Genomic DNA, 45327 nt, shown 5'->3' with positions numbered 1-45327 from the left:
CCCCCCCCCCCCCCCCCCCCCCCCCCCCCCCCCCCCCCCCCCCCCCCCCCCCCCCCCCCCCCCCCCCCCCCCCCCGCCCCCGCCCCCCCCCCCCCCCCCCCCCCCCCCCCCCCCCCGGGGGGGGCCCCCCCCCCCCCCCCCCCCCCCCCCCCCCCCTTCGTCGTTGCCGGGTGGGCCTGTCTGGGTGAAAGTTCATTGCCCTCGGAATGCCGAAGCGGCCCGGGTCGGGCAGCGGGCAGTCCTACCCGGCGGCTTGGCCGAACTCCCTGAACCCGCCGTCAAGATCATCGAGGTCGTCGATGTCATCGTCTCCGCCCAAAGGCAGGTCACCGGGAAGTGCATGGGCCCCGGTCTTGGCCGCTGCATGGTAGCCGTGGCTGACCCCGGAGAGGAAGATGTTGGCATCGTGCACCCGTGGGTACCGTGAAAGCGCCGCCTTGAACCGCGGGCCGTGGCCGTCGCGCGGCTCCACCAGGTGGGCGAGTTCGTGGGCCAGCACGTAGTCCTGTACCCATTGGGGCATGGCGCGCAGCCGGTCCGAGAGACGGATCCGGCGGCTGTTCAGGCTGGCCGAACCCCAGCGCCGGTTCTGGTTTGACACCCAGGACACCGAGGACGGATCGGCACGCCCGCCAAAGAGCTGGGCATCCATTTCCCGGGCCCGGGCCGCCAGCTCCGCGTCCGGGTCCGTCGCGGAGCCGTGGGCGACCTTGCGCATGACCTTCTTCACCATGTCGGCCACCAAAAGCCGTTCGGCGTGCTCGGTCAGGCCGGCGGGCACCGAGACCACCATGGTGTCCTGCTTCCACGCCCCGGAGATGGTCTTCTTGCGCTTGGCCGAGCGCACCACGCGGATGGAGGTGCCCTTCTCGTCCACGTACTCGATGGTCGATGGTTGCGTTCGCATGTTGGTGTCCTTTCCGCCACTGCGTGCTGCCGCTGCCTGTGCCGATGCCCGGTCCCCCCGGTGCCGGGGCACTTTCCCGCTCCAGGGTGTGGATAGCCGGCGAGTCCCCTGCGGCCGGTGCCACGATGGGTTCATTCAGGGCGCCGGCGACGGGGAATCGCGCCGGTGCCGCCGTTCCCCCAAGGAGAAACATCATGAGGATCAACCCGGGCTTGCAGGTACTTAGCCTAGTGGAGGGCGCCATCCAGATTGGCACCGGGCAGCGCGCGCGGTGGATAACCGGGCTCACTCCGGCGGAAAAGCGTTTTGTGCTCTCCCTGTGCGAGCACGGCCCGCGTCCTGCAGGCCCCGCGCCCGACCTGCCTGATGAGCGGCGGCGGACAGAGATCCTAGCGATGCTGGGCCCGGCCCTGGTCCAGTCCCCCACACAGCCCCCGGTCGCGGAAGGAGCGGAACCTCTCGGCGCGCCTGGCACGGGATCCGGGCTTGGTGCGCGCCTGGTGCCCGATGTCCTGCAATGGGGAGCCGCATACCAAATGGATGCCGTCCCGGTGCTGCGGCGCCGCGCCGAGGCCAAGGTTGCGCTCTATGGCTGCGGGCGGATGGGCCAGCTGCTGGCCCATGTCCTGGCCGGAGCCGGCGTCGGGTCCCTGACGGTTCCCCGCTGGATGCCGGGGACCTGGGTGCAGGGACCACAGGCATCACCGGCGTGGGCGCCCCGCGTGCCCGTGCCACCGCCCGGGCCTTGCAGTCGACATACCCGCACCTGGTGGTGGCGGATGCCGCAGGTCGCAGTCCCGACGCAGCGGCCCTGGACATGGCGGTGGTCATGGCAGGCGGCATGCTGCCGCCGCTGGAATCCCTGGCCGTCGATGCCGCGATGCTGCCGGTGCTGTTCACCGATTCGGGAATGCACCTGGGTCCGATGGTCATCGACGGGCTCACCATGTGCGCCGCATGCGCGTGGGAACAATGCGACCCCACGCTGCGGATGCTCGACGCCCAGGAGTCTGCCGGACAGGCACCGGCGTTGCGCCCCGAGGCCTCGCTGGCTGCCGTGGCCGCCGGCCTTGCCGCCATGGCGGTGCTGATGGCCCTGGACCGCATCAATATCCCGGCGGCGGCCGGATCCATGACCGTGTGCGACCTTCCCACCGGCTCCATCACCTCGGTGCCGGCCAGGGCCAGGTCCCGCTGCACCTGCCTGGACCCGCTGGCGGCCTGAGCTTCGCTTCTAGTCCACGGTATCGCCGGCCAGGATGGCCAGCACGGCCTCGCCGTAGCGCTCCAGCTTGCCCTTGCCGACGCCGGAAACCTGGCCCAGGCCGGCAAGACCGTCGGGTTTGGACTCGGCAATGGCCATCAGCGTGGCATCGGTGAAGATCACGAAGGCCGGAAGCGAGTTGGCCTGGGCCACCTGCAGCCGCCAGGCCCGAAGGGACTCGAACACCGCTTCGTCGTACCCCGCCGGGCAATTGCCGCAGCGGCCCAGCTTGCGTTCGGTGGCACTGGTCAGCAGTGTCCCGCAGACCCTGCACTTCGGCGGTCCCGCCGGGCTCCGGCGCCGGGCGGCCTTGGGCGCGGAGGCGACGCGGGAGGTTCCCGCCGGACGCAACCCGTCCAGGAAGCGCGAGGGCCGGCGGTTGGCCCGCCCTCCGGGCGTGCGCGCCAGCGACCAGGACAGGCCAAGGTGAACGCGGGCGCGGGTGATGCCCACGTAGAGCAGGCGCCGTTCCTCGTCGTATCCGGCTTGGTCGTCGGCGAAGGAAATCGGCATCAGGCCCTCGGAGAGCCCGACCAGGAACACGGCGTCCCATTCCAGGCCCTTGGCCGCGTGCAGCGAGGCCAGCGTGACCCCCTGCACCGTGGGGGCGTGCTGGCTGGCTGCGCGTTCCTCCAGCTCGGCCACGAAGGTGTTAAGCGTGAACGGGACCTCGGAACCCGCTCGGGCCTCCGCCATCTCGTCGGCGAGCGCCACCAGGGCGGAAAGCGACTCCCACTTTTCGCGCACTGCGCCCGAGGCGGCCGGTGCCGTGGCGCTGTAACCCAGCGAAACCAGGATGTCGCGGGTCAGCTGCGGGACGGTTGCCCCGTCGACCTCGGTGGTGGCGTGGCGGGCGGCGGAGCGCAGTTGCAGCATCGCGTCGCGCACCTCGCGCCTGGCGAAGAAGCGTTCCCCGCCGCGCAGCAGGTAGCCCACGCCGGCCGAGGCCAGCGCCTGCTCGTAGGCGGCGGACTGCCCGTTGGTGCGGAAGAGGATCGCGATTTCGGACGCGGGGGTGCCCTCGGCAATAAGTTTCTTGATGCGCTGGGCGATCTCCGAGGCCTCGGCCTCATCGTCCTTGGCCTCGAAGAAGGTGGGCTCGGGCCCGTTCTCGCGCTGGGCGATGAGTTCCAGCGGGGTGGGCCAGTTGATGTCACGGTCCGGGACCCCGGGCTCGGGACGGCGGGCGGCAAGCACGCGGTTGGCAAGGTGCACCACCTGCGGGGTGGAGCGGTAGTCGCGCACCAGCTTCACCACCGGGGCCTGCTCATAGGTGGCGGTGAAATCCAGCAGGTGGCGCGGGGTGGCGCCGGTGAAGGAGTAGATGGTCTGGGACGCATCGCCCACCACGCAGAGTTCGTCGCGCCCGCCGAGCCACAGGTCCAGCAGCCGTTGCTGCAGCGGGGAAACGTCCTGGTACTCGTCGACCACGAAGTGCCGGTATTGTCCGCGTACCGAGGCGGCGACCCGTTCGTCGTCCTCCAGGATCGCCACGGTCAACAGCAGGACGTCCTCGAAGTCGATGAACTGCCTATCGGTCTTGACGTCCTCATAGGCCTGGAAGATCCGCGAAACGGTGATGGGATCCAGCCCGCCGGGCTGCCCGCGGTCCGCGGCGGCTGCCACGTAGGACTCGGGGGTGAGCATCGAGACCTTGGCCCACTCGATCTCGCTGGCCAGGTCCCGGACCGTCGCACGGTCCGCGGTGGTGCGCAGCCGGCGGGCGGCCTCGGTGATCAACGGCGCCTTGTAGTCGACGATGGACGGCAGCTGCCCGCCAATGGACTGCGGCCAGAAGTATTGCAGCTGGCGCAGGGCAGCGGCGTGGAAGGTGCGGGTCTGCACGGCCCCGGCCCCCAGCTCCCGCAGGCGCGAGCGCATTTCGGCGGCGGCGCGGGCGGTAAAGGTCACCGCGAGCAGGGAGGAGGGCTTGTACACCCCGGTGTGCACGCCATAGGCGATGCGGTGGGTGATGGCGCGGGTCTTGCCGGTTCCGGCGCCGGCCAGCACGCACAACGGCCCCCGCAGGGTGGTGGCCACCTGTCGCTGTTCCTCGTCCAGCCCGGCGAGAATGCGTTCTTCCAGGGCCCCCATGTCGGTTGTCTCTGTCATGTTCTAGTTTTCCAGCCGTTCGGGTTCGGGCAGCACGCCGCCGTACCAGTGTTCGACCAGGGCACTGGCGATGGAGGTTCCGGTGGGCACTCCGATGGAGCCGGAGCGGACGGCCTCGGCAAGTTCCTCGCGGGTGAACCAGCGCAGGTCGATGATCTCCTCCCCGTCGGGGACCAGCTCGGTGCCAACGGCGGTGGCGGTGAAGCCGAGCATCAGCGAGCGCGGGAACGGCCAGGGCTGCGAGCCCATATAGCGCGGGTTGCGCACCACGACCCCCGATTCCTCGGCGACCTCGCGGACGACGGCGGATTCCAGGGACTCGCCCGGCTCCACGAATCCGGCCAGGGTCGAGAAGCGCGTCCCGCCCCACGCCTTGTTGGCACCCAGCAGCAACCTGTCATCCTCGTCGGTGATGGCGACAATGACCGCAGGGTCGGTGCGCGGGAAATGTTCCAGGTCCTCGGCCGCGCAGTGCTTGACCCAACCCGAGGCGCGCAGGTCCAGCTTGCCGCCGCAACGCGGGCAGAAGTTCACCGCGTGGTTCCAGTTGGCGATGGCGACGGCCTCGACGAAGAGCCCGGCGTCGCGGGCACCGAGTCCGGCGGCGACGTCGCGCAGCCCCAGCCACTGCTCCGGATCCGTGGAACCGGCCGAAGCCTGACCGTCGGACGTGGCAGGGGCATCATGGAAGGAATGCAGCACGATTTCGGAAGTGCCGTCAAAACCCAGGTAGATCTCCGTGCCGCCGGCCGGCACCGCGGCCAGCTCGATCAACACCAATTCACCGTCGAGCACCCGGGCACGCCCGCCAACCAGCACCAGGTGACGGGTCGCAGGATCAGCGCGCAGGACATCGAGCCAGCCGTCGTCGGTGCGCCGCTCGCAACCGCGGTCGGTGGTGGCACGCGCCAAGGGCAGGGCTCCTAGCGCCGGGAAACTGGTCACTGGGTTCTGCACGGTATCGCTCATAGCACCAACCGTACTGAGAGTTGTGGCCCAACGCCTACTTCAGGGCACCGGTTGTGGCCATCGGCGCACCTTCCCGTGGCGCGGGGCACCGTCCCTCCGACTCCCCGCGAGGAGCAACCGGAAGGGGAGTTGAACGCAAAACATGCGACTCGCCGCCGCACCGCAGGACGCGGGCACGGCTTGCGGTCTACGGTGGAGGATGTGAAACGCTCTCCCATGGAACTCGCTGCCATCGCCACCGCCGCGGTCCCCGGCTTGGCGCCCACGGGCGTGGCATCGCTGCCGGACGACGGCAACGATTTCGACTCGGTGCTCATTGTCGATGCCGCCAAGAACCGGTGGCGCGTGCGCTCCCCGCGCCACGAGGAAGCCAGCATGCGCCTCGAAACGGAATTGGCTGCCCTGCGCGCCTTTTCCGCCGGCATTCGCGCCTCGCTGCCTTTCCAGCTGCCCTCGGTCGCCGGAACCGTGCGACAGGGCCCGCTGCGGACCTTCGTGTACAACCATGTTCCCGGCAAGCAGTACTCCCTCGAGGACCTGGTGTCGCAGGGTTCACGCTGCGCCCGCGACCTGGGGTCGGTCATGGCAGCCATCCACTCGATGCCCTCTTCCGCAATTGCCCGGGCGGACTTGCCCTCCTACACGGCCGAGCAGGTTCGCCAGCGCCGCCTGAACGAGCTCGACGCTGCGGCGACCACCGGCATGATCCCCTCGCGGCTACTGCGCCGCTGGGAACACGCGCTGGAAGACGTGGCCCTGTGGCGCTTCAACGCCACCGTCATCCACGGGGACCTGCACGAGGACCAGTTGCTGGTCCAGGACGCCAAGGTCGTTGCCGTCACCGGGTGGACCGACCTGCAGGTCGGGGATCCGGCCGACGACTTCGCCTGGCTCGCGGCGGTGCACGAGCAGTCCTTCGCCGAGGCAGCCTTCGAAAGCTACGTTGCAGTGCGCGGGGACCGCGCCGATCCGCACATCATGCGTCGTGCCGCACTGGCAGCCGAGTTTGCGCTGGCCCAGTGGCTGGTCAAGGCAATTGCCGGCGGCGACGCCGAGCGCATAGCCGAGGCAAAAATCATGCTCGAGGAACTCGATTCGGATATTGCCGAGTATGGCGGGCAGCCGATCTCCGTGGTCGAGCCACCGCGTGCGGCCCGCGCCGTAGCGACCGAAGAACAGCCCGAACCCGTCAGCGTCGCCGAAAAGTTGCCGGTCGCCAAGAAAGTCACCGTATCCGGCATCGCGCCAGTGGACGATGCCGGGCCCGATGCGGATAACTCATCGAGTCCTGCCGAGCCGGAAACGTCGGCCCTTAGGATCGTGCCCTCCCCCGTGAGTGCCGTACCGACGCCACCTGCCGTACCGCCGGTCCCGGCCGCTGCCCCGCAAAAACCTGCCAGCTCCCCCAAGCCCACCTCGGAGTCGAGGGGCGACTCCGAGCCGGGATCGACGGACAAGCAATCCAAGGCATCCTCCCCGGACACAGCGCCGGGCCAGGACACTGACGCCAAGGAAACAAAGGACGAGAAGGATACGGCGGATACCAAAGAATCCGCCACTTCGGCTGAAACCCCCGTGAACTCGTCGAAGGCGAACGTCACTAAAGATGGCACCTCGACGTCCGGCGAGCAGACCCCGAACGGTAGGGAAAAGGATTCCTCAGGGAGCGACACCACCGCGATCCCCGTCCAGCCTGCCCACCCTAAATAGCAGGCAGGCATCTGTGTTGGCGAACCTCCTGTTACAGATCGCTTCATATTAAGTCCACTTGATAGAGTGAGGTTTGCTCTTCAACGTCCCTGACGTCGGTGAGCGACTTCCAACTTCCTATGCATAGCGGGGACAAACGTATGAAAAATTTCAAGAACAGCACCATGCTGCTCTCAGCAACCGCCGGGGTATTGCTGGCCCTGACCGGATGTTCGGCCGCAGTGGAACAGCCCGCCGGAGCGTCGACCGCCGGATCCGCAGCCGCCCCGGTGGAGGCGGAAATCGTAGTGCCGGAGGCCAAGGAAATCTTCCCCAAGACGTCCGCCGCCATTGAGAAGGCCACCTCGGCAACCGTCATCGGTGACATCACCAACGGTTCCGAGAAAGGCGATTTCGAGCTTTCGGGCACCGTCGACGGAACCAATTCGCTGATGAAATTGAGCCAGGACGACGCCACCATCGAACTACTGACGGTCGACAACGTCTCGTACATGAAGCCCAACAAGGCATTTTTGACCCAAAGGGCCGGGGCCGAGGCCGCGAAGATGCTCGATACGGTTGCAGCGAACAAGTGGATTTCAACGAAGAACGCCGACCAGTTCGGGGACTTCACCGTGGGTTCCTTCCTTGCATCGATGGACACCGTTGAACTCGGAACGAAGGAAGCCCCAAAGATCACCAAGAAGTCCCTCGACGACCTCAACGGCGCCAAGGCCTTCAAGTACACCGGCAGCGACACCATTTTCTGGATCGCCGCCGAGGGCGAACCCCACCTGCTGAAGATTGAATCAACCGGATCCGCAAGCGAGGGCTCCGGATCCATGACCTTCAGCGAGTGGAACGCAGTCAAGCCGAACGTGGCTCCGGCCAAGTCCGACGTGGTCAGCGTTCCGGGCCTCTAGGCCGCCACGCAAGGGGCGGGGACGATCGGATCAATTCCGATCGTCCCCGCCCCTTGCGTTTGCCCCACGAAGTGGCGGCAATCAGCCGTTCAGCGCTCCCATTGAATTGCTGATCAGGCTCTCCAGCTCGGCTTCATCGGCCAGGTCGTGCGGCCGGATGGTGGTGCCGGAACCCACGTAGTAGAACGCCGCACGGACTTCGGAGACGTCGATGCCACGCAGCCGCGCCCAGCCCAGCCGGTACACCGCCAGCTGCAGGGCCTTGATCCGCAGTTCCTCGCCGCGCGGCACCCGACCGGTCTTCCAGTCCACCAGCAGCCAGGCCCCGTCGGGTTCCTGGAAGATCGCATCGATGCGTCCGCGCACCGACACCGGGCCGATGCGCGTCTCGATAGCTGCCTCCACGAATGCCGGCTGGCGGTTGGCCCATTCGGAGTCCAGGAAGGCGTTCTTCATGTCCTCAAGGTCAAGCGCGTCGTCTATGTACGCGTCGGCCGCCTCCATGTAGTCCCCCAGTTCCAGCATCCCGGTGGAGTCGAAGTACTCCTCCAGCCAGGCGTGGAACGCGGTGCCGCGGCGGGCGGCGGTCCCCGGGCGCCGCGGCACGGGGCGACGCAGCTCGGCCAGCACGGCTGCCGCGTCGGTGGCCAGGTCCACGAAGACCGAGGCACGCACGTGCTTCGGTATCACCGTGGTCCGTTCTTCGGCTGCTTCCTGTGCCTTCCGGGCCAGCAAGAGCTCGGCTTCCTTGAACCAGCCCTCGCCAATGGGGGTCTGCCAGGGCCCTTGTTGCGCCGGGAGGCATTCACCATCCTTGGATTCGGCTGACGGATCGGCTGGCGCCACGGTGCCGTCGGAAGCGTGCCGGGCGGCCTGAAGTACTGCTGTGGCCGAAGCTTCCAGCTTGGCGCGGCGTCCCGGGGGCCGGGGGCGTTGCATCCCGCCGCCTGTGACGATCGGTCCTTCCAACGGATCGTACGGCCACCTGGCCTCCAGCGGCGCCTCGCGGAACGGATTGGCCTCCGGCGCGTCTTCGTCCGCCACCCACGTCGTGGATTCGGCCGAGGGGTTCGGCGGATCGACGAGCGGCAGCATGTCCAGGAGGAAACCGGAAGGCTCGGTGAGCTTGGTGCGCGTGCCGGTCCACGCGGTGGCCGAACAGATCAGCAAGGACTTGGCCCGGGTCAGCGCAACGTAGGCCAGGCGCCGTTCCTCCAGTTCGGCGTGGGCCAGCACCTCCGACTTGAACATCCCCTCGGCCTTGACCACATCGAAGAGGCACTCCTGGTTGGTGTCCCACTGCGGCAGGTCGTGCTTGTCTCCGCGCAATGGCCACGGAAGTGCCGCGTCCCCGCTGGTCCAGCGCGAATCGTTGGCACTGGGGAATACGCCATCGTTCATCCCTGTCACAGCGACCACGTCCCATTCCAGGCCCTTGGATGCGTGGATGGTCAGCAGTTGCACCGCGTCCGGATTCGATTCACCAGGCACGATCGCCAGCCCGCCCTCCTTTTCGGCGGCTGCCTCCAGCCAGGTCAGGAATCCCGCAAGGTCGACGCGTGCGGAGGTGCTGGCGTAGTCCTGCGCAATGTCGGCGAAGGCGTCAAGGTGGCGACGGGCCTCGTGGATGCCGACCCCGGGCTTCGCCGCCACCTCGATGTCCAGCCCCATGGCGCGTTCGGTCTCGCGCAGCAGCGCCTCGAGGTCGTCGTCGATAAAGCCGCGCAGGTAACGCAACTCGTCGCGCAGCGTGCGCAACCGGGCCACGGCCTCGGGAGTCAGGGCGCGACCGTCGCCGGAGACCCAGTCCGGGTGCGGCAGGTGGTCCAGGGCCTCGATCAGGCTCGCGGCGTCGTTCAATTCCGCCCTGGCCTCCCCGCGGGTGACTTCCTCGGCGCTCTCGGGCGCGTCAAGGTTCTCCGGCCTGCCGTCCTTCAGCGCAAAGTCGCGGCGCCTCGCCAGGAAACGCGACCAGTCGGCAAAGGCCATCAGGTCGGCAGGACCGATGCGCCAGCGCGCCCCGGCCAGCAGCCGCACCAGGTGGTCCGAACGGTTGGGGTCCACCAGCACGTTCAGCGTCGCGACGATGTCGGTGACCTCGGGCATGCTCAGCAGCCCGCCGAGGCCCAGGATCTCGTACGGGATGCCGGCGTCCTCCAAACCGCGGGAAATGGGGGTCAGCTGCGAGCGGGTGCGGCAGAGCACCGCCATGGACGGGTTGCGCCCGTGCTCGGCGAAGAAGGAATTGCGCTCGGCGACGAAGCGCCGGGCCAGTGCTGCCGCCTCCTGGGACCCGGTGGCGTAGCGGGCCAGTTCCACCTTTCCTGTTCCGGCAAAGGCGCTGGGCTTGAGCGACGGCACCGAAATCCCGGAGGGTGCTACCGAGTTCAGCTTCGCGGAAACGGCGTTGGCCGCCTGCAGGACATTGACCGAGTTGCGCCACGCGGTGCTTAGATACGCCACCGAGGCGGGGCGCAGTCCCTCGCCCCCGTCCACGCCGGAGCCGTGGGTGCGGGCGGGGAATTCCGTGGGGAAACGGAAGAGCTGCCCGGCCGAGGCTCCGCGGAAGCCGTAGATGGACTGGTTGGGATCCCCCACCGCGGTCAGCGCGTGCCCGTCACCGAAGATGCAGGAAAAGAGCACCATCTGGGCGTGCGAGGTGTCCTGGAACTCGTCGAGCAGCACCACCTTGAAGCGCGCTCGTTCACTCTGCGCGGCCTCGGGGATTTCTTTGGCGATGCGGGCGGCCAGCGCCACCAGGTCGCCGTAGTCAAGGGCTCCGCGGGCGGCCTTGGCCTGCGCGTATGCAACTGCCAGTTCGGCGATGGTGGAGCGCGTGCGCAGCTTGTCCAGCAGCTTGCGGGCCTCCTGGGAGGGCGCTGCGGGCTTGTCGATGCGGTAGGGCAGCGCCTCGAGCCGCCCGACCAGCGTATCGATCCATTCCTTGGCGTCCACCGGGGACACCAGGTGCTCCGCGCATTCCCCGGCGAAGGTCACCACGGCGTCGATGAGCGTGTTCTTGGAGGAAGCCAGGTGCTCGTAGTCCCCGGTGTACCCCTCGACCACTGCCGCGGCTACCTGCCAGGCCTGAGCGGTGCCCAAAAGCGCGGTGTCGGACTCGACGCCGATGCGCAGACCGTGTTCCTTCACCAGTGTGTTGGCGTAGGAATGGTAGGTGGACACCGAAGGATCCAGCAGGCCCTCGTCCTCGAGCTCCAGCAATCCGGAACGGGCCAGCTTCTCCAGCTGCCCGCGGATGCGCTGGGCCAGCTCCCCGGCGGCCTTGCGGGTGAAGGTCACGCCAAGGATTTCCTCGGGGCGCACCTTGTTGTTGGCCACCAGCCAAATGACCCGGTCGGCCATCGTGGCGGTCTTGCCCGACCCGGCGCCGGCGATGACCAGCAGCGGCTCCAGCGGGGAGGAGATGATCGCAGACTGCTCGGGGGTGGGCTGGTGCTGGCCCAGGATATCGGCCAGCTCCTCGGGCGAATACACCCGTTGATCCGTGGCGGGCGAGTCGAATCCGGCCAGCTCATCGGCCGGCGGGGTTGCTGATTCGGTGCGGCTCACGGCTCGGTGACCTGCCTTCCTTCGGAACACAATGGACAAATTCCCGGCAACCGGCAGTTGCTGCCGCTGCGCCCTCCGCGGGCCGGGTCGTGGCGCGAGAGGAAGTCTGCGTCCCCCATCAACTGGGCAGCGGACAAAACCATCGGGGTGGCCCAGTCCTCGTCGGTGATGGCGGGCTGGGCCTGTTCACGCGGGGACTTGGTGCCGGTTCCCAGTTGCACCAGCGAGGCACCGGCCGGAACGCGCGTGAGTTCCTCGGCGGTCTTCCCGGCCAGCGCACCGTTGATGACGGCGGCCTGGTAGGCGCCAAGCTGTGGGTGTTTTTCCACGTCCTTGCCGCTGGGCTGGGATTTACCGGTCTTCAGGTCAACTACCCACGGGTTGCCTTCCGCGTCGGCCTCCACGCGGTCAACAACCCCGCGCAGCAAGGCCGCGCGCGGTGCGTTGGGATCCGCCGGCGTCGAGGGGCCGGTGGTCGAGTGGTCGGTGGCAGGAGCCTCGATGGCGGGAGGTGCGGGGATCGTGACCTCGAAGGGGATCTCCCGGCCGATGAGCCGCCGGTTTTCGGTGCGCATCATGACGTTGTACTGTGCCAGCTTCTTGAGCATCGATTCGGCGCGTTCCCTGTCCCGGGCGCCTTCCCAGTTCTCCGGCATTTCCAGTTCGCCCCAGCGCTCCTCGAGCACCTGCAGGTATTCACCTCCGCTGGCCTCGGGGTGTTCCTCGGCAATGGAGTGCACCAAGGTGCCCAGCGAGCGGGCAAAATCGGTGGCTGCCTCTCCCCCGGCTGCCTGGACGAACCAGTTGAGCGGTGAGTTCATCACGGCCTCGACCTTCGAGGGGGAAACCTTGACCGGGTCCCCGGGCGGGACCACGGGTCCGCTGGAGGTTGATTCGGCCAGTCCCCACCAGCCGGCGGGATGGGCCCCGCGGACCGGGTGCGGTGCGGCGACCAGGGTTCCAAGCACGGTGGTGGCGTCGCGGTGCAGCGGCGCCCTGTCCTCATCCAGGGCCGTGGCCTCGGCGGCCTGGCGCAGCTCTGCCACCAGGGCGCCGAGGGTCCGGGGTCGCGGGACGAAGACCGTCCGGCGGCCCTGGATGGCCCCGTCGGGGTCCACGATGTCCAGGAAGGACGAGGGCTGGGTGTCCTCGGAGGCCACGGCGATGGCCAGGACCTTGGACTTTGCGCGCGAGATCGCATTGGCGAAGGTGCGCAGTTCGTCGGCGCGGGTCTCGCGGATGAGGGAGGCGATATTGCGGACGGGGAGAATCTGCGGGCCGTGTTCGATCACGTCGCTGAGCGCTCCCCCGCCCAGCAGCTCGCCGCGGAGCTTGGTGTTGGGCCAGATCCCTTCCTGCATGCCCGGCACCAGCACCAGGTCCCATTCGCGCCCGGCGGCCGCCGCGGTGGTGAGAACCTGCACGGAGGCGGCGGACCCGCCTCGGTTGGCCAGGGTGTCCATGGGCAGTTCCTGGCCCAGCACGTGCTCCACGAACTGCGCCACGGAGGAACCGGGCAGCTGGTCAACGAAGCGTTCGGCGGATTGGAAGATGGCCAGCATGGCATCGAGGTCGTGGTCGGCACGGGTTCCCAGGATGCCGCCGGCCAGCGCGGCATCGGTCCATTTCTGGGCCATGCCGCTTGCCGCCCACAACGACCAGAGAGCGGTCTCGGCGTTGACGTCGTTGCTCGCCAGTTCGGTGCGAAGCGCCTGGTACATCCTGGCCAGGCGCCTGGCCCCTGCCGCCTCGCGGCCCATGGTCTCGAGCAGCTCCAGCTGGTCCAGCATCCCGGTGAGCAGTTCGGCGCTGGAGCGGTTGCCTCCGGCCGCGACCTCGTGGCGGCGCAGTCCCTGGCGCAGCCGCCGCACGTCGAGTGCCGAGGCGTTGGCGTAGCGGGACATCAAGAGTTCCTGCAGCAACAGCGGATCCTGTGGCGCCTCCGGTGCCAGTGCCAGTTGCATCAAGTCCAGCAGCGGACGCACCGCCGGTTCCTCGCGCAGCGGGGTTTCCGCGGGCGGGGTGTTCACCGCGATGCCGGTCCCGGCCAGGTACTTGGCCATGGAGCGGACCTGTGACCCGTTGCGCAGGATCACCGCCATGGTGTCCAACGGCCGGTGGTGGATCAGGTGTTCTTCCAGCAGCCGCTGGGCGACGAGGCGCTGTTCGTGGATGGGCGAGTCCACCAGCAGCACCTCGAGGTTGCCCGGCGCGGGCACCTCCGGCGCGTCGGACTCGCTGTCCGCCGGGCCTCTCGCTCCGGCTTCGGCCGTTGGGCTTGCGGAGGAGTGATGCGTGTTCCCGTCATCGGGCACATCAAGAATCCGCCCGGCGCCGCCGGCCGCGACGGGAATCCGTCTGGCCACTCGGCCCCAGGCGAACGCGAGCTCCTCGTTCAGGCGATAGGAAGTCTTCAGCTCAATCGTGCGGGCCGGATCGTTTTCGGTACCCAGGCGCGCACCGAATTCGCCCAGCATGTCCGGGCGTGCGCCACGGAATCCCTGCACCACGTTGTCTGGCGCGGCAAAGGCCACCAGGTCTCGCCCACGGGCCAGTAGCGACAGCAGGCGATGCTGCGCCGGGTTGGCTTCCTGCAGGTCATCGACCATCACCAGGTGCAGGCGTTCATGCTCGGCGGCCAGGAACTCCGGGTTGTATTCCAGGATGCCGGCGGCGGCGGCCAGCAGCCCGGCCGGGTCGAAGGCCTCGGCACTGCCCAGGTCCAAGAGGTCGCGGTATTCCTGGTAGAACTGGGCGGCGGCGATCCATTCGGGGCGGCCAAGGGACTCGCCAAGATCCTGCAGGGCCCCGGCTTCGAGCCCGTGCTCGGAAATCCTGTCGAAGAGTTCACGCAGCTCCTTGCGGAAGCCCCGGGTGCCGATGGCCTCCCCCAGGGATTCGGGCCACGCGGGACCTGGCGTGATTCCCATGGCATGGCCCTCGAGCAGGTGTCCGATCAAGGTGTCCTGCTCGGGACCCGAAAGCAATCGGGGCGGCCGTTGCAATGCCGGCAGCAGCCCGTCCAGCCTGGCCCTGCGGATCAGGTCGAACGCGTAGGCTGACCAGGTGCGCACGGCAGGTTCGGAGAACGTCTTGTCGGTGCCGGCGGAGAGGTCGTCGCGGAGCGTGGCCGCGGCGGAGCGAGTCGGGGAAAGCACCAGCACGTGTTGCGGATCAAGCCCGGTGTCCAGCCGGGCCGTGAGCACGCGCAGCAGCGTCGTCGTCTTCCCGGTCCCGGGACCGCCCAACACCAACACAGGTCCGTGGCCGGGTTCGAGCTCCAGCAGCTCCTGCTGCGCGGCATCGGCGACGAAGGCGTGGTCCGCGGCGGTAACCGCGATATCGCGGGCGGATGCGAGGGTGTCCATGTGCTCCATCAGATCATTCGCGGGTGACGTTTTGGAATCGGCAGCAATTCGGCCACGCGGTCAATGCGCGCGTGGTCTGCCTCGGAGGGTTGCCAGCGGGCCTTCGCCATACGGACTCCGGACGCGGTGCGGGGCGTGGATTCCCGTTCCCAATGCACGCTGGCGATCGGCTGCAGGGCCGCCGGAAGGGTCCCGTTGGAGCGGATGACCCGCCACCAGGTGACATCGGCTCCGCCGCGGCCCATCGTCTTGCCTACCTGGCGCGGGCCGCCGGAACCGAGCAGCTCGGCAATGTCGCCGTAGGAGAGGACCTTCCCGGAGGGAATCAGCGCAACAAGGGCAAAGACGGCTTCGTCATAGTCCAACCCGGCAGTACCGCCGTCAGCTTGGCCGGTTTGGTCCCGCAGCGGCTCTTGTCCTGGTTGAGTCAACGATTGTCCCTTTCCCTTTCCCCACACGTATCAATCCATTATCCGGTCTCTCGCAGGGTGTTCATCCACGCTCGTGCTGCGGTGGGCCAAAGTGTCTCTGATTCCCGGTAGCGTTGGTGACATGAACTCTTGGCACAATCTCCCCCGCGCTGCATTCGACCTGGAAACCACTGGTCGCGATCCACTCGACGCCCGCATCGTCACCGCTTCCATCGTCGTGGTCAACGGGCGCTCGGAAATCCTGCAGACCAGGGATTGGCTCGTCGACCCCGGCGTGGCGATTCCGGAAGAGGCATCGGCGATCCACGGCATCACCACCGCCAAGGCCCAGGCAGAGGGAATGGACTCCGCCACGGCCGTCGCCGAGATCTCGGCTTTCCTTGCCGATCTGTTCCAGACCATGCCTGTCATGGCCTTCAACGCCGCATATGACTTCACGGTGCTCGACCGAGAGGCCAAGCGCCACCTGCTGGACCCGCTTGTCGCCTCTCCGGTCATCGACCCGTACGTCCTGGACAAGCAGGTGGACAAGTACCGCCGCGGCAAGCGCAACCTCTCGGTGATGAGCGAGTTCTATGGCGTCCAACTGGTGAACGCACACACTTCGGCAGCCGATGCCGCAGCCACCATCGGGATTGCCGATGCGCAGGCCGCGAAGTACCCGAACCTGCAGATTGATGCTGCGGAATTGCATGATTTCCAGGTCGACTGGGCTGCGGAGCAGGCAGCAAGCCTGCAGGAGTTCTTCCGCCGCAAGGACCCGGCTGCCGTCGTCGACGGGCAGTGGCCGGTCAAGGCCTAGCCCGCCACGTTGCGATTGAACCTGAAGGCGACCCTGTATGGGGTCGCCTTTGGCGTTATCGGTGGGCAAAGGCACCTTCCGTCCTCGCTGCGGAAGAGCGCCGGGAACGGCATCAACGCTCCGGAAGTGCGACCATCGGAGTCCGAGGATGCAGGGCCTTCGGCGCAACAGAAGGCAACATTTCCCAGGCTCCGAACGCTCGTGACACAGATCACCCTACGATTGGGTAACCCGTCGTAAGGTTTTAGCCATGGGCCATCGGCGATTTCTTCGACGATGGCCCGGATTCCACGTGAATCAGACGAACGATCCGGCATTAATGGACAACGGTTGCAAAATATGGCCAACTATGTCCATGATTGCGCCGCATTCATTCGATAGTGGTTGAATGGCCAGTACCCCTTTTCTCTTTTGATTGCTAAGGACACCCCTTTTGATCACAGTCACCGACCTGCGCAAGGTCTACCGGCAGGGCGGACGCGAAGTCGTCGCCCTGGATGGTGTCTCCTTGCACGTCGACGCCGGCCAAATCCACGGCATCATCGGCCATTCCGGAGCGGGAAAATCAACGCTCGTCCGTTGCCTCACCCTGCTGGACCGACCCACTTCCGGGTCGGTCGCAGTTAACAACAAGGAACTGGCCAACGTGTCCGATGCCGATTTGCGCACCGCACGGCGACGCATCGGCATGGTCTTCCAGCACGCCAATCTCATGGATTCTCGCACCACGGCGCAGAATGTGGCGTTCCCGCTGGAGTTGATCGGCACACCCAAGGCCAAGATCGCCGAAAAGGTCACCGCCCTGCTTGAGCTCGTCGGTCTGACCCAGTTCGCAGACGCCTACCCTGCCCAGCTCTCGGGTGGCCAGCGCCAGCGCGTGGGCATCGCCCGCGCCCTGTCTTCGGATCCCGACGTATTGCTTTGTGATGAGCCAACCAGCGCCCTGGATCCCAAGACCACCAACGAGATCCTCGAGCTCATCAAGTCGGTCCGCGACCGCCTGAACCTCACGGTCCTGATCATCACGCACGAAATGAACGTCGTGAAGCAGGCCTGTGACTCGGTCTCCCTGCTGGAAGCCGGCCGCATCGTCGAGCATGGGGACATCGAAAAGGTCGTCGCCGACCCGGCTGGCCGTCTCTCCCAGGCGTTGCTGCCGATGCCCGGCGAATTGCCGGACAGCCTTCCGGCAGGAACCGTCCTGGACCTTCTGTACTCCGGCGCCCAGGCCACCGAGCCGGTGATCTCCTCGATTGCCCGCACGTTCAACACCGACGTCAACGTCCTGGCCGGCTCCGTCGAGCATCTCGGAGAACACCAATTCGCGCACATCCGCATCCAGCTTCCCGAGGCAGCCGACATCACCGCCATTACCAACCACCTGCTCGGCAACGGCGTTGCAGTCACCGTGAAGGAGACCAAGTAAGCCATGGACTTCTTCAATGACCTGATGACCAACCCCGGCATCACCAAGGCCATGTGGCCCGCATTTATCGAAACCATGCAGATGACCGCCATTTCGGCATTCTTTACGGTCGTGGTTGGACTGCCGCTGGGCATCCTGTTGCTCAACACCGCAAGAGGCGGACTGACCCCGAACCGCGGATTGAACGTCGTGCTCTCGGGCATCATCGTGAACATCACCCGTTCGATCCCCTTCGCGATCCTCATGGTCTCGCTGATTCCGCTGGCTGCACTGATGGTGGGCACCTCGCTGGGGCCCATTGCCGCTTCCGTTTCCCTGACCATCGGCACCATCCCCTTCTTCGCGCGACTGGTGGAAACCGCACTGCGCGATGTCTCCGCCGGGAAGATCGACGCCGCCCTGGTCATGGGTTCAACCAAGATGCAGGTGGTCCGCAAGGTGCTGGTCCCCGAGGCAATGCCCGGCATCATCGCCGCAACGACCACCACGATCGTGACGCTGATTGGTTACTCCGCCATGGCCGGCCTGGTCGGCGGCGGCGGTCTGGGGCGGTTGGCCTACAACTACGGCTTCCAGCGCTACGAACCGGCCATCATGGTCGTCACCATCGTCATCATGGTGTTGCTGGTGCAGCTGGTCCAGATCGTGGGCGACTGGATCGCCCGCTGGGTCGACCACCGCTAGATCGCCCTCCGGAGTGCCGACGGCACTCTTCCCCCCGGTTTTCGGCGGCTTGTCCGCCGACGCGCAGCCAGTAGCCGCTAGCTGCGTTGGTTACCCGGTGTCCCCAACATCGGTTTTCATGAAAAGGAACGCATCCCATGCGTAAGAATCTCGCACTCGCCCTGACCGGCGTCGCAACCCTGTTCGCTCTGACCGCTTGCGGCGGCGGCACCGCATCTGCCCCCAGCGCGGACGTTTCCGCTACGCTGGATCCTGCCAACCCGACGATCGTCAAGGTCGGCGCAAGCCCGGTTCCGCACTCGCAGATTCTCGAGTACATCGATGAGAACCTTGCGGCCGAGGCAGGAATCGACCTGGACATCACCGAGATCGACGACTACCAGACCCCGAACCTTGCGCTGAGCGACGGCTCGATCGATGCCAACTTCTTCCAGCACGTTCCCTTCTTCGACGACCAGGTGGAGTCCAAGGGGTACGAACTGGAGCACGGCGAGGGCATCCTGCTCGAACCGCTGACCGCGTTCTCCAAGAAGTACGCCGATGCAGCCTCGGTTGAAGACGGAGCTGTCGTCGTACTGATGAACGATCCCTCCAACCAGGTCCGCGGCCTGCGCGTTCTTGAGGGCGCCGGCCTGCTCAGCGGCATTGTTGACGGCGATTCGGCCCTGACCGTCGAGTCGGACGAAGCCAAGAACCCCAAGCAACTGAAATTCCAGGAAGTCAACGCCGAGCAGGTGCCGAAGTTCTACCAGGAAGATCCGGCAGTGGGCATCGCGGTGGTGAACGGCAACTTCATCGTCCAGGCGAAGCTGAACAAGGACGAGGTCGTTGCCGTCGAGCCGACGGAGAACAACCCGAACGCCAACATCCTGGCGTGGCGTGCAGGTGAAAAGACCGCCGGCGTCGCCAAGCTCGATGAGCTGCTGCACTCCGACGAGGTCAGCGCCTTCATCAAGACCACGTGGCCCGAAGGCGACGTCATCCCGGCCTTCTAGGCCAGGGGCGAATCCCGAGACGGCACCATCGGTTGGTGTGGCGGACTCGTCAGCCACACCAACCGATGGGAATGCCATATCCAGCTTTCCATCGCAGTATCTCCTCGAAGCACCACGGTGCTTGATCGTGATTTTCCGACGGCTCACCCCGCCGGCGCGCAGCCAGTAGCCGCTAGCTGCGTTAGTTACCCGATCCCGACCAATATCGGGTCTAGATGAAAAGGAAACGCAGCCCATGCGTAAGAAGCTCGCACTCGCCCTCACCGGCGTCGCAACCCTGTTCGCACTGACGGCTTGCGGCGGCGGCACTGCCGTTGCCCCCAGCGCGACGGCAACGCTCGACCCGGCCAGCCCGACGGTCGTCAAGGTCGGCGCCAGCCCGATCCCGCACGCCCAGATCCTCGAGTACATCGACGAGAACTTGGCCGCCGAGAACGGAATCGATCTGGAAATCACCGAGATCGACGACTACCAGACCCCGAACATCGCCCTTGACGATGGAACCCTGGACGCCAACTTCTTCCAGACCGAGGCCTACCTCGCGGACCAGATGGCAACCAAGGGCTACAAGTTTGAACACGGCGCCGGCGTGCACATCGAACCGTTGACCGCGTTCTCCACGAAGTTCAAGGAAGTCGCCGACGTAACCGAGGGCAGCCTCGTGGTGCTGAACAACGACCCGGTCAACCAGCTGCGCGGCCTGCGCGTGCTGGAGTCGGCTGGCCTGCTCAGCGGTCTGGTCGACGGCGATTCGGCACTGACCGTGCAGGACGATGAGGCCAAGAACCCCAAGAAGCTCAAGTTCCAGGAAGTCAACTCGGAGCAGGTTCCGAAGTTCTACCAGGAAGACCCGACCGTGGGCATCGCCGTGGTGAACGGCAACTACATCGTCCAGGCCAAGCTGAACCCGGAAGAGATCCTGTTCCAGGAAGAGGCCAAGGACAACCCAAACGCCAACTTCCTGACCTGGCGTGAGGGCGAACAGACCGCGGCGATCGCCAAGCTCGATGAGCTGCTGCGTTCGGACGAGGTTCGCGAGTACATCAAGACCACGTGGAAGGACGGCAGCGTTCTTCCTGCCTTCTAGGACGTAGGGGTTCATGCACAGGTAACCCCATGAAAATGGCGCCGTTTCCTTCCCCTCAGTGGGGAAAGGAACGGTGCCTTTTTCGTGCTCCGGGAACGTCCGCTGCCGGCGGAATTGGCACGGCATACGAGACAAGCGCCCACCAACCATGCGCTCGACGGTGACGGTGTGGACCGCGTTGGCACGTCGAGGCACGGACGCCGATTCCCGGTGGGTTCCGTTGGCTCAAGGGTCGCGCGGGACCGCGATTCGGGCCCGCGGACTACTTGCTGTCGACCAGTTCGTTTTCGGTGCCGTCGATGATGGCGATCTGCTTGGCGAACTTCTCGTTCAGGCGCGAGTGCTTGCGGCCGTAGGAGAAGTAGATGACTACGCCGACAATGAGCCACAGCACGAAGTAGATCCAGGTTTCCACGGCAAGGTTCAGCATCAGGTACGTGCACAGCAATGCGGAGACGACCGGGATAACCGGGCCGAGGGGAACCCGGAAGGCAGGCTTGAGGTCCGGGCGCTTGCGGCGCAGCACGATGATGCCCAGGCTGACCATGACGAACGCGGAGAGCGTTCCGATGTTGATCATTTCCTCCAGCACGTCCACGCGGGTGAACCCCGCGGCCAGGGCCACCAGCGTGCCGCAGATGACCTGGATGCGCACCGGGGTGGCGCGCTTGGCGCTGGTCTTGGAGAGCTTGTACGGAAGCAGCCCGTCGCGGCTCATGGCCAGGACCACGCGCGAGAGACCCATGAGCAGCACCATGACCACCGTGGTGAGGCCGATGAGCGAGCCCACGGCGATGACCGAGGCGGCGCCCTCGTTGCCCACCAGCGAGAACGCGGTGGCCAGGTTCGGGGTGTCCACGGCGGCCAAGTCCCGATAGGACACCATGCCGGTCAACGCCAGGGAGACGCCGATGTACAGCAGCGTCGTCAGCGCCAGTCCGGCGAAGATCCCGCGCGGCAGGGTCTTGCTGGGGTTCTTGACCTCCTCGGCGCTGGTGGCCACTACGTCGAACCCAACGAAGGCGAAGAACACCAGCGCGGCACCGGCGAAGACGCCCATGAGTCCGTATTGTGCCGGGGCGGCGCCGGTGGCGAAGGCAAAGAGGGACTGTTTGAGCACCTCGGTGGTGCCGTCCCCCGACGCCGGAACGGCCTCCGGGATGAACGGCGCGTAGTTCTCGGCCTTCACGTAGAAGAATCCGACGACGATCACGAAGAGCACGACGCCGATCTTGATGACGGTGAAGACGTTGGAGACGGTGGCCGATAGCTTGGTGCCCAGGACCAGCAGGATCGTGAACAAGGCCACGATCAAGAAGGGCCCCCAGCTCATGGTGACGATGCCTAGTTCAATGGTGGGTGAGAGGTGTACTCCCACAAGCTGGAAGACTTCGGTGAGGTAGATTCCCCAGTATTTGGCGATCACTGCCGCCGCCGTGAACAGCTCGAGGATCAGGTTCCATCCGATGACCCAGGCCACGAATTCGCCCATGGTCGCGTAGCTGAACACGTAGGCCGATCCGGCGACCGGGATTGCCGTGGAAAACTCTGCGTAGCACATGATCGCCATCGCGCAGGTCAGCGCGGCGATCACGAAGGAGAGGGTGACCGCGGGCCCGGAGAAGTCGGCCGCCGCACGGGCTCCGACGGAGAAGATTCCGGCGCCAACGGCGACGGCCACTCCCATGATCATCAGGTCCCAGGCGTTCAGGGACCGCTTGAGCTGTCGTCCAGGTTCTGCGGCATCGGCCAGGAAACTTTCCACGGGTTTGGTACGAAAAAGACTCATGGTTTTCCTCGGTGGCAATGAAACACGAAAACTAACCGGACAAGCCTAGCCGCGCCGGCTAGGTACCGCAGGAAGTCGATGGCCCTCGGAGATCACGGCGCACTCCCCCGTCAGGTGCCGCCGTCGGTACCTTCCGGCCCGGTTGCCGCTACCCCTAAGTTCGGCTTGACATGGCTTTTTCCTCGGACACCGATCCCCTTTCCAGGTCGGGGAGATTCGCCGCCCCCGCGGCGTCAACGCCGCATCGGGTCGTTCGCGAAAGTGGCATAGCCCTCACCAATTTTGGTTCGCCGGTCGGCGATCGGTGCCCGGAACGTGAAAACGCCCCCGAATATTGCCACATCAAGCGGTTGACGTTTCAATAATCGGGGGCATTCAAGCCACCCGGAGGAATCAGGCGGCGGGGACCGCCGAAGCCGCCGCGCGTGCGGCGGCCGGAAGGGCCGCGAAGATCTTTTCCATGGCCTCATCGTCGTGCGCCGAGGACAGGAACCAGGCCTCGAAGACGCTCGGCGGAAGGTAGATTCCCGACTCCAGCATCGAGTGGAAGAACGGTGCGTAGCGGTATGCTTCCTGCGCCTGGGCCTGCTCGTAGTTGTACACCCCGTGTTCCGAGGTGCCGAAGGCGACGGAGAACAGGTTGCCTGCGCGCTGGATCGAGTGGTCGACCCCGGCGGCACCCAGTGCCTCGGTGAGGGCCGACTGCAGCTGCAGGGACTTCTCGTCGATGTGCGCGTAGACCTCGGCGGTGGCGTTGGTCAGCTGGGCGATGCCGGCGGCCATGGCCACCGGGTTCCCCGAGAGCGTGCCGGCCTGGTAGACCGGGCCCAGCGGGGCCAGGTAGTCCATGACCTCGGCGCGGCCGCCCAGGGCCGCGGTGGGCAGGCCGCCGCCGATGACCTTGCCGAAGGTGTAGAGGTCCGGGGTCCAGCCCTCGGTGCGGCCGGTCAGGCCCCAGTAGCCGGCGTCCGAGGCGCGGAAGCCGGTGAGCACCTCGTCGAGGATCAGCAGCGCGCCGTTGGCGGTGGTGGTCTCGGCGAGGAACTTGTTGAAGCCCTCTTCCGGGGTGACAACGCCCATGTTGCAGGGTGCCGATTCGGTGATGACCGCCGCGATCCGCTCCCCGTGCTCGGCGAACGCGGCGGTGATGGCCTCGCGGTCGTTGTACGGCAGCACCAGGGTCTCGGCGGCGGTGGCCGCGGTGACCCCTGCGGAGCCGGGCAGGGCCAGGGTGGCCAGGCCGGAGCCGGCAGCGGCCAGCAGTCCGTCGAGGTGGCCGTGGTAGCAGCCGGCGAATTTCACGATCAGGTCGCGGCCGGTGTAGCCGCGGGCCAGGCGCACCGCGGTCATCGTGGCCTCGGTGCCGGTGGACACCATGCGCATGCGCTCCACGCCGCCGAAGCGATCCATCACCAGGCGGGCCAGTTTGCCCTCGTCGGGAGTGGAGGCGCCGAAGGACAGCCCGCGGTCAACCGCGGCGTGCACTGCCTCCTGGATGGCCGGGTGGGCGTGGCCCAGCAGCGCCGGACCCCACGAGCAGACCAGGTCGACGTAGGAGTTGCCGTCGGCGTCGGTAAGGTAGGCACCCTTGGCACCGACCATGAACGGGGGCACCCCGCCGACCGAGCCGAAGGCGCGCACCGGGGAGTTCACCCCGCCGGGCATGAGCTGCTGGGCGGTGGCGAAGAGTTCTGCGGAGCTGGTCATTATTTTCCTTCTTTCAGCCACTGGGCGAGTTCACTGGCCCAGTAGGTCAACACGGTGTCGGCACCGGCACGGCGGATGCCCAGCACGGATTCGGTGATGGCGGCTCGGCGGTCGATCCAGCCGTTGGCGGCGGCGGCCTCGATCATCGCGTACTCGCCACTGATTTGGTAGGCGGAGACCGGCACCGGGGACATGGCCGCCACGTCCGCAAGCACGTCCAGGTAGCTCATGGCCGGCTTGACCATGACCATGTCGGCGCCCTCGGCCAGGTCCAGCTCGACCTCGATCATCGCCTCGCGGCGGTTGGAGGCATCCATCTGGTAGGTTCGGCGATCGCCCTTCAGCTGGGAATCGACGGCCTCGCGGAACGGGCCGTAGAACGCACTGGCGTACTTGGCCGCGTAGGCCAGGATCGAGACATCCTGGTGACCGGCGTCGTCCAGCGCCTGGCGGATCACCGCTACCTGGCCGTCCATCATGCCAGAGGGGCCGAGCATGTGCGCTCCGGCCTCCGCCTGCGCGACGGCCATGCGGCCGTAGATCTCGAGCGTGGCGTCGTTGTCGACATTTCCCGCCGCATCGAGCACGCCGCAATGGCCGTGGTCGGTGAATTCGTCCAGGCAGACATCGGACATGATGACCAGCTCGTCGCCGACCTCGGCGCGCACTGCCTCGATCCCGCGGTTCAGGATGCCGGCCGGGTCCACGCCGGCGCTGCCGAGTGCGTCGCGGGTCTCCGGGATGCCGAAGAGCATGATGCCTCCCAGGCCCAGCTCGACGGCCTCGGCCGCGGCGGCCTTGAGCGTTTCCATGGTGTGCTGGACAACCCCCGGCATGGAGGTGATCGGGTTCGGTTCGGTCAGCCCCTCGCGCACGAACGCGGGCAGGATCAGCTGCTGCGGGGCCATCACGAGCTCGGCCGAAAGCCGGCGCATCGCTGGGGTGGTGCGCAGGCGGCGGGGCCTGCGGGCGGGGAATGACATTCTGGCTCCTTGTGAAGCTCGTGACTGGGGGTTTGAAGGCGGGGGTGGTTCGAAGGCGGGGGTGGTTCGAAGACTGGGGGGGGTGTGCGGCGCCGGCTTCGGGCGGGCGCTGCGGGATCCCCCCCTAGGTCGGGGGTTCTTGCGCGGGTTGCAGGGATTGCTCCCAGGCGTCGATGAGGCCCTCGGGGGTCGGGAAGCCGGCGGTGGCGGTGGGTTCCAGCCCGTGGGCGCGCAGGCGGGCAGCGGTGCTGTCGCCGATCGCCACCAGCGCCAGGTTCGCCCCGGGTGCCGGGACCAGGGACAGGAACTGGTCCACGGTGCTCGGCGAGGTGAAGAACACCGCATCCAGCCGGTCCACGGCGGCGGGCAGCTGGTCCCGGGCCAGGGTGTGGCTGCCGTGGGGCAGGTCGGGGTCCGGCAGCGGGGGCTGCAGGGCCAATTCGGGATCGGCGGGGGCCTGGACGGTGCGGTAGGCGATGACGATGTGTGCGTCCCAGCCGCTGGCGGTGAAGCCGTCGCGCAGCGTCGGGGAGGCGATGTCCGCCTGCGGCATGAATGCGGTGTGCGCCTTGCCGGCCCGGGGCGGTGAGCTAAGTTCCTCCCACTCGGCGAGCATGCCGCGCGCCGAATGGTCGTGCTCCGGCATGAAGTCCACGGACGCGCCCAACGCCTTCACGGCGCGCGCCGTCGCCTCGCCGACCACTGCAACCCGCGTGTTTCGCGGAATGCGCAGTTCCAGGCCCAGGGCGCGGGCGCGGAGCTCAAGGGCCCTGGCCGTGTTCACCGAGGTGAGCACTAGCCAGTCGAACTCGCCGGCCAGCAGCCGGCGCAGCCCGGCATCCAGCACGCCGGTGTCGGCGGGCAGTTCGAAGTCGATGAGCCTGCACACCGCCGCCGACGCGCCGCGCCCGGCAAGCCGCGCCACCGTTTCCGCGGCCCGCGCGGGGTCGCGCAGCAGCAGGGCGGTGCGGCCGGCGAGCACTGAATCAGCGTTCATGGTGGCGACTAGAGTCCCGCCAGGTCGGCAGCGCCCTCGCGCAGCAATTGCTCGGCCAGCGCCACGCCCAGGGCGTGGGCGCCGTCGACAGTGAGCGTTTGCGTGGTGGCGGAGCGGCGCATGGTGTCGGTGCCGTCGGGACGGCAAGCCACCGAGTCGAGTACCAGGACATCGCCGTGCACCGTGGCCAGCGCGCCGATGGGCGCGGCGCAGCCGGCCTCGAGGCGGGCCAGCAGCGCGCGCTCGGCGGTGATCGCCAGGCGCGTGTCGCCGTCGTCCATGGTTTCCAGGGCCGCGTCGACGGACGGGTGTCCGCTGCCGCCGGTCCGCACCTCCACGGCCAGGGAGCCCTGGCCGGGGGCCGGGAGCATGATTTCCGGGTCCAGGTACTCGGTGATGTGCGATTCCAGGCCCAGGCGCTCCAGGCCGGCGGCGGCCAGGATGACCGCGTCCAGGTCGCCCTGGGCGGTGCGCCCCACTCCCCCGTCGTCCTTTTGCGCCGGCGAGCCCTTGACCCGGCCCAGCCGGGTGCCGACGTTGCCGCGGATGTCCACGATCTCCAGATCCGGCCGGAAGGCCAGCACCTGGGCGGCGCGGCGCGGGGAACCGGTGCCGACGGTGGCGCCCTGCGGCAGTTCGGCCAGGAAAAGCCCGTCGCGGGCGCACAAGGCGTCGCGCACGTCCGCTCGCTTCGGCGTGGCGGCAATGACCAGGCCCTCGGGCTGCGTGGTGGGCAGGTCCTTGAGCGAGTGCACCGCCAGGTCGCAGGTGCCCTCGTAGAGCGCCTGGCGTAGGGCGGCGGCGAACACGCCGGTGCCGCCGAGCTGGGACAGCGGACCGGTGGTCACGTCCCCCTCGGTCTTGACCAGCACGGTGTCGTAGGGGACCTGGGAGATCTCGTGCAGTTGCGCGGCGACGTGCCCGGTCTGCGTGGTGGCCAGCGCGGAGCCGCGGGTGCCGATGGTGAAGCGTTCGGCGCTCATGATGCAGGCACCCCGACCTCGGAGTCGACCGCGGCGATGGTCGGCTTGGTGGTCCCGTCGCGCATCACCTTCACGCAGCAGTTGGGGCGGCAGACATCGAACCACGGGCCGAGCTCGGCCACCGAGGCGCGTCCGGGCTTCAGCGCGTTCCCGTCCGTCCCTGCCAGGCGCTCGGAGAGCAGGTCGACCATCCCGGAGACGAAGTCCGCGTGGGTCCCGGGGGTCGGGACGCGGTGGAAGGCCAGGCCGAGTTCGGCGCAGCTGTCCTTGGCCTCGGTGTCCAGGTCCCAGAGGACCTCCATGTGGTCCGAGACGAAGCCGATGGGTACCACCACGACCCCGGCGACGCCGGCGGCCTTGTAGGCGGTGAGCGCATCGTTGATGTCGGGTTCCAGCCACGGCACGTGCGGGGCGCCGGAGCGCGACTGGAAGACCAGGGAGTGCTCCAGGCCCGCGGCCTCGGACACCCCGGCCAGGATCGCGTCGGCCACGGCCAGGTGCTGGGCCGAGTACAGGTCGGTGTCCAGCTGCGCGACCAGGTCGCGCGGGCCGGCGGCCTGCGCGTCGGAGGTCGGGATGGAGTGGGTGACGAAGACGATCTTGATCTCGCCCTCGGAGTTGCCGGCCGTCGCCAGCTGCGCCCGGACGTTGGCCAGCGAGTCGCGCAGCCCGTCCATGAACGGGTTCACGAACGCGGGGGTGTCGAAGTACTGGCGCACCTTGTCGACCTCGAGCTTGCCCTCCAGCCCGGTTTCGCGCAGGGCGACGCCCAGGTCCTCGCGGTACTGGCGGCAGGAGGAATAGCCGGAGTAGGCGCTGGTGGAGAGCATCAGCACCGTGCGGTGCCCCTCGTTGTACATCTGCTCAACGGTTTGCCCGACGTAGGGCGCCCAGTTGCGGTTGCCCCAGTAGACCGGCACGTTGATGCCACGGGCGGCCAGCTCGGCCTCGAGGGCGGCCTTCAGCGCGCGGTTCTGCGCGTTGATCGGGGACACCCCTCCGTTGGCCCGGTAGTGGGTGGCGACCTCTTCGAGGCGCTCGTCCGGGATGCCGCGGCCGCGGGTGACGTTGCGCAGGAACGGGATCACGTCCTCCTGGCCCTCGGGGCCGCCGAAGGACGCCAGCAGGATCGCGTCGTACGCCTTGGGTTCCATCACGCCGTTGGCGTCATATCCGGTGCGAGGATCGAAATCCTGGCTCATCGCAGGACCTCGGCGACCTCGGCGGTGGAGATGCGGCGACCGGTGTAGAACGGGGTTTCCTCGCGCACGTGGTTGCGGGCCTCGGTGTAGCGCAGGTGGCGCATCATGTCGACGAGGTCGATCATGTCCGGGGCCTCGAGGCAGATCTGCCATTCGTAGTCGCTGAAGGAGAAGGCGGCGACGGTGTTGGCCAGCACCTCGGGGAACTCGCGGCCCAGGATGCCATGGTCGCGCAGCATCTTGCCGCGCTCCTTGGGGTCCAGCAGGTACCAGTCGTTGGAGCGCACGAACGGGTAGACGGTCATCCAGGTCTCCGGGGCCACGCCGCGGGCGAAGGCCGGCGAGTGGTCCTTGGCGAACTCGGCCTCGCGGTGCACGCCCATGGTCGAGTAGACGATGGAGGTCTCGGCGAAGAGGTAGGAGCGGCGGATCTTGCGCACCGCTGCCTGCAGGGACTCGGCGGTCGGGCCGTGGACCCAGGTCATCACGTCGGCGTCCTCGCGCATGGCGGAGACGTCGTAGGTGCCGCGCAGGGTCACTCCCTCGGCGGCGAGCTCGGCGATGAGCGCGTCAAACGCCTCGACGCCCTCGTGGCGGTCCAGGTCCGAATCGCGCTTGAAGACGGTCCACAGGGTGTAGTACATGGTCGCGTCGGAACCCGCTGCTTCGCGGTCGCGGATGACGGGTGAGTTGGATTCCACTGCACTCATGGTTTGGATCTCCTGCTTTCTTGGCGGTGCTCTGCCCGTGGGGGCGAAGCGGTAATCGTAAGTGAAACGAATCTCTGGGTGGAATGCTCAGCTGACGGTGATGCGCAGCCGTTTGCGGGTGTCGGCGATGACGGCGGCCAGGCCGGTGCCCGCCAGCCAGGCCCCGACGACGTCGAGCCCCTGGTGGGTGGCGGCGAGTTCGCGGATCATGGCAACGCGCTTGGCATGGCCGGTGGTGGCGAAGGGCAGCGCTCCGGAATAGCGCACCACGTCGAAGCCCAGGATGTCCCCTGCGGTGATCTCGATTCCCAGCAGCACCGAGGCGTCCTTCAGCGCCGCATTGCGCAGCGAGGCGTCATCGGCGTTCACCAGGGCGGAGGCCACGTCGTTGAGCCGTCCGTAGGACAGGCGCAGCACATGGGAGCCGGGGCCCGATTCGTCCCCGAGCCAGTGCCACTTGGCGGTGGCGTGGGTCAGCGCCTTGGCCCCGACGTCATCGACGGTGGGGGCCACCAGCAGCCCGGTGCCGCGCGGGGCGTCGTCGAGTTCGGGTTTGTCGACCACCAGGGTGACCAGGGAAATGCCGGCACCCGGAGCCGGGCGGTGCTCGGCGAACCCGGCGTCGATGCCGCGCAACAGGTCGACGGCGGTCTCGCCGCCGGTGGCCATGACGAGGCGGTCGGCAAGCACTTCGCGGGTCTGCCCGGCCCCGGCGGCCCCGGCCTCGTGGGCCTGGCGCTCGTGGCGTTCCTGCCGCGATTCCTTCTCGTGCTTGGCGTCCTTGGCCGCGGGGGCGTCGGCGGCCCGCGGGGCCAGCTCGATGCGGAAGCCGGTGCCCCCGGCGCCCGGCGCGATGCCTGCCACCGGGCTGTTGGCGTGCAGCTGGACGCCCGCGGCCTTGAGGTCGGCCACCAGCGCCGCGACCAGGCGGTTCATGCCCCCGGAGACCGAAGCGACGGCGGATCCGGCAGGGGCCGCTGCACGCATGGCGGCGACGGCGCGGGCCAGCGAGCCGTGCTTGTGCACAGCGGCGCGCAGCCCCGGGGCGATGGCGTCCACGTCAAGGGTGTCGGGGTCCGCCGAGTGCACCCCGGAGACCACGGGGGTCACCAGGTTCTCGAGCACCGCCGAGCCCATGCGGGAGCGGACCAGGGCGCCGAGGGACATGTCGCCCTCGAGGATCTTCTTGGAGACCGGGGTGATCAGGTCGGCGGCGGCACGCAGCGCGCCGGCACGGCCCACGGCGCGGCGGACCTCCTCGGCCCATGGGTCCCCGGGGATGCCCAGGATGCCGGTGGCGGGAAGCGGCAGGACCACGTTCTCCGACCCGCGCTTGAGGTAGAGCCAGGCTCCCCCGGGTTCGGGCGTGACGATGTCATCACCCAGGCCCAGTTCGCCCAGCAGGTCGGCGACAGCAGTGGAGCGGGTGGCGAAGGATTCGGCGCCGGCATCCAGTGCCAGCCCGGCGACCTCGTGGGCGCCTACGCAGCCGCCGAAGACGGGTCCTGCCTCGTGCAGCTGGACGCGGTGGCCGCTGGCCGCCAGTTCCCGGGCGGCCACCAGCCCGGAGATCCCGCCGCCGACGACCACTGCCAACGGGGCGTCGGGAACACTTGGCGCCGGTGGGTGGGCCTCGGTGCCGCGGGCCCGGTTCAGCAGGCGCAGGGCGTGGGCAGCCGCATTGGAGGCGACCTGGGTGGGTCTGGCCTTGGCGGGCGCCTGCCCGGCGGCGGGCGCCTGGTCGCCGTCGATGCCCTGGCCGGGTGCTTCCGCCGGCGTCCCGGCGTCGGCCGGTTCCTGGCGCACGCGCCCGTGGCCGGTTGCGCCGACCTCGTCGGCCGAGCCGCTGCGGGGCTGCTCTGGGACGTTTGGCACCATCAACTCTTTTCCGGGAAAACGAAGGTGTAACTGACGGGTCCGGGGTGCGCTGCGCGTGGCCTTTGCGCGGATGCCCGCGCACCGCACCCCGGCGGTACTGCTGGTGGTTCTAGCCTAACGCCCTGCCACCGGGATCGAGTGAATCAGCTCGACCACGCGGGTGAGGGTCTCCGGGTTGGTTTCCGGCGGCACGCCGTGGCCCAGGTTGGCCACGTGCGCCGGAGCCGTGTCGCCGGCGGCCAGCACCTCGCGCACGTGGGCTTCGAGGACCTCCCACGGGGCGGTCAGCAGGGCCGGGTCGATGTTGCCCTGCAGCGGGATGTCCCCGCCCAGGCGGCGGTTGGCCTCGTCCAGCGGCAGGCGGTAGTCCACGCCCATGACGTCGACGCCGACGTTGCGCATGGCGCCGAGCAGCTCGGAGGTGCCGGTGCCGAAGTGCACCAGCGGGACGCCGGTGTCGCGCACGAGGTCCAGGGCACGCGCCGAGGCAGGCGCCACGAAGTTGGTGTAGTCCCCCAGCGAGAGCGACCCGGCCCAGGAATCGAAGAGCTGGCCAGCGGAGGCGCCGGCCTCGATCTGGGCGCGCAGGAACGCGCCGGAGGCATCGGCTGCCCAGTTGGCCAGTTCCTCCCAGACGCCAGGCTGGGCGTGCATCATGGTGCGCGGGCCCATGTGGTCGCGGGACGGGCGTCCCTCCACCATGTAGGCGGCCACCGTGAACGGGGCGCCGGCGAATCCGATCAGCGGGGTGTTGCCCAGCTGCTCGACGGTCATCGCCACCGCCTCGCGGATCGGGTCCAGGGCCGCGTCGTCCATCTTCGGCAGCGCGCGCACATCGGCGGCGGTGCGCACCGGGGTCCCCAGCACCGGACCGACGCCCGGGACGATGTCCACGTCGATGCCGGCGAGCTTGAGCGGGATGACGATGTCGGAGAAGAAGATCCCGGCATCCACGTCGTGGCGGCGCACCGGCTGCAGGGTGATTTCGGAGGCCATGTCCGGGCGCAGGCACGATTCGAGCATTTCGGTGCCCTCGCGCAGCTTGCGGTACTCGGGCAGCGAACGGCCTGCCTGGCGCATGAACCACACGGGTCTGCGGCTGGGCTTCTGACCGCGGTAGGCGGAAATCAACGGGGAATTGGCGGTACGACCGTCCATCAGCGGGTGGTTCTGGCTCAACGTCATGGCATTGATTCTGCCAACATGTTGCGCCGAATCGTAATCCGCACGCCCCCAGCGAACACGCACCATGATTTGGGGGGAAAAAACCGGTACGAAACCAGTGCCTTGCGGCACATATCGGGGCTACCATGGGGAAACCGATTCATTGGGGAAGCGGTACTTGGGGGAACTGTTCGTTGGGGACGCTGTTGATTCAGCCTGGGGGATGGTCGAACCTGTCACATGCGATGCTCTACGTGACGTAGAAGCGCTATGATTGGACACACTGTGGTTTTACTATCTCTCGTTGCCTCTCATTCAGACATCGACCTCGAGACCGTGGCAAAGATTAGTGCCGACGCCTCCCAGGTCGCTTCCGTCGTGCTCGCTTCGGCGAGCCCGGTTGCCGGCGCCATCACCCTGGCCACCTGCAACCGCTACGAAATCTACTGCGAAGTCCCGCAGTCGGAGGACGTGGCCGCCGCCCGGTCGGAGGTGATCTCCCAGATCGCTGCCAGCACCGGGCTCAGCCAGGATGTCATTTCCACCGCCCTGGTCTCCAAGACCGAGACCGAGGTCATCGAGCATCTCTTCTCCGTCGGCGCGGGACTCGACTCCGCCGTCATCGGCGAACGCGAGATCGCCGGACAGGTGCGCCGCGCGCTCAATGAGGCGCAGGCAGCGGGAACCGCGACCGGTTCGCTGGTCAGGCTCTTCCAGGCCGCCTCGCGCACCGCGAAGGACGTCGGATCGCGCACCTCCCTGGGTTCGCGCGGCCTCTCCGTCGTGTCGGTCGCCCTGGAGCTGGCCACCGACCTGAGCCGCGACCCCGACTGGTCCACCAAGAACGTCGTGATCTTCGGGACCGGCGCCTACGCCGGGGCAACCCTGTCGCTGCTGCGCGAACGCGCGGCCCACCACGTCTCGGTGTTTTCCGCCTCCGGACGCGCCGAGGCCTTCGTCGCCAAACGCGGCGGAACCGCCCTTGACGAGTCCACCCTCGAGGCTGCCCTCGAGCAGGCCGATGTCATCATCGGCTGCAGCGGCTCGGACCACCGCCTGATGGCAGCGGACATCGCCGCCCTGGATCGGGGCACCCGACCGTTGGTCGCCATCGACCTGGCACTGACCCACGACTTCGACCCGGAACTCGGTGCCTTGGAGGGCGTGGAATTGATCAACCTCGAATCGGTGCGCATGGCAGCGCCCGAGGAGCAGGCCCAATCGCTGCGCCAGGCCCGAGGCATCGTGCTCGATGCCTCCGAGGCCTTCGCCGCGGAACAGCGCGAGCGCGCCGCCGATGCCGCCATCATCGCCCTGCGCAAGCACACCCAGCAGGTGCTCGAGACCGAGGTGGAGAAGGTCCGTGCCCAGCACGGCTGCACCGCCGCGGCCGAGGAAGTCGAATTCGCCATGCGCCGGATGATGCGCCAGCTGCTGCACGTGCCCACGGTCCGTGCCCGCGAGCTGGCAGCAGCCGGACGCGCCGGGGACTACATCGAGGCCCTGCAGACGCTCTACGGCCTCGAGGTCGAGGCGCAGAGCGCACCGTCGGTGAAGAACGCCTCGCGCTGCCCGGTCACCGGGACCGCGGCGGACGACGCCGTCCCCGCCGCCGAGGCCGGGACCCCGGACGTCGCGCAGCTGAGCCGGGCCGTCTAGAGCCCCGGCCAACGCGCGAAGGCGCCGCGGACAAGCCCACCGGGCTTTGTCCGCTGCGCCTTTTTCGTGCCCGCCGTTTCCCTCACACGGCCGCCGGGCTCAATAGGTCGGCAGGCTCGGATCCACGTCGCTGATCCAGTCCAGGATGCCGCCGGCGACGTGGCGCACCCGGGTGTAGTCGTTGCGCAGCAGGTAGCGCATGACCTCGGAGGAGCGTCCGCCCGACTTGCAGTGCAGGATCAGTTCCTTGTCGCGTGGCAATTCGACCTCTCCGGCCAGGACCGCCCCGCGCGGTGCCAGGATGGCACCGGGGATCGACACGATCTCCGCCTCCCCGCGCTCGCGCACGTCGATGAGCAGGAAGTCTTCCTTCCCTTGGGCGCGCGCCTCCAGCAGCCCCGCCAGCCCGGAGGCCGTGATGCTGTGCGCCGCGGTGAGCCGCAGCCCGTCCGCATCCAGCGCCGGGGTGGAACAGAAGTCGTCGTAGCTTGCCAGCAGCTCGGTGATCGGTTCAACCTGTGGGTCCGGGCGCAGCGAGACCTCGCGCCAGGTCATGTCCAGGGAATCCAGGATCAGCAGCCTGCCCAGCAGCGTGCGGCCCACCCCCGTGATGAGCTTGATGGCCTCGGCCACCATGACGGAGCCGACCTGCGAGCACAGCACCCCGAAGACCCCGCCCTCGGAGCAGGAGGGCACGGTGCCCGGCGGCGGCGGGGTCGGGTACAGGTCGCGGTAGTTCGGCCCGTGCTCGTCCCAGAAAACCGATACCTGCCCGTCGAAGCGCAGGATCGAACCCCAGACGTACGGCTTGCCGGCGAGCGCCGCTGCGTCATTGACCAGGTAGCGGGTGGCGAAGTTGTCGGTGCCGTCCAGGATCACGTCGTATTGGCCGAAGAGCTCCACGGCGTTGGCGGTGTCCAGCCGGTGGTTGTGCAGCTTCACGGTGACTAGCGGGTTCAGCTCGCGGATGCGCCTGGCCGCGGATTCGGTCTTCAGTTCCCCCACGGCGGCCGTGGAGTGGATGACCTGGCGCTGCAGGTTGCTCAGGTCCACCACGTCGTCGTCGATGATGCCCAGCGTCCCCACACCCGCCGCGGCCAGGTAGAGCAGTGCCGGGGAGCCCAGTCCCCCGGCGCCGATGACCAGGACGCTCGCGTTCTTGAGCCGGCGTTGCCCGGCCATCCCGATCTCCGGGATGATGATTTGGCGCGAATAGCGCATCAATTCCTCGGGCAGGAGCTCGTCCCCGGGCGCCACGAGGGCCGGGGGCCTGCCCGTGGAGTCGTTCCGGTTCGGGGTCCTGGTCTCGCTGCTGGAATCCATGTATTCACCATAGTCTCGTGCGGCGCGATGCGTCAGGTCCGGGATCCGTCGTTACCCGAGAGTAGACTTGTGCGAAATGTCGCCCGGTGTCGCCGGGCGGCCAGCTTTCGCGAAAGGGCCGATGTGACCACTCCCCCCAACCTCGGCGACCGGCCCCCACGGACCGCACGGATGCCGCGTGCGGCCCGCCGCCGCCAGTTGCTCCAGGCGGCCCACCAGGTCTTTGTCGCCCATGGCTTCCACGGGGCGTCGATGGACGAGATCGCCGAGGTTGCCGAGGTGTCCAAGCCGGTGCTCTACCAGCATTTCCCCGGCAAGCGGGAACTGTACGTCGCACTGCTGGATACGCACATGGACGAGTTCAGCTCCCTGCTGGAGGCCGCGATCAATTCCACCTCGGACAACAAGCTGCGCGTCACCGCGACGATTCGCGCCTACTACGAGTACATCGCCCGCGACTCCCAGGGGTTCAGGCTCATCTTCGAGTCCGACCTGCTCAACGACCGGGAGATCGGCGGGCGCATCGAGGCGTTCAACGCCGAGTTCGCCGGTCGCATCGCCGACGTCATTGCCGAGGACACGAACCTTGCACCGGCCCAGGCCCTGCTCATGGGCCGCGCGATGGCCGGGATGGCACAGGTCTCGGCCCGTTACTGGGTTGACATGGCCGATGAGGTGCCCATGGAAGAGGCCAGCGATTTGGTGTCGCGTTTAGCTTGGCGCGGAATCGGTCGGTTCCCCAAGGAATCCTGACGTAAATTCAACACTAGATGTTGGTCGGCGCCACCGGGCGCCGGCACATGCAACAAACCAGGAAGGCCACCATGGACGTTCGCATTGGAATTCAGAATGTTGCTCGCGAGATCGTAATCGAATCCGCCGAAAACGCCGAGGAGTTGGCCAAGCGCGTATCCGAAGCCCTGGCATCGGGCGGGGAACTTCGCCTCACCGACTCCAAGGGCCGCCTCATGCTCGTCCCGGTTTCGGGCATCGCGTATGTGGAGATCGGTGTCGAGGAAGCACGCCGCGTGGGCTTCGCCCACTAGGACACTTTCGTTCGATGACTCGAGGAGGACGGCCAGCCGTCCTCCTCGAGTTGTTTAAGCCCTCGTTGTCCAAGCCTGCGCCGTCGCGGGCTTGTGGCCGGCCCCTTAGTCCAAGGCGGGCGGTTGTTCCCCGTCCGAGGTGCACAGGCAGACCCGGTTGCCGTCGGCATCGGTGTAGATGGTCCAGCTTGGCTCGTGCGTCCTGTCCCCCGTGCCGGCGCTCGCTTCCAGCTCCGCCTGGGCATGCTCCAGCCCGGAGCGGGAAATGTACTTGTCGATGTGCATGCGGTTGGGGTTCGGCGTTTCCGTTTCCTGGAACCAGATCCGCGGATTGCGTCCCGCGGGGTCGACCAGGTCCCCGTCGCGGCCCTTGCGGTAACCCATGACATCGATCCAGAAGTCCTCCAGCCGTGCCGGATCCCGGGTGTCGATGCCCAGGTGCACGTCCTGGTGGCGCTGCGGGGCCGCAACGGCGGAGGAGTCTGCGGCGGCGAATTCGAGCAGCGTGGCCAGGGCCACGTCGCGCAGGGTGATTTCGCTGCCCACATCGTGCGAGGTGGTGCTCAGGAAGATGGTGTTCCACCGCCAGTCCACGTCGGGATGGTGCCCCTGGCGTTCGGCGGCCTCCGCCACGATGGCCAGGAAGTCCACCGCCTCGCGCGAATCCGGGAACTCCCACGCACACACCAGCGCGCCGTGGCGTTCGCGCCAGGACGGCAGTTCCTTCAGCGCCCTGGCGACCTCGTAGGTGCTCAGCACACGGGTGGGTGAGTTCTTGTCCAGGTCCATGGTTCTCCTCGTTTCTCTCGGTTCCGCGGTGGAGATCGCGCCGGTATGCCTCAGGCGGTCATGCCCAGTTGGCGCATGCGCCGCGAATGGTTCTCCACCAGCCGGGCAAAAAGCGCCGTCATTTCCTGTCCGCGGTCGTTGCGGCCCTCGGCCTGCAAGGCACCCCAGAAGTCGTAGGTCTCGCCGATCTCCCGGGCCTGGGTCAACGCCTCCCCCAGCAGCCGCCTACCCCACAGGGCCAGGCGCGAGGCGCGCTCGGGATGGTCGGCGATGGCCAGCTGCAGCCGCTCGCGCAGCCAGTCGGTGATTCCCTGCGCGGTCTTGACCTCTTCGACCAGCGAGCGGGCCGCCGGCTCCAGGCCCGAGGCTATCAGCGCATAGAAGTCGGCGGCGACCCCGTCGATCACATACGCCTTGGTCAGGGACTCGTACCAGTCCCCCGGCTTGGTCCGTCGGTGCATCTCATCCAGGGACGCCATGAACGGCTCGATGACTTCCTGCGGATCCAGGCCGCGATCGGCGATGAGTTCGCGCACCATCTCGAAATGCCCGAACTCGGTCACCGCGAAACGGCCCAGGGTTTCCCTGTCGACCAGTGTCGGCGACAGTCGCGCATCGGAGGACAGGTGTTCGAAGGACGTGAGTTCCTGGTACGCGATCAGCCCCAGCAGGGCCAGTTCCGCGTCTTCCGCGGCGGCCGCCGAACCAAAGGTCAAAGGTGATTTGGTCATGTCCTCAGCGTACTCGGGGCCCAACACACGCGACACAACCGCGACCGGGCACCGGGGTGGTGGTTATGCTGTCGATGTGATCCACCAATCTATCGCCCTCACGCCCGAGGCACGAAGCACAGCACTTGCCCAGGCCCTTCAGGCACTGGAAACCGAGTTCGCCCTGCGCAGCGAGTTCCCGCCCGAGGTGCTCGCCGAGGCCCGGCGCGCCATCGCCGACTTCGAGCGCCCGGCCATCGACCGGCGCGAGATCGAACTGGTCACCATCGACCCGGCCACCTCCACCGATCTGGACCAGGCGGTGCACCTGGCCCGCAACGGCGACGGCTACGTGGTGCACTATGCGATCGCCGACGTGCCCGGATTCGTCGCCCTGGGCGGCAGCCTTGATGCCGAGACCCGGCTGCGCGGCCAGACGGTCTACCTGCCGCACCGACGGATCTCGCTGCACCCCGAGTCCATCAGCGAGGACGCCGGTTCGCTGCTGCCGGGCCAGGACCGCAGCGCCTACCTCTGGGCCTTCACCCTCGATGCCGGCGGCGCCGTCACCCACACCGCCCTGGAGCGGGCCATTGTCCGCAGCCGCGAAAAGCTCAACTACGTCGACGTCCAGGCTGCCCTTGACGACGGGACCGCCAGTGCGATGCTGCAGCTGCTGCGCGAGATCGGGCTCAAGCGCATTGAGCTGGAACGGGCCCGCGGCGGCGCATCCCTGCGCATCCCCTCCCAGGAGGTCGAATGCGTCGACGGCACCTATGTCATCGTGGCCGACGCCCCGCTGCCGGTGGAGGACTGGAACGCCCAGATCTCCCTGATGACCGGGATGGAGGCCGCCCGCATCATGCTCGAGGCCAAGGTGGGCCTGTTGCGCACCATGCCGCCGCCGGCGGAAAAGGACATCAGGATCTTCCGGCTCCAGGCCAAGGCGCTCGGGACGGTCTGGGAGCCGGAGCAGCCCTATGGCGAGTTCCTGCGCTCCCTGGACCTGGCCGACCCGCGCCAGCTGGCCCTCATGCACCAGGCCACGAGCCTGTTCCGCGGGGCCACCTACACCGTGCTGGACGGCGAGGTGCCCGGGGACATCGTCCAGGCAGCCATCGCCGCGCCCTACGCGCACACCACCGCGCCATTGCGCCGGCTGGTGGACCGCTTCGCGCTGCTCATCTGCTCCTACGCCGTCCACGGCCAGGAGGTTCCGGCGGGCGTGCGCGAGGTGCTGCCCCAGCTTCCGGACCTGATGAACACCTCGAACCGCATCGTCAACAACGTCGAACGCGCCGCCGTGGACACCGTGGAGGCCGCCTCGCTGGCCCACCGGGTGGGAGAACGCTTCGCGGCGGTGACGATCACCGGAACCGAGGACTCGGGCAACGGCAACCACCGCACCGGCGGCACCCTTCAGGTGAAGGACCCGGCGGTCATGGCGCGCTTTGAGGGGACGGCGGAGGCGGGGATGCAGGTCGAGGCCGAGCTGGTGCACGCGGACATGGCCAGCCGCAAGGTGCTCTTCCGGATCGTCGGTCCCTGACGACTGTGCCGGGGACCCTGCGGTGCGCCGGGTCCCCGGCGCACCGGGCCACGGACGGCCCTGCGGCCCGGACCTCCGGGGGCAATACGCGGAATTGACCGGACTCACGATATGCTTGAACGGTATACAAGGATGCCCGGTCGCGTACCTTGAAAAGAATTCATGCGGGATTACCCAGCGACTTCCGCGCCCCATGTGGTCAGATCCACTTGACCACTAGCTAAGCCTGCGATCGGCTCCGCTGGAAGCACCTCTGATTGTGGTGGACCTCCGACCCCACTTCCCCGGCCTTGCCGGGGACGGTCGTCGAGCACCCCGGTCCCAGGCGCCTAAACGAATGAGACCCCCCTGTGTCGAATACAGAACACCTGCTGACCGCCGATTCGGCGTCCGAGGCAGTGGACATCGAAGAATCCCTGTCCACCGATGAAACCCCGCACGAACTCCCGCAGCTGACCTTCGCCGACTTCGGCGTCCGCGCCGACATCGTCGACTCCCTGACCGACGCCGGCATCCTGCACCCCTTCCCCATCCAGTCGATGACGCTCCCGGTCGCCCTGGGCGGACACGACATCATTGGCCAGGCCAAGACCGGCACCGGCAAGACCTTCGGCTTCGGCATCCCCGCGCTGCAGCGCGTGGTCGGCCCCACCGACGAGGGCTACGACAAGCTTCCGGCCCCCGGCGCCCCGCAGGCCCTGATCGTCGCCCCGACCCGCGAGCTCGCGGTCCAGGTCGCCACCGACATCGCCAAGGCCTCGACCAAGCGCAACGCCCGCATCGCCACGATCTACGGCGGCCGTGCCTACGAACCGCAGATCGAGCAGCTGAACAACGGTGTCGAGATCGTCGTGGGCACCCCCGGGCGCCTGATCGACCTGCACCGCCAGCGCCACCTGAACCTGAAGAACGTGCGCCTCGTGGTCCTCGACGAGGCCGACGAGATGCTGGACCTGGGCTTCCTGCCCGATGTCGAGACGCTGCTCGCCGCCACCCCGGCGAACCGCCAGACCATGCTCTTCTCGGCCACCATGCCCGGCCCGGTCATTGCCATGGCCCGCCGCTACATGACCAAGCCGACGCATATCCGCGCCGCGGACCCGGACGACGACTCGATCACCAAGAAGGACATCCGCCAGGTCGTCTACCGCGCCCACCAGCTGGACAAGGACGAGGTCGTGGCCCGCATCCTGCAGGCCGAGGGCCGCGGACGCACCATCATCTTCACCAAGACCAAGCGCTCGGCGGCCAAGCTGACCGACGAGCTGATCGATCGCGGCTTCGCTGCCGGCGCCATGCACGGGGACCTGGGCCAGGGCGCCCGCGAGCAGGCACTGCGTGCCTTCCGCAACAACAAGGTCGACGTGCTGGTGGCCACCGACGTCGCAGCCCGCGGCATCGACGTCGACGACGTCACCCACGTGATCAACCTGCAGTGCCCGGAGGACGAGAAGACCTACTTGCACCGCGTCGGCCGCACCGGCCGCGCCGGCAACAAGGGCACCGCGGTGACCTTCGTTGACTGGGAAGACGTCCCGCGCTGGGGCCTGATCAACAAGGCCCTGGGCCTGAACGTCACCGAGCCGGTGGAAACCTACTCCTCCTCGGCCCACCTCTTCACCGACCTGCACATCCCGGCAGGGACCAAGGGTCGGCTGCCGCGCCACGCGCGCAAGCTCGAGGGCCTGTCCGGCGAGAAGCTCGAGGACCTGGGCGAGACCGGCAAGAAGAACTCCCCGCGGTCCTCCGACGGTGGACGTCGCTCGGATCGTGGCGGCGAGCGTGGCGGCGAGCGCGGCGGCAACAGCTCGGAGCGCGGCGGACGCCACGGCCATTCCCGCGGCCGCTCCGACCGCCCGGCACGCGAGGGCGAGCGCCACCGCGAGACGGCAGCTGCCTCCGAGCCCGCCGGCACCACCGAGTCCTCGGACCAGGGCGCCCCGAAGGCCGATCGCCCGGCACGCAGCCGCCCCAACCGCAGCCGCACCCGCCGCCGCGACGGCGAAGTCGTGAACCGCAACGACGCCGAGTAGATTGACGCCAAGCAACTAGATGACGTTGACCAGCATTCCCGACGGGCCCATCGCCGATCCTTCACCGGACGCCGATGGGCCCGCCGCGGCATCCCCCGTCCCCGCCTGGGATCCGGCGGGACCAAACCTGATCGTCCATGCCGAAAACGCGACGTTCCTGCCCACCCTGCCCGACGAGTCCTTCACCCTGATCTACGTCGATCCGCCGTTCAACACCGGGCGGACGCAAAAGCGCCAGGTCATGACGTCGGTCCGCGCCGCCGCCGGCGAGGGCGACCGCGTCGGCTTCCAGGGCCGGAGCTACTCCACCCTGCGCGGGGACCTGCACAGCTACGACGACGCGTTCGACGACTACTGGTCCTTCCTGGAACCGCGCCTGCGAGAGGCCTGGCGGTTGTTGGCCGACGACGGCACGCTGTATGTGCACCTCGACTACCGCGAGGTCCACTACGCCAAGGTCATGCTCGACTCGATCTTCGGACGCGAGTCGTTCCTGAACGAGATCATCTGGGCCTACGACTACGGAGCACGGGCCAAGTCCCGCTGGCCGGCCAAGCACGACAACATCCTCGTGTACGTCAAGAACCCGAAGACGTACCACTTCGACAACGCCGAGGTCGACCGTGAGCCCTACATGGCTCCCGGCCTGGTCACCGCCGAAAAGCGCGAGCGCGGCAAGCTGCCCACCGATGTATGGTGGCACACCATCGTCTCTCCGACTGGCAAGGAAAAGACCGGGTACCCCACGCAGAAGCCCGAGGGCATCCTGCGCCGGATCATCAACGCGAGTTCTCGCGAAGGTGACTGGGTCCTGGACTTCTTCGCGGGCTCCGGCACCACCGGTTCCGTCGCGCAGGCACTGGGCCGCCGCTTCGTCTGCGTGGACGAAAACCCCCAGTCGATCTCCGTGATGAGCAAGCGCATCCCGAGGGCCACGCTGCTACAGGTCCTGGAGGACTAACCTTTCCACGCGGTCCTGCTGCTCGGTTCAGCGCCAATCGGCCGCGGGTTGAAACCCTTTCCAACCTAAGCCCCGTACCACTTCGAATTCCGAAGTGGTACGGGGCTTAGTGCTGTCCGCGAGTCATGACACCGACTGAATTGGATTCCTCAGCCTGTCCGGATGCGATCCTGGCCGGTCAGCGCTCTAGTACGCGAACCTCGGTTTCGATCTTTTGAGACGCGCACGGAACCACCCTTGCCTTCCGACGTCCGGGGGCATCTGTCATTGGTCCAATCGCCACCCGAACAGGCACGAAGCCGATAGAACCCTGTGGAAAACGCTCCGAAACCCTCGCGAACGGGCTAGGCTGTCTGCTAATTGACTCCGACCGAATCGTAGGCCTCAGGCATGTTTACGAAAACCAAGCAAGTCATCGTCGTTTTCTCCTCGGGTGCGCTGCTGCTGGCAGCAGCGGGATGCACCGGAAGCGCTGTCCCCGCCGAACCCTCGAGCTCGTCTTCAATTTCCACCGCCACAGCAACGAGTTCGTCTCCGACGCCATCACCGAGTCCCACAGCGAAACCAACACCCAAGCCCATTCCCGCTAGCTCCAAGGGTCCAGCGAAGAATTGGCCTGTTCCCAAGATGCCCGAGGAGGCGAAGAAGAAATCCGAGGCCGGGGTCAAAACTTTCGTGGAACACTATTACGAGTTAATTGAGTACACCACGGAAACCAACGACTCAAAGCCCCTGAGGGCCGTCACTGATCCCTCCTGTGAGGCATGCTTTGAGGAGTTCATCGATACGGCCGATGGAAATAGGATCGCAGGTTCATGGATAACTGGCGTTGACCTAAAGCCAGTCATAACCAAATCAATAGTCGATGGCAAGGGCGGAGTCGCGCTATTCACACTGCGGCAAGGAGAAATGCTCGTGTACGCCAGCGATGGCACACAATACGCAAAATTCCCGGCCGTAGAAAAGCCCCTCCCTGGAACTATGGTGTTGAGCTATGAATCTGGTTGGAAGGTTCAGTCGCTTGACGTTGAAGCAGAGAAACAGTAATGAGACTTCGCCTTATTGCATACATTTCTGCAGCCATCGTCACCGCTTCACTCGTTGGAATGGCGAATGTCGATCTGGCCATCATCCCAGACGACGCCAAATGCCAAGAAGTCCAGAAGTACGCCGGTCAAACTATCGTTGTGCAAGTCGTTTGCCCGAAAACCGCGGACTATTCAGGAAATCGTAGTGTCGAGAACCGGTCTAAATCCAAGACCGTGTCACGTGGTCCGAAACTGAAGTACGCGGTCAAGTACTACTCGGAGTGCACGCCGGATATGACGACGCGAGTAGGGTGCGACGCAATCGCCGACCCCACTTGCGCGGAAGGCGGTTGGCGGACGTTTCGGGTTGTAAGAGCAATCAATGGTCCACGTGCAGGACAGATAGTTGGCGTTTCCACGTACTGCTCCGCCGAACCACCCATGAATGTTCCCGGTGCTGAGCAAGATATCGCCAGAATTTCCTTAGCGCAGTTCAGGAAACTTCCAATTGCAGCGTCGTCAATAGTCAGTCAACCAGAGGGCTTCTCACTACGAAATGGGCATGCACACCTATACGCAGAGTCTAAGGACCAGAATTTCAGCATCGAACTTTTCGATCAAAATGTGCGAATACGGGCAATTCCTGTGATTTATCTCTGGAATTACGGTGATGGGACATCTCGGTCTTTGAACTACGCAGGGACCCCAGCATCAAACCGCGGATTTGATGAGTCGACCAACACCAGCCACGTGTATGGAGAAACGGGAGACTTTAGGGTCGGACTGACTACACGGTTCCGTGGTGAGTACTCGACGGAGGGTGGCCCGTGGACTCCGATCCCCGGCGTCGCCAATGTACCGAGTGAATCAATCACCATGAGCGTCTGGCGGACTAAGAAGATCCTCGTGGCGGAGAACTGCAGCCAGGGTTCGGACGCTCCCGGGTGCGCTTCACTCTTCGACAGATAACTTGCCGGCCGCTGGCAGCAGGAACTTCCGTGGAAGATTCCGGTCCGGGCCCCGAATTGGCAAAGGGGGAAATCGGAGCCGCTCACGTTATTACCGATCAAATCTTGCAGCGAAAGTGCCGGGCTTGTCGTCAAGGTTGATGATGGCTGCCCGAGTCTCTGGGGCGTGGTACTTCGTCGAGGCGGACGAGCAACGTCGCTAGTCTAAAGCGGCAAAACCGGCATCATAAGCGAAAAGTGCGAGGAGTCTGCCAGTGACCTGGCAGACTCCCCGCACTTGAACTAGCTGGAAACGCCGTCGGCCCTTGGACCCACGTTGTCTCCCGCCGTCCTAGACCATGCCTCGGCCCTCTGCGCGCGCCTGGAGCCATTCCCGATAGAAGGCACGCACAATCACAAAGAGCGTTCCACCAACCACCAGGGGCCAGGTCAAGACATATACGGTCAACCAAAAAATACTCATAACAGTCTCCTGTTTCCTTGTCTCTACTTCGAAGTGGCTAGGTTGTCGGAATCGTTCGTGATCGTCTCGACGGGGTCGAAGTCACCGACACGGTCCTTGATGGTGCTGAAGTCGAACTCCTGCTTGGAGCGCACCGACATGAGGTAGCAGACGACCGTCGAGACCGAATAGGCGACCAGCGAGCCGCTGAGCACGGCGTATTCATGCAGGACATCGAAGGCAAACGGCGCGACGATGACGATTGCTGCGATACCAATGATCCGGGCAATTTTCATCCCGAAGAATCCAAAGCTCATCAGTCCCAGGACCACGCCAACTCCGACGATGGAAACGACGTCCACGACGTAGCCGGTCAGACCGGACATCGAGATCCATTCGAAGCGCACCGGCAGGAAAACTGCCAGGGCAGTCAGTGAGGAGACGGTGAAGGCCATGTTCGTGACCTTTTTCCAGTAGAAGCTCGCAATGACCGGGAACACCAGCGCACCCCACAGCGCGCCGACGAAGACCAAGAGGTCAAGGATGTTCATCTTCCCGCTCGCAAAGAACAAGCCGGCTGCGGTGGCCAGAATCATCGTTATCCGGCCGACCAGCAGCATCGTCTTCGGATTGGCTTTCTTCTTGCCAACGGACTGACCGTAGATGTCGGCCATTGCGATTGATGAAAGAGCCGCTAGGTCGGAATCGGCCGTGGAGGAAAGCGATCCCAGGATCATGATGAAGAAAATACACAACAGGACCGGGCCAAGGTAGGTAACGGCCATCTGCGGAATTAGGTTGTTGATGTCCCCGTCGATCGGGGTGACGCCTGCGTACAAGGCGATGACACCGAGCATGCCGAATCCGATAATGGTCGCACCGTAGCCGATCGTCGCCGTGATGAAGGTCGGCTTGATCAGGTCTTCACGAACTGCGAAGAGTCGCTGGGCGATCGTCTGGTTACCGATGGCGTACGCCAACACGGCCGCGATGTACGGCGCGCCCTGGTTCATGAACGCATCGGAAGAGAAGAAGTCGCTCTGCTGAGCCGTGAGGTTTGAGGCGCCTGTTTCAAAGAGACCCGGGCCTCCGGCGGCGAAGAAGATCACCGGAATAATGATCACCACGGCACCGAGCATCGCCACGACCTGGGCAAAATCGGTGAGCACCGATGCCCTG

At 66.9% G+C, this 45327-nt stretch carries 35 protein-coding genes (1 of these 35 only partly in view); 15 read left to right on the top strand and 20 right to left on the bottom strand.

Translation table 11 applies throughout. From position 1 onward, the window contains the following. Positions 1 to 241 precede the first annotated feature (241 nt). The gene (locus ACIPUB_RS05675; protein WP_407606479.1) at positions 242 to 907 is read right to left on the bottom strand and encodes a M48 family metallopeptidase; all 666 of its coding nucleotides are present in this window, start codon (positions 905 to 907) and stop codon (positions 242 to 244) included. 709 nt (positions 908 to 1616) lie between these two features. On the opposite strand from ACIPUB_RS05675, the gene ACIPUB_RS05670 reads away from it, so the two are divergent. Then, positions 1617 to 2132 (top strand): hypothetical protein, encoded by a 516-nt coding sequence (locus ACIPUB_RS05670; RefSeq protein WP_407606478.1) that lies wholly within the window; start codon positions 1617 to 1619, stop codon positions 2130 to 2132. 9 nt (positions 2133 to 2141) lie between these two features. On the opposite strand, the gene ACIPUB_RS05665 is transcribed toward ACIPUB_RS05670, so the two are convergent. Beyond that, complete coding sequence (locus ACIPUB_RS05665) at positions 2142 to 4283, bottom strand: ATP-dependent DNA helicase UvrD2 (protein ID WP_407606477.1); 2142 nt, start codon at positions 4281 to 4283, stop codon at positions 2142 to 2144. A gap of 3 nt (positions 4284 to 4286) precedes the next feature. Next, on the bottom strand, positions 4287 to 5252 hold the full coding sequence (gene nudC / locus ACIPUB_RS05660; protein ID WP_407606476.1) for an NAD(+) diphosphatase: 966 nt from the start codon (positions 5250 to 5252) through the stop codon (positions 4287 to 4289). A 201-nt stretch (positions 5253 to 5453) separates the two neighbouring features. Between nudC and ACIPUB_RS05655 the strand changes: the two genes are divergently transcribed. Together ACIPUB_RS05655 and ACIPUB_RS05650 are read left to right on the top strand one after the other, a co-directional pair. Then, a complete protein-coding gene (locus ACIPUB_RS05655; protein ID WP_407606475.1) occupies positions 5454 to 6962 on the top strand; it encodes a phosphotransferase in 1509 nt (502 codons plus the stop codon). Between the two features lie 140 nt (positions 6963 to 7102). After that, positions 7103 to 7864 (top strand): hypothetical protein, encoded by a 762-nt coding sequence (locus ACIPUB_RS05650; RefSeq protein WP_407606474.1) that lies wholly within the window; start codon positions 7103 to 7105, stop codon positions 7862 to 7864. Between the two features lie 81 nt (positions 7865 to 7945). Here the strand turns inward: ACIPUB_RS05650 and ACIPUB_RS05645 are convergent, their stop codons facing one another. Genes ACIPUB_RS05645 through ACIPUB_RS05635 form a run of 3 tightly spaced genes read right to left on the bottom strand, consistent with a single transcriptional unit; the run spans position 7946 to position 15233 of the window. After that, positions 7946 to 11434 carry an ATP-dependent helicase gene (locus ACIPUB_RS05645; protein ID WP_407606473.1) on the bottom strand — a complete coding sequence of 1163 codons (3489 nt, stop codon included), beginning with the start codon at positions 11432 to 11434 and terminating at the stop codon, positions 7946 to 7948. Next, positions 11431 to 14802: an ATP-dependent helicase gene (locus ACIPUB_RS05640; protein WP_407606472.1), complete on the bottom strand. Its 3372-nt coding sequence runs from the start codon at positions 14800 to 14802 to the stop codon at positions 11431 to 11433. The genes ACIPUB_RS05645 and ACIPUB_RS05640 overlap by 4 nt, the downstream gene beginning before the upstream one ends. An 8-nt stretch (positions 14803 to 14810) precedes the next feature. Then, positions 14811 to 15233, bottom strand: a complete 423-nt coding sequence (locus tag ACIPUB_RS05635) for an MGMT family protein (RefSeq protein WP_407606471.1) — start codon at positions 15231 to 15233, stop codon at positions 14811 to 14813. Positions 15234 to 15354: 121 nt separating this feature from the next. Here ACIPUB_RS05635 and ACIPUB_RS05630 point away from each other — a divergent pair, with 121 nt between their 5' ends. From ACIPUB_RS05630 to ACIPUB_RS05610, 5 genes are all read left to right on the top strand, one after another. Further along, positions 15355 to 16035 carry a 3'-5' exonuclease gene (locus tag ACIPUB_RS05630; protein ID WP_407606470.1) on the top strand — a complete coding sequence of 227 codons (681 nt, stop codon included), beginning with the start codon at positions 15355 to 15357 and terminating at the stop codon, positions 16033 to 16035. A 433-nt stretch (positions 16036 to 16468) separates the two neighbouring features. Continuing rightward, on the top strand, positions 16469 to 17461 hold the full coding sequence (locus ACIPUB_RS05625; RefSeq protein ID WP_407606469.1) for a methionine ABC transporter ATP-binding protein: 993 nt from the start codon (positions 16469 to 16471) through the stop codon (positions 17459 to 17461). 3 nt (positions 17462 to 17464) lie between these two features. Then, positions 17465 to 18145: a methionine ABC transporter permease gene (locus tag ACIPUB_RS05620; RefSeq protein ID WP_407606468.1), complete on the top strand. Its 681-nt coding sequence runs from the start codon at positions 17465 to 17467 to the stop codon at positions 18143 to 18145. A gap of 137 nt (positions 18146 to 18282) precedes the next feature. Further along, positions 18283 to 19140 carry a MetQ/NlpA family ABC transporter substrate-binding protein gene (locus ACIPUB_RS05615; RefSeq protein ID WP_407606467.1) on the top strand — a complete coding sequence of 286 codons (858 nt, stop codon included), beginning with the start codon at positions 18283 to 18285 and terminating at the stop codon, positions 19138 to 19140. 235 nt (positions 19141 to 19375) lie between these two features. Continuing rightward, entirely contained in the window at positions 19376 to 20227 is an 852-nt protein-coding gene (locus ACIPUB_RS05610) for a MetQ/NlpA family ABC transporter substrate-binding protein (protein WP_407606466.1), read from the top strand. 262 nt (positions 20228 to 20489) lie between these two features. Here ACIPUB_RS05610 and ACIPUB_RS05605 read toward each other — a convergent pair whose 3' ends face one another. The 9 genes from ACIPUB_RS05605 to hemE all read right to left on the bottom strand — a co-directional run bounded on the left by ACIPUB_RS05605 (position 20490) and on the right by hemE (position 31661). Further along, positions 20490 to 22016: an APC family permease gene (locus tag ACIPUB_RS05605; RefSeq protein WP_407606465.1), complete on the bottom strand. Its 1527-nt coding sequence runs from the start codon at positions 22014 to 22016 to the stop codon at positions 20490 to 20492. Positions 22017 to 22409: 393 nt separating this feature from the next. Next, entirely contained in the window at positions 22410 to 23723 is a 1314-nt protein-coding gene (gene hemL / locus ACIPUB_RS05600) for a glutamate-1-semialdehyde 2,1-aminomutase (protein ID WP_407606464.1), read from the bottom strand. Then, positions 23723 to 24706 carry a porphobilinogen synthase gene (gene hemB, locus ACIPUB_RS05595; RefSeq protein ID WP_407606463.1) on the bottom strand — a complete coding sequence of 328 codons (984 nt, stop codon included), beginning with the start codon at positions 24704 to 24706 and terminating at the stop codon, positions 23723 to 23725. Before hemB ends, hemL begins: the two co-directional genes overlap by 1 nt. A 124-nt stretch (positions 24707 to 24830) precedes the next feature. Then, positions 24831 to 25703: a uroporphyrinogen-III synthase gene (locus ACIPUB_RS05590; RefSeq protein ID WP_407606462.1), complete on the bottom strand. Its 873-nt coding sequence runs from the start codon at positions 25701 to 25703 to the stop codon at positions 24831 to 24833. Between the two features lie 8 nt (positions 25704 to 25711). After that, positions 25712 to 26686, bottom strand: a complete 975-nt coding sequence (hemC, locus tag ACIPUB_RS05585; protein WP_407606461.1) for a hydroxymethylbilane synthase — start codon at positions 26684 to 26686, stop codon at positions 25712 to 25714. Next, positions 26683 to 27888, bottom strand: coding sequence for a ferrochelatase (locus ACIPUB_RS05580; protein WP_407606460.1), 1206 nt, complete (start codon positions 27886 to 27888; stop codon positions 26683 to 26685). The genes hemC and ACIPUB_RS05580 overlap by 4 nt, the downstream gene beginning before the upstream one ends. Further along, the gene (gene hemQ, locus ACIPUB_RS05575; protein WP_372342947.1) at positions 27885 to 28598 is read right to left on the bottom strand and encodes a hydrogen peroxide-dependent heme synthase; all 714 of its coding nucleotides are present in this window, start codon (positions 28596 to 28598) and stop codon (positions 27885 to 27887) included. The genes ACIPUB_RS05580 and hemQ overlap by 4 nt, the downstream gene beginning before the upstream one ends. Positions 28599 to 28685: 87 nt before the next feature. Beyond that, entirely contained in the window at positions 28686 to 30473 is a 1788-nt protein-coding gene (locus ACIPUB_RS05570) for a protoporphyrinogen/coproporphyrinogen oxidase (RefSeq protein ID WP_407606459.1), read from the bottom strand. A gap of 117 nt (positions 30474 to 30590) precedes the next feature. Further along, complete coding sequence (gene hemE / locus ACIPUB_RS05565; RefSeq protein ID WP_407606458.1) at positions 30591 to 31661, bottom strand: uroporphyrinogen decarboxylase; 1071 nt, start codon at positions 31659 to 31661, stop codon at positions 30591 to 30593. A 264-nt stretch (positions 31662 to 31925) separates the two neighbouring features. On the opposite strand from hemE, the gene ACIPUB_RS05560 reads away from it, so the two are divergent. Next, on the top strand, positions 31926 to 33299 hold the full coding sequence (locus tag ACIPUB_RS05560; RefSeq protein WP_407606457.1) for a glutamyl-tRNA reductase: 1374 nt from the start codon (positions 31926 to 31928) through the stop codon (positions 33297 to 33299). A gap of 99 nt (positions 33300 to 33398) precedes the next feature. Here ACIPUB_RS05560 and moeB read toward each other — a convergent pair whose 3' ends face one another. Further along, entirely contained in the window at positions 33399 to 34622 is a 1224-nt protein-coding gene (gene moeB / locus ACIPUB_RS05555) for a molybdopterin-synthase adenylyltransferase MoeB (RefSeq protein ID WP_407606456.1), read from the bottom strand. 171 nt (positions 34623 to 34793) lie between these two features. Between moeB and ACIPUB_RS05550 the strand changes: the two genes are divergently transcribed. Together ACIPUB_RS05550 and ACIPUB_RS05545 are read left to right on the top strand one after the other, a co-directional pair. Further along, on the top strand, positions 34794 to 35375 hold the full coding sequence (locus tag ACIPUB_RS05550; protein ID WP_407606484.1) for a TetR/AcrR family transcriptional regulator: 582 nt from the start codon (positions 34794 to 34796) through the stop codon (positions 35373 to 35375). A 71-nt stretch (positions 35376 to 35446) separates the two neighbouring features. Next, a complete protein-coding gene (locus tag ACIPUB_RS05545; RefSeq protein ID WP_407606455.1) occupies positions 35447 to 35668 on the top strand; it encodes a DUF3107 domain-containing protein in 222 nt (73 codons plus the stop codon). Positions 35669 to 35773: 105 nt separating this feature from the next. Here ACIPUB_RS05545 and ACIPUB_RS05540 read toward each other — a convergent pair whose 3' ends face one another. Further along, complete coding sequence (locus ACIPUB_RS05540; RefSeq protein ID WP_407606454.1) at positions 35774 to 36457, bottom strand: 4a-hydroxytetrahydrobiopterin dehydratase; 684 nt, start codon at positions 36455 to 36457, stop codon at positions 35774 to 35776. Positions 36458 to 36507: 50 nt separating this feature from the next. Continuing rightward, a complete protein-coding gene (locus tag ACIPUB_RS05535) occupies positions 36508 to 37188 on the bottom strand; it encodes a ferritin-like fold-containing protein (protein WP_302265567.1) in 681 nt (226 codons plus the stop codon). 76 nt (positions 37189 to 37264) lie between these two features. Between ACIPUB_RS05535 and ACIPUB_RS05530 the strand changes: the two genes are divergently transcribed. The 4 genes from ACIPUB_RS05530 to ACIPUB_RS05515 all read left to right on the top strand — a co-directional run bounded on the left by ACIPUB_RS05530 (position 37265) and on the right by ACIPUB_RS05515 (position 42757). After that, entirely contained in the window at positions 37265 to 38716 is a 1452-nt protein-coding gene (locus ACIPUB_RS05530; protein ID WP_407606453.1) for a ribonuclease catalytic domain-containing protein, read from the top strand. Positions 38717 to 39066: 350 nt separating this feature from the next. Continuing rightward, a complete protein-coding gene (locus ACIPUB_RS05525; protein ID WP_407606452.1) occupies positions 39067 to 40749 on the top strand; it encodes a DEAD/DEAH box helicase in 1683 nt (560 codons plus the stop codon). 19 nt (positions 40750 to 40768) lie between these two features. Beyond that, positions 40769 to 41710 (top strand): DNA-methyltransferase, encoded by a 942-nt coding sequence (locus ACIPUB_RS05520; RefSeq protein ID WP_407606451.1) that lies wholly within the window; start codon positions 40769 to 40771, stop codon positions 41708 to 41710. 390 nt (positions 41711 to 42100) lie between these two features. Further along, a complete protein-coding gene (locus tag ACIPUB_RS05515; protein ID WP_407606450.1) occupies positions 42101 to 42757 on the top strand; it encodes a DUF6318 family protein in 657 nt (218 codons plus the stop codon). Positions 42758 to 44037: 1280 nt separating this feature from the next. Here the strand turns inward: ACIPUB_RS05515 and ACIPUB_RS05510 are convergent. Together ACIPUB_RS05510 and ACIPUB_RS05505 are read right to left on the bottom strand one after the other, a co-directional pair. Further along, a complete protein-coding gene (locus tag ACIPUB_RS05510; protein ID WP_407606449.1) occupies positions 44038 to 44169 on the bottom strand; it encodes a putative transporter small subunit in 132 nt (43 codons plus the stop codon). 23 nt (positions 44170 to 44192) lie between these two features. Next, on the bottom strand, positions 44193 to 45327 hold the 3' portion of the coding sequence (locus ACIPUB_RS05505) for a sodium:solute symporter family protein (RefSeq protein ID WP_407606448.1). The gene runs 548 nt beyond the window's last position; 1135 of the gene's 1683 nt are visible here — the last part of the coding sequence; its start codon lies beyond the right edge, outside the window — the gene reads right to left on this strand; it ends in the stop codon at positions 44193 to 44195.

Source organism: Paeniglutamicibacter sp. ORCA_105 (genome assembly GCF_045798545.1).
GTDB classification, from domain to species: Bacteria; Actinomycetota; Actinomycetes; order Actinomycetales; family Micrococcaceae; genus Paeniglutamicibacter; species Paeniglutamicibacter sulfureus.
This window is presented reverse-complemented; position numbering and strand designations above follow the sequence as displayed.

Bases quoted from the DNA above. Each gene is read 5' to 3' on its own strand.
- ACIPUB_RS05640 (WP_407606472.1), bottom strand. From the start codon at position 14,802: ATGGACACCCTCGCATCCGCCCGCGATATCGCGGTTACCGCCGCGGAC.
- moeB (WP_407606456.1), bottom strand. From the start codon at position 34,622: ATGGATTCCAGCAGCGAGACCAGGACCCCGAACCGGAACGACTCCACG.
- ACIPUB_RS05550 (WP_407606484.1), top strand. From the start codon at position 34,794: ATGCCGCGTGCGGCCCGCCGCCGCCAGTTGCTCCAGGCGGCCCACCAG.
- ACIPUB_RS05540 (WP_407606454.1), bottom strand. From the start codon at position 36,457: ATGGACCTGGACAAGAACTCACCCACCCGTGTGCTGAGCACCTACGAG.
- ACIPUB_RS05580 (WP_407606460.1), bottom strand. From the start codon at position 27,888: ATGAGCCAGGATTTCGATCCTCGCACCGGATATGACGCCAACGGCGTG.
- hemL (WP_407606464.1), bottom strand. From the start codon at position 23,723: ATGACCAGCTCCGCAGAACTCTTCGCCACCGCCCAGCAGCTCATGCCC.
- hemE (WP_407606458.1), bottom strand. From the start codon at position 31,661: ATGACGTTGAGCCAGAACCACCCGCTGATGGACGGTCGTACCGCCAAT.
- hemB (WP_407606463.1), bottom strand. From the start codon at position 24,706: ATGTCATTCCCCGCCCGCAGGCCCCGCCGCCTGCGCACCACCCCAGCG.
- ACIPUB_RS05665 (WP_407606477.1), bottom strand. From the start codon at position 4,283: ATGACAGAGACAACCGACATGGGGGCCCTGGAAGAACGCATTCTCGCC.
- nudC (WP_407606476.1), bottom strand. From the start codon at position 5,252: ATGAGCGATACCGTGCAGAACCCAGTGACCAGTTTCCCGGCGCTAGGA.
- ACIPUB_RS05605 (WP_407606465.1), bottom strand. From the start codon at position 22,016: ATGAGTCTTTTTCGTACCAAACCCGTGGAAAGTTTCCTGGCCGATGCC.
- ACIPUB_RS05515 (WP_407606450.1), top strand. From the start codon at position 42,101: ATGTTTACGAAAACCAAGCAAGTCATCGTCGTTTTCTCCTCGGGTGCG.
- hemQ (WP_372342947.1), bottom strand. From the start codon at position 28,598: ATGAGTGCAGTGGAATCCAACTCACCCGTCATCCGCGACCGCGAAGCA.
- ACIPUB_RS05535 (WP_302265567.1), bottom strand. From the start codon at position 37,188: ATGACCAAATCACCTTTGACCTTTGGTTCGGCGGCCGCCGCGGAAGAC.
- ACIPUB_RS05590 (WP_407606462.1), bottom strand. From the start codon at position 25,703: ATGAACGCTGATTCAGTGCTCGCCGGCCGCACCGCCCTGCTGCTGCGC.
- ACIPUB_RS05630 (WP_407606470.1), top strand. From the start codon at position 15,355: ATGAACTCTTGGCACAATCTCCCCCGCGCTGCATTCGACCTGGAAACC.
- ACIPUB_RS05510 (WP_407606449.1), bottom strand. From the start codon at position 44,169: ATGAGTATTTTTTGGTTGACCGTATATGTCTTGACCTGGCCCCTGGTG.
- ACIPUB_RS05675 (WP_407606479.1), bottom strand. From the start codon at position 907: ATGCGAACGCAACCATCGACCATCGAGTACGTGGACGAGAAGGGCACC.
- ACIPUB_RS05620 (WP_407606468.1), top strand. From the start codon at position 17,465: ATGGACTTCTTCAATGACCTGATGACCAACCCCGGCATCACCAAGGCC.
- ACIPUB_RS05610 (WP_407606466.1), top strand. From the start codon at position 19,376: ATGCGTAAGAAGCTCGCACTCGCCCTCACCGGCGTCGCAACCCTGTTC.
- ACIPUB_RS05545 (WP_407606455.1), top strand. From the start codon at position 35,447: ATGGACGTTCGCATTGGAATTCAGAATGTTGCTCGCGAGATCGTAATC.
- ACIPUB_RS05615 (WP_407606467.1), top strand. From the start codon at position 18,283: ATGCGTAAGAATCTCGCACTCGCCCTGACCGGCGTCGCAACCCTGTTC.
- ACIPUB_RS05650 (WP_407606474.1), top strand. From the start codon at position 7,103: ATGAAAAATTTCAAGAACAGCACCATGCTGCTCTCAGCAACCGCCGGG.
- ACIPUB_RS05520 (WP_407606451.1), top strand. From the start codon at position 40,769: ATGACGTTGACCAGCATTCCCGACGGGCCCATCGCCGATCCTTCACCG.
- hemC (WP_407606461.1), bottom strand. From the start codon at position 26,686: ATGAGCGCCGAACGCTTCACCATCGGCACCCGCGGCTCCGCGCTGGCC.